At 75.2% G+C, this 56,078-nt stretch carries 60 protein-coding genes and 1 riboswitch (2 of these 61 running past the window's edge); of the genes, 54 read left to right on the top strand and 6 right to left on the bottom strand.

The window, feature by feature from the left end; genetic code table 11:
* The 38 genes from RDV89_RS16095 to RDV89_RS16280 all read left to right on the top strand — a co-directional run.
* A protein-coding gene (locus RDV89_RS16095) for a DUF3710 domain-containing protein (protein WP_315734526.1) crosses the window boundary here: on the top strand, positions 1–136 show its 3' end. It extends 524 nt beyond the left edge of the window; 136 of the gene's 660 nt are visible here — the last part of the coding sequence; its start codon lies beyond the left edge, outside the window; its stop codon occupies positions 134–136.
* A 74-nt stretch (positions 137–210) separates the two neighbouring features.
* On the top strand, positions 211–522 hold the full coding sequence (locus tag RDV89_RS16100; RefSeq protein ID WP_315734684.1) for an OB-fold nucleic acid binding domain-containing protein: 312 nt from the start codon (positions 211–213) through the stop codon (positions 520–522).
* Positions 522–1,295: a DUF3159 domain-containing protein gene (locus tag RDV89_RS16105; RefSeq protein WP_315734527.1), complete on the top strand. Its 774-nt coding sequence runs from the start codon at positions 522–524 to the stop codon at positions 1,293–1,295. The genes RDV89_RS16100 and RDV89_RS16105 overlap by 1 nt, the downstream gene beginning before the upstream one ends.
* 47 nt (positions 1,296–1,342) lie before the next feature.
* Positions 1,343–2,719, top strand: coding sequence for a replication-associated recombination protein A (locus tag RDV89_RS16110; protein WP_438823292.1), 1,377 nt, complete (start codon positions 1,343–1,345; stop codon positions 2,717–2,719).
* 34 nt (positions 2,720–2,753) lie between these two features.
* On the top strand, positions 2,754–3,350 hold the full coding sequence (locus tag RDV89_RS16115) for a hypothetical protein (RefSeq protein WP_315734529.1): 597 nt from the start codon (positions 2,754–2,756) through the stop codon (positions 3,348–3,350).
* Positions 3,347–3,691, top strand: a complete 345-nt coding sequence (locus RDV89_RS16120) for a DUF6167 family protein (RefSeq protein WP_315734531.1) — start codon at positions 3,347–3,349, stop codon at positions 3,689–3,691. Before RDV89_RS16115 ends, RDV89_RS16120 begins: the two co-directional genes overlap by 4 nt.
* Entirely contained in the window at positions 3,691–6,378 is a 2,688-nt protein-coding gene (gene alaS / locus RDV89_RS16125; RefSeq protein WP_315734533.1) for an alanine--tRNA ligase, read from the top strand. The genes RDV89_RS16120 and alaS overlap by 1 nt, the downstream gene beginning before the upstream one ends.
* 5 nt (positions 6,379–6,383) lie before the next feature.
* The gene (ruvX, locus tag RDV89_RS16130; RefSeq protein WP_315734535.1) at positions 6,384–6,845 is read left to right on the top strand and encodes a Holliday junction resolvase RuvX; all 462 of its coding nucleotides are present in this window, start codon (positions 6,384–6,386) and stop codon (positions 6,843–6,845) included.
* Positions 6,838–8,193: an endolytic transglycosylase MltG gene (mltG, locus tag RDV89_RS16135; RefSeq protein WP_315734537.1), complete on the top strand. Its 1,356-nt coding sequence runs from the start codon at positions 6,838–6,840 to the stop codon at positions 8,191–8,193. Before ruvX ends, mltG begins: the two co-directional genes overlap by 8 nt.
* 9 nt (positions 8,194–8,202) lie before the next feature.
* On the top strand, positions 8,203–9,081 hold the full coding sequence (locus RDV89_RS16140) for a shikimate dehydrogenase (protein WP_315734539.1): 879 nt from the start codon (positions 8,203–8,205) through the stop codon (positions 9,079–9,081).
* Positions 9,078–9,824 (top strand): prepilin peptidase, encoded by a 747-nt coding sequence (locus tag RDV89_RS16145; RefSeq protein WP_315734540.1) that lies wholly within the window; start codon positions 9,078–9,080, stop codon positions 9,822–9,824. The genes RDV89_RS16140 and RDV89_RS16145 overlap by 4 nt, the downstream gene beginning before the upstream one ends.
* Positions 9,825–9,869: 45 nt before the next feature.
* A complete protein-coding gene (gene aroC / locus RDV89_RS16150; RefSeq protein WP_315734542.1) occupies positions 9,870–11,069 on the top strand; it encodes a chorismate synthase in 1,200 nt (399 codons plus the stop codon).
* Entirely contained in the window at positions 11,066–11,581 is a 516-nt protein-coding gene (locus RDV89_RS16155; protein WP_315734544.1) for a shikimate kinase, read from the top strand. The genes aroC and RDV89_RS16155 overlap by 4 nt, the downstream gene beginning before the upstream one ends.
* Positions 11,574–12,710, top strand: coding sequence for a 3-dehydroquinate synthase (aroB, locus tag RDV89_RS16160; protein ID WP_315734546.1), 1,137 nt, complete (start codon positions 11,574–11,576; stop codon positions 12,708–12,710). Before RDV89_RS16155 ends, aroB begins: the two co-directional genes overlap by 8 nt.
* Positions 12,707–13,144, top strand: a complete 438-nt coding sequence (locus RDV89_RS16165; protein ID WP_315734548.1) for a type II 3-dehydroquinate dehydratase — start codon at positions 12,707–12,709, stop codon at positions 13,142–13,144. The genes aroB and RDV89_RS16165 overlap by 4 nt, the downstream gene beginning before the upstream one ends.
* Positions 13,145–13,216: 72 nt before the next feature.
* Entirely contained in the window at positions 13,217–13,780 is a 564-nt protein-coding gene (gene efp, locus RDV89_RS16170) for an elongation factor P (RefSeq protein WP_315734550.1), read from the top strand.
* A complete protein-coding gene (gene nusB / locus RDV89_RS16175; RefSeq protein ID WP_315734552.1) occupies positions 13,780–14,187 on the top strand; it encodes a transcription antitermination factor NusB in 408 nt (135 codons plus the stop codon). The genes efp and nusB overlap by 1 nt, the downstream gene beginning before the upstream one ends.
* 138 nt (positions 14,188–14,325) lie before the next feature.
* Positions 14,326–15,687, top strand: a complete 1,362-nt coding sequence (locus RDV89_RS16180; RefSeq protein ID WP_315734554.1) for a hypothetical protein — start codon at positions 14,326–14,328, stop codon at positions 15,685–15,687.
* A gap of 51 nt (positions 15,688–15,738) precedes the next feature.
* The gene (locus tag RDV89_RS16185) at positions 15,739–16,749 is read left to right on the top strand and encodes an NADPH:quinone reductase (protein ID WP_315734556.1); all 1,011 of its coding nucleotides are present in this window, start codon (positions 15,739–15,741) and stop codon (positions 16,747–16,749) included.
* Between the two features lie 15 nt (positions 16,750–16,764).
* Complete coding sequence (locus tag RDV89_RS16190; protein WP_315734558.1) at positions 16,765–18,117, top strand: dihydrolipoyl dehydrogenase family protein; 1,353 nt, start codon at positions 16,765–16,767, stop codon at positions 18,115–18,117.
* Between the two features lie 36 nt (positions 18,118–18,153).
* A complete protein-coding gene (locus RDV89_RS16195) occupies positions 18,154–18,921 on the top strand; it encodes an isocitrate lyase/PEP mutase family protein (protein WP_315734560.1) in 768 nt (255 codons plus the stop codon).
* A 25-nt stretch (positions 18,922–18,946) separates the two neighbouring features.
* On the top strand, positions 18,947–19,333 hold the full coding sequence (locus RDV89_RS16200) for a hypothetical protein (protein ID WP_315734562.1): 387 nt from the start codon (positions 18,947–18,949) through the stop codon (positions 19,331–19,333).
* 100 nt (positions 19,334–19,433) lie between these two features.
* Positions 19,434–20,060: a bifunctional pyr operon transcriptional regulator/uracil phosphoribosyltransferase PyrR gene (gene pyrR, locus RDV89_RS16205; RefSeq protein ID WP_315734564.1), complete on the top strand. Its 627-nt coding sequence runs from the start codon at positions 19,434–19,436 to the stop codon at positions 20,058–20,060.
* Complete coding sequence (locus tag RDV89_RS16210) at positions 20,060–20,992, top strand: aspartate carbamoyltransferase catalytic subunit (RefSeq protein WP_315734566.1); 933 nt, start codon at positions 20,060–20,062, stop codon at positions 20,990–20,992. Before pyrR ends, RDV89_RS16210 begins: the two co-directional genes overlap by 1 nt.
* Positions 20,989–22,320, top strand: a complete 1,332-nt coding sequence (locus tag RDV89_RS16215) for a dihydroorotase (protein WP_315734568.1) — start codon at positions 20,989–20,991, stop codon at positions 22,318–22,320. Before RDV89_RS16210 ends, RDV89_RS16215 begins: the two co-directional genes overlap by 4 nt.
* Positions 22,317–23,534: a glutamine-hydrolyzing carbamoyl-phosphate synthase small subunit gene (gene carA / locus RDV89_RS16220; RefSeq protein WP_315734570.1), complete on the top strand. Its 1,218-nt coding sequence runs from the start codon at positions 22,317–22,319 to the stop codon at positions 23,532–23,534. The genes RDV89_RS16215 and carA overlap by 4 nt, the downstream gene beginning before the upstream one ends.
* A 3-nt stretch (positions 23,535–23,537) precedes the next feature.
* Positions 23,538–26,996: a carbamoyl-phosphate synthase large subunit gene (gene carB, locus RDV89_RS16225; RefSeq protein WP_315734571.1), complete on the top strand. Its 3,459-nt coding sequence runs from the start codon at positions 23,538–23,540 to the stop codon at positions 26,994–26,996.
* A 15-nt stretch (positions 26,997–27,011) separates the two neighbouring features.
* A complete protein-coding gene (locus RDV89_RS16230; protein ID WP_315734573.1) occupies positions 27,012–28,097 on the top strand; it encodes a quinone-dependent dihydroorotate dehydrogenase in 1,086 nt (361 codons plus the stop codon).
* Positions 28,094–28,951, top strand: a complete 858-nt coding sequence (gene pyrF, locus RDV89_RS16235; RefSeq protein WP_315734575.1) for an orotidine-5'-phosphate decarboxylase — start codon at positions 28,094–28,096, stop codon at positions 28,949–28,951. Before RDV89_RS16230 ends, pyrF begins: the two co-directional genes overlap by 4 nt.
* A 115-nt stretch (positions 28,952–29,066) precedes the next feature.
* Positions 29,067–29,393: an integration host factor, actinobacterial type gene (gene mihF, locus RDV89_RS16240; RefSeq protein WP_315734577.1), complete on the top strand. Its 327-nt coding sequence runs from the start codon at positions 29,067–29,069 to the stop codon at positions 29,391–29,393.
* Between the two features lie 8 nt (positions 29,394–29,401).
* Positions 29,402–29,968, top strand: coding sequence for a guanylate kinase (gmk, locus tag RDV89_RS16245; RefSeq protein ID WP_315734579.1), 567 nt, complete (start codon positions 29,402–29,404; stop codon positions 29,966–29,968).
* Between the two features lie 56 nt (positions 29,969–30,024).
* The gene (gene rpoZ, locus RDV89_RS16250; RefSeq protein ID WP_315734581.1) at positions 30,025–30,354 is read left to right on the top strand and encodes a DNA-directed RNA polymerase subunit omega; all 330 of its coding nucleotides are present in this window, start codon (positions 30,025–30,027) and stop codon (positions 30,352–30,354) included.
* Between the two features lie 28 nt (positions 30,355–30,382).
* Positions 30,383–31,633, top strand: a complete 1,251-nt coding sequence (coaBC, locus tag RDV89_RS16255; protein WP_315734687.1) for a bifunctional phosphopantothenoylcysteine decarboxylase/phosphopantothenate--cysteine ligase CoaBC — start codon at positions 30,383–30,385, stop codon at positions 31,631–31,633.
* A 167-nt stretch (positions 31,634–31,800) separates the two neighbouring features.
* Complete coding sequence (gene metK, locus RDV89_RS16260; RefSeq protein WP_315734583.1) at positions 31,801–33,003, top strand: methionine adenosyltransferase; 1,203 nt, start codon at positions 31,801–31,803, stop codon at positions 33,001–33,003.
* Between the two features lie 16 nt (positions 33,004–33,019).
* Entirely contained in the window at positions 33,020–33,874 is an 855-nt protein-coding gene (locus RDV89_RS16265) for a hypothetical protein (RefSeq protein ID WP_315734585.1), read from the top strand.
* Positions 33,871–34,716: a hypothetical protein gene (locus tag RDV89_RS16270; protein WP_315734587.1), complete on the top strand. Its 846-nt coding sequence runs from the start codon at positions 33,871–33,873 to the stop codon at positions 34,714–34,716. Before RDV89_RS16265 ends, RDV89_RS16270 begins: the two co-directional genes overlap by 4 nt.
* Positions 34,717–34,750: 34 nt before the next feature.
* Positions 34,751–36,838 (top strand): primosomal protein N', encoded by a 2,088-nt coding sequence (locus RDV89_RS16275; protein ID WP_315734588.1) that lies wholly within the window; start codon positions 34,751–34,753, stop codon positions 36,836–36,838.
* Positions 36,839–36,945: 107 nt separating this feature from the next.
* Positions 36,946–37,845 (top strand): alpha/beta hydrolase-fold protein, encoded by a 900-nt coding sequence (locus RDV89_RS16280; protein WP_315734590.1) that lies wholly within the window; start codon positions 36,946–36,948, stop codon positions 37,843–37,845.
* Between the two features lie 40 nt (positions 37,846–37,885).
* Here the strand turns inward: RDV89_RS16280 and RDV89_RS16285 are convergent, their stop codons facing one another.
* On the bottom strand, positions 37,886–38,473 hold the full coding sequence (locus tag RDV89_RS16285; RefSeq protein ID WP_315734592.1) for a TetR/AcrR family transcriptional regulator: 588 nt from the start codon (positions 38,471–38,473) through the stop codon (positions 37,886–37,888).
* Between the two features lie 24 nt (positions 38,474–38,497).
* Between RDV89_RS16285 and RDV89_RS16290 the strand changes: the two genes are divergently transcribed.
* From RDV89_RS16290 to RDV89_RS16310, 5 genes are all read left to right on the top strand, one after another.
* Complete coding sequence (locus RDV89_RS16290; protein ID WP_315734593.1) at positions 38,498–39,787, top strand: MFS transporter; 1,290 nt, start codon at positions 38,498–38,500, stop codon at positions 39,785–39,787.
* 26 nt (positions 39,788–39,813) lie between these two features.
* Positions 39,814–40,359, top strand: coding sequence for a peptide deformylase (gene def / locus RDV89_RS16295; RefSeq protein ID WP_315734595.1), 546 nt, complete (start codon positions 39,814–39,816; stop codon positions 40,357–40,359).
* A gap of 70 nt (positions 40,360–40,429) precedes the next feature.
* Complete coding sequence (gene fmt / locus RDV89_RS16300) at positions 40,430–41,371, top strand: methionyl-tRNA formyltransferase (RefSeq protein ID WP_315734597.1); 942 nt, start codon at positions 40,430–40,432, stop codon at positions 41,369–41,371.
* A gap of 2 nt (positions 41,372–41,373) precedes the next feature.
* The gene (locus RDV89_RS16305) at positions 41,374–41,823 is read left to right on the top strand and encodes a hypothetical protein (protein ID WP_315734599.1); all 450 of its coding nucleotides are present in this window, start codon (positions 41,374–41,376) and stop codon (positions 41,821–41,823) included.
* Positions 41,816–43,273, top strand: a complete 1,458-nt coding sequence (locus RDV89_RS16310; RefSeq protein WP_315734601.1) for an RsmB/NOP family class I SAM-dependent RNA methyltransferase — start codon at positions 41,816–41,818, stop codon at positions 43,271–43,273. The genes RDV89_RS16305 and RDV89_RS16310 overlap by 8 nt, the downstream gene beginning before the upstream one ends.
* Before the next feature lie 22 nt (positions 43,274–43,295).
* Here the strand turns inward: RDV89_RS16310 and RDV89_RS16315 are convergent, their stop codons facing one another.
* The 4 genes from RDV89_RS16315 to RDV89_RS16330 are packed head-to-tail and all read right to left on the bottom strand — an operon-like array spanning position 43,296 to position 46,582.
* Positions 43,296–44,015 (bottom strand): AAA family ATPase, encoded by a 720-nt coding sequence (locus RDV89_RS16315; protein ID WP_315734603.1) that lies wholly within the window; start codon positions 44,013–44,015, stop codon positions 43,296–43,298.
* 10 nt (positions 44,016–44,025) lie between these two features.
* Positions 44,026–44,610 carry a sugar O-acetyltransferase gene (locus RDV89_RS16320; RefSeq protein ID WP_315734605.1) on the bottom strand — a complete coding sequence of 195 codons (585 nt, stop codon included), beginning with the start codon at positions 44,608–44,610 and terminating at the stop codon, positions 44,026–44,028.
* A gap of 29 nt (positions 44,611–44,639) precedes the next feature.
* Positions 44,640–45,989 (bottom strand): MFS transporter, encoded by a 1,350-nt coding sequence (locus RDV89_RS16325; RefSeq protein WP_315734607.1) that lies wholly within the window; start codon positions 45,987–45,989, stop codon positions 44,640–44,642.
* Entirely contained in the window at positions 45,986–46,582 is a 597-nt protein-coding gene (locus tag RDV89_RS16330; RefSeq protein WP_315734608.1) for an ArsR/SmtB family transcription factor, read from the bottom strand. The genes RDV89_RS16325 and RDV89_RS16330 overlap by 4 nt, the downstream gene beginning before the upstream one ends.
* A 76-nt stretch (positions 46,583–46,658) precedes the next feature.
* On the opposite strand from RDV89_RS16330, the gene ligD reads away from it, so the two are divergent.
* From ligD to RDV89_RS16385, 11 genes are all read left to right on the top strand, one after another.
* On the top strand, positions 46,659–47,594 hold the full coding sequence (ligD, locus tag RDV89_RS16335; protein WP_315734611.1) for a non-homologous end-joining DNA ligase: 936 nt from the start codon (positions 46,659–46,661) through the stop codon (positions 47,592–47,594).
* 22 nt (positions 47,595–47,616) lie between these two features.
* On the top strand, positions 47,617–48,279 hold the full coding sequence (rpe, locus tag RDV89_RS16340; protein WP_315734612.1) for a ribulose-phosphate 3-epimerase: 663 nt from the start codon (positions 47,617–47,619) through the stop codon (positions 48,277–48,279).
* Between the two features lie 83 nt (positions 48,280–48,362).
* Positions 48,363–49,358 (top strand): GNAT family N-acetyltransferase, encoded by a 996-nt coding sequence (locus tag RDV89_RS16345; RefSeq protein ID WP_315734614.1) that lies wholly within the window; start codon positions 48,363–48,365, stop codon positions 49,356–49,358.
* An 88-nt stretch (positions 49,359–49,446) separates the two neighbouring features.
* A riboswitch (FMN riboswitch) is annotated at positions 49,447–49,576 on the top strand.
* Positions 49,577–49,673: 97 nt separating this feature from the next.
* A complete protein-coding gene (gene ribD / locus RDV89_RS16350; RefSeq protein WP_315734616.1) occupies positions 49,674–50,750 on the top strand; it encodes a bifunctional diaminohydroxyphosphoribosylaminopyrimidine deaminase/5-amino-6-(5-phosphoribosylamino)uracil reductase RibD in 1,077 nt (358 codons plus the stop codon).
* Positions 50,750–51,394, top strand: a complete 645-nt coding sequence (locus RDV89_RS16355) for a riboflavin synthase (protein WP_315734618.1) — start codon at positions 50,750–50,752, stop codon at positions 51,392–51,394. Before ribD ends, RDV89_RS16355 begins: the two co-directional genes overlap by 1 nt.
* Positions 51,391–52,095: a nicotinamide riboside transporter PnuC gene (gene pnuC / locus RDV89_RS16360; protein WP_315734620.1), complete on the top strand. Its 705-nt coding sequence runs from the start codon at positions 51,391–51,393 to the stop codon at positions 52,093–52,095. Before RDV89_RS16355 ends, pnuC begins: the two co-directional genes overlap by 4 nt.
* Positions 52,092–53,528: a bifunctional 3,4-dihydroxy-2-butanone-4-phosphate synthase/GTP cyclohydrolase II gene (locus tag RDV89_RS16365; protein WP_315734621.1), complete on the top strand. Its 1,437-nt coding sequence runs from the start codon at positions 52,092–52,094 to the stop codon at positions 53,526–53,528. Before pnuC ends, RDV89_RS16365 begins: the two co-directional genes overlap by 4 nt.
* Positions 53,525–53,998 (top strand): 6,7-dimethyl-8-ribityllumazine synthase, encoded by a 474-nt coding sequence (gene ribH / locus RDV89_RS16370; RefSeq protein WP_315734623.1) that lies wholly within the window; start codon positions 53,525–53,527, stop codon positions 53,996–53,998. The genes RDV89_RS16365 and ribH overlap by 4 nt, the downstream gene beginning before the upstream one ends.
* A gap of 22 nt (positions 53,999–54,020) precedes the next feature.
* Positions 54,021–54,284 (top strand): phosphoribosyl-ATP diphosphatase, encoded by a 264-nt coding sequence (locus RDV89_RS16375; RefSeq protein WP_315734625.1) that lies wholly within the window; start codon positions 54,021–54,023, stop codon positions 54,282–54,284.
* Positions 54,285–54,325: 41 nt separating this feature from the next.
* A complete protein-coding gene (gene hisG, locus RDV89_RS16380; protein ID WP_315734627.1) occupies positions 54,326–55,195 on the top strand; it encodes an ATP phosphoribosyltransferase in 870 nt (289 codons plus the stop codon).
* On the top strand, positions 55,179–55,634 hold the full coding sequence (locus RDV89_RS16385; RefSeq protein ID WP_315734629.1) for a PH domain-containing protein: 456 nt from the start codon (positions 55,179–55,181) through the stop codon (positions 55,632–55,634). The genes hisG and RDV89_RS16385 overlap by 17 nt, the downstream gene beginning before the upstream one ends.
* On the opposite strand, the gene RDV89_RS16390 is transcribed toward RDV89_RS16385, so the two are convergent.
* On the bottom strand, positions 55,631–56,078 hold the 3' portion of the coding sequence (locus RDV89_RS16390; protein WP_315734631.1) for a nucleoside/nucleotide kinase family protein. 197 nt of this gene lie beyond the right edge of the window; only the last 448 of its 645 coding nucleotides appear in the window; its start codon lies beyond the right edge, outside the window — the gene reads right to left on this strand; it ends in the stop codon at positions 55,631–55,633. The genes RDV89_RS16385 and RDV89_RS16390 overlap by 4 nt on opposite strands.

A 56,078-nucleotide genomic window follows, 5' to 3' on the forward strand; every position in this document is an offset into this window, starting at 1 on the left:
CGTCGCGGACGAGGCGGCCGCGAAGGAGTGGGAGGGCGTGCTGCGCGGCGTCGTGGTGCGTCGTGGCGACGAGGCCATGGCCGTCGGGGACCCGCTGCCGATCACGGTCCCCGAGAAGGCGCGCCGGATCAAGTGACGTCGACGACCGGGCCCACCGGTCCCGCGCGACGCCTCTTCGGCCGCCGGGGCGGACGCGACCGCGAGACCGGCGTGGACCAGGCGACGAGCGACCTGCGCCGTGACCACGCCGCGCAGGGCCGCGTCACGATCGCGGAGGCGCCCGACCGCGAGCGCGTCCAGCTGTTCGGCACGCTGCGCACCGTCACCCTCCAGCCCCGCGGCGGCGTCCCGGCTCTCCACGCGGAGCTCGGCGACGGCACGGGCGTGGTCACGTTGGTGTGGCTCGGGCGCCGCGCCATCCGCGGGATCTCGGCCGGCCGCTCGGTCACGGTGATCGGCCGGGTCGGGCCGCAGGACGGCGTGCGCGTGATGTTCAACCCCTGGTACGAGCTGAGGCCCTGATGAGCGAGACGACCCCGCCCGAGCGGCCCGACGCCCAGCCCGACGCCCAGCCCGCCGCCCAGCCCTCCGCCAGCGTCGAGACCGTGGAGGCGCTCGTGCGCCGTCAGCTCTCCGACGCGTTCGGCGGCGCCCGCGGCATGGCCGAGGCCGCCGTGCCGACGGTGCTGTTCACCGTGCTGTGGCTCTCGACGCGCGACCTGCAGCTGGGGCTCGTGGTCAGCGCGGTCGTCACCGGTCTGCTGCTGGTGGTCCGGCTGGTGCAGCGCTCGACGCTGCAGTACGTGATGAACGCGGTGTTCGGGATCGGCATCGGGTGGCTGTTCGTCCACCTCTCGGCCCGTTCCGGCGGGTCGGTCGACGACCAGGCGCTGGCGTACTTCCTGCCCGGCATCCTCTACAGCACCGGCTACACGGTCGTCGTCGGCGCCAGCTGCGTCGTCGGGTGGCCGCTGATGGGCTTCCTGCTGGGCAGCGTCACGGGCGACCCGACGGGCTGGCACGACAACCGCCAGGTCGTGCGCCTGTGCACCCGTCTGACCTGGCTGCTGGTGCTGCCCGGCGCGATCGGCGTGCTCCTGCAGGGCCCCGTGTGGCTCGCGGGCAGCAACGGCGCGCTGAGCGCGGGCACGGCGGTCGCGCTGCTCGCGGCGCTGCGGCTCGGACTGGGGTGGCCGCTGCGGATCGCCTCGTTCGGGGCGATGGTCTGGCTGGTCTCGCGCGACCGCACCCCGCTCGTCGACCCGGCCGAGGAGCCGACCCGGGAGCAGGCGTGAGCGGCCCGGACGACGGCGACACGCCCGCCGGGGACGCGCTCTTCGACGTGCCCGGGGCACCGCCCGCTCCGGCTGCCGGGCGTACCGGTCGTCCGGGCCCCGCCGGCTCCCTGACGTCCACCGACCACGCCGCCGCGCCGCTGGCGGTGCGGATGCGCCCGCGCACGCTCGACGAGCTCGTCGGGCAGGAGCAGCTGCGGGCTGCGGGCTCGCCGCTGCGCCAGCTCATCGAGGGCGACCGCTCGCTCAGCCTGCTGCTGTGGGGGCCGCCGGGCACGGGCAAGACCACGATCGCGGCGATCGTCTCGGGCCAGACGCAGCGACGCTTCGTCGAGGTGTCCGCGGTCTCCGCCGGGGTGAAGGAGGTGCGGGCCGCGATCGACGCGGCGCGTTCCGACCTGGTCCGCACGGGCGTCGAGACCGTGCTCTTCGTCGACGAGGTGCACCGCTTCTCCAAGGCCCAGCAGGACGCGCTGCTGCCCGGCGTGGAGAACCGCTGGGTGACGCTGGTCGCCGCTACGACGGAGAACCCGTACTTCTCGGTGATCTCCCCGCTGCTGTCCCGCTCGCTGCTGCTGCGCCTGGAGTCGCTGACCGACGACGACGTGGCCGGGGTCATCGACCGTGCGCTGGGCGACGAGCGCGGGCTGGCGGGGGAGGTCGGCATCGAGCCCGAGGCTCGCGAGCACCTGGTGCGGATGGCGGGCGGCGACGCACGCCGCTCGCTGACCTACCTCGAGGCCGCCGCCGGCGCCGCCCGCTCCCGTGGTCTCGACGTGATCGACCTCGAGACCACGGAGACGGCCGTCGACCAGGCGGCCGTGCGCTACGACCGCCAGGGCGACCAGCACTACGACGTCACGAGCGCGTTCATCAAGTCGGTGCGCGGCTCCGACGCCGACGCCGCGCTGCACTACCTGGCCCGGATGATCGAGGCCGGCGAGGACCCGCGGTTCATCGCCCGCCGGCTCGTGATCCTGGCCAGCGAGGACGTGGGCCTCGCCGACCCCACCGCGCTGACGACCGCGGTGGCCGCGGCCCAGGCGGTGCAGCTGATCGGCATGCCGGAGGCCCGGCTCAACCTCGCGCAGGCGACCGTGGCGCTGGCAGTCGCGCCGAAGTCGAACGCGGTCTACAACGCGATCAACGCGGCGCAGGCCGACGTGCGCGCCGGACTCGTGGGGTCCGTCCCCGCGCACCTGCGCGACGCGCACTACGCGGGGGCGAAGAAGATCGGGCACGGGCAGGCGTACGTCTACGCCCACGACGCGCCCTACGGGATCGCCACCCAGACGTACGCGCCCGAGCCCGTGGCCGACAAGCGCTACTACCAGCCGACCTCCAACGGGGCCGAGGCCGCGACCGGCGAGCGGTGGGCGCGCGTGCGTCGCATCGTGCGCGGGCGCTCGGCCCCGGAGCGGTGAGCGCGCCCTCCGCGGCGCGCTAGGGTGATTGCCCATGACCGGCGACTCGACGACAGCCTGGCTGCTCGCGGCCGCAGGGCTCCTGGCACTGGTGCTCGTCGTCGTCCTGCTCCTGCAGGCGACCGCGCTGCGCCGCCAGCGTCGTCGGGAGGCCGAGCTGGCCGCCGCGACGGCCGCCGAGCTCGCCGCCGCCCGGGAGGCCGCCCGGGCCGAGGCGCAGGCGGTGCGCGCGGAGCTGGCCGAGGTGCGGCGCCGCACCGACGCCGCGACCGCCGACCCCGACTACGTCATCACCCGGCTGGGCGAGTCGGGCGGGCCGGGCGGGTCGGTCCGTGCGGAGGACCGCGGGGCGCCCACGCCTCGTCGCAGCGTCGAGGTCGCCGGCCGCATCGACGGTCGGCTCTTCGCCGACCTCGTGCTGCGCGAGACGCTCGTGCGGGTGGGCTCCGTGGCCCACGGCGTGCGCCACGCGCTCGACCCCGCGACCCGCAACCGGATCCGGTTCGAGATGCGGCGCGAGGTCAAGCGGGCGCGCAAGCAGCGCAAGGCGGACCTCAAGCAGGCGCGTCGCGACCTGCACGCCCGGCAGCGGGCGCAGGGCATGTCCGGCACGGGGGAGGACGCAGCGTGAGGCAGGGCATCTGGTTCGCGGCGGGGATCGGCGCGGGCGTGTACGCGATGGTGCGGGCGCGCCGGGTCGCGGAGGCGTTCACGCCCGACGGCGCCCGGGACCGGCTCTCGGGTGTCCGGGTCGGTGCCCGGATGCTCGCCGAGGAGTTCTCGACGAGCAGCGCCGAGCGCGAGCTGGAGCTGCGGGAGCGCTTCGGGCTGGTGCCGCACGGGGTGCCCGAGCTGACCCCGGGTGCGTCGGACGCGCCGTCTGCTGGCACGATCTCCGCCTCAGGAGAGGCATCCCCCTCCGGGCCCCCACGCCCCGCGAGCCCCTCGAGCCCCCAGGAAGGCACCGACTGATGGACACCGCGGAGATCCGCCGCCGGTTCACCGATCACTTCGAGCGCAACGGCCACACCCTGGTGCCGTCGGCCTCGCTGCTGCTGGACGACCCGAACCTGCTCTTCGTCAACGCGGGCATGGTGCCCTTCAAGCCCTACTTCCTGGGGCAGGAGACCGCGCCGTACGCGCGCGCCACCAGCGTGCAGAAGTGCGTGCGCACCCTCGACATCGAGGAGGTCGGCAAGACCACGCGCCACGGCACCTTCTTCCAGATGTGCGGCAACTTCTCCTTCGGGGACTACTTCAAGGAGGGCGCGATCCGGCTCGCCTGGGAGCTGATCACCGGTCCGGTGGACTCCGGCGGCCTCGGGTTCGACCCCGAGCTGATCTGGGTGACCGTCCTGCCGAGCGACGACGAGGCGCGCGAGCTGTGGCACACCGTCGCCGGCCTGCCCTACGAGCGCATCCAGGACCGCGGGCTCGAGGACAACTACTGGAACATGGGCGTGCCCGGGCCGGGCGGCCCCTGCTCGGAGATCTACGTCGACCGCGGGCCCGAGTTCGGCCCCGACGGCGGCCCGAACGCCGACGAGGACCGGTTCCTGGAGATCTGGAACCTCGTCTTCATGCAGGAGGAGCTCTCCGCGGTCCGCTCCAAGGCGGACTTCGACGTCGCCGGGCCGCTGCCCGCCCGCAACATCGACACCGGTCTCGGCCTCGAGCGGGTGGCGTACCTGCTGCAGGGCAAGCAGAACATGTACGAGATCGACGAGGTCTTCCCCGTCATCGAGCGCGCCGCCGAGCTGACCGGTCGGGCCTACGGCGCCGACGCCGGCGACGACGTCCGCTTCCGCGTGGTCGCCGACCACGTGCGCTCCGCCCTGATGCTGATCGGCGACGGCGTCACCCCGGGCAACGAGGGCCGCGGCTACGTGCTGCGCCGGCTCCTGCGCCGCGCCGTGCGCTCGATGCGCCTGCTCGGCCACGAGGAGCGGGCCCTGCCGGAGCTGCTGCCCGTCAGCCTCGCCAAGATGAAGCTGGGCTACCCCCAGCTGGAGGCGGACTTCGAGCGGATCAGCCGCGTGGCGTACGCCGAGGAGGACGCGTTCCGCAAGACCCTCGCGGCCGGCACCCAGATCTTCGACGTCGCCGCCGGCGAGGTGAAGCAGACCGGGGAGACGACGCTGTCGGGCGCGAAGGCGTTCGCCCTGCACGACACCTACGGCTTCCCGATCGACCTGACGCTGGAGATGGCGGCCGAGCAGGGCCTGGCCGTCGACGAGCAGGGGTTCCGCTCGCTGATGGCCGAGCAGCGGGCGCGCGCCAAGGCGGACGCCAAGTCCAAGAAGGGCCAGCACGCGGACACGTCGGTCTACCGCGGCGTCCTCGACGCCAACGGTCCGACGCAGTGGCTCGCGTACGAGACGCTCGAGACCGAGTCGGCCCCCGTGGCGCTGCTCTCCGGCGGCGCCCGGGTCGAGGCGCTGCGCGAGGGCGAGGTCGGCGAGCTGGTGCTCGACCGCACCCCGTTCTACGCCGAGTCCGGCGGCCAGGCGGCCGACGCGGGCTGGATCGAGTTCGACGGCGGACGGCTCGAGGTCGTCGACGTCCAGCGCCCGGTCAAGGGCCTGGTCGTGCACCGCGTCCGCGTGGCGGAGGGCGAGCTCGCCCTCGGGGCCGCCGGAGCGGGTGCCCTGCAGGCGCGGGTGGACCCGCAGTGGCGCATCGGCGCCCGCCAGGCGCACTCGGGCACGCACGTCGTGCACGCCGCGCTGCGCGAGGTGCTCGGCCCCACGGCCCTGCAGTCCGGCTCCTACAACCGGCCCGGCTACCTGCGCCTCGACTTCGGGTGGACGCAGTCGCTGAGCCCCGACCAGCTGCGCGACGTCGAGCAGGTCGCCAACCAGGCGCTGCGCGCCGACCTGCCCGTCGCGTGGCAGTACATGACCCTGCCGGAGGCCCGCGACTGGGGCGCCCTGGCTCTCTTCGGCGAGACGTACGACGAGTCGCAGGTGCGGGTCGTGGAGATCGGCGGACGCTGGTCGCGCGAGCTGTGCGGCGGCACGCACGTCGACCACTCCTCGCAGATCGGCACGGTCGTCGTCACCGGCGAGTCCTCCGTCGGCTCGGGCAACCGCCGCATCGAGGCCTTCACGGGTGTCGAGGGCTTCGCGTACCTCGCCCGCGAGCGTGACGTGGTCGCCGAGCTGACCGGCCTGCTCAAGACCCAGCCGGACGACCTCGTCGGCCGGGTGGGGGACCTGGTCGACCGGCTGCGCTCCACCGAGCGCGAGCTCGACCGGCTGCGGGTCGCCCAGCTGCTCGCGGCCGCGGGCTCCGTGGCCGACGCGGCGAGCGACGTCGGCGGCGTGGCCGTGGTCGCGCACCGGGTCGACGGCGCCGGCGGCAGCGACGTCCGCACCCTCGCGCTCGACGTGCGCAACCGCCTCGCCTCCGACCGTCCCGGCGTGGTGGTCGTCGTCGGTGTCGCGGACGGAAAGGTCGCCGTGGTCGCCGCCGTCAACGAGGCGGGCCAGGCCCGCGGGCTGAAGGCCGGCGACCTCGTCAAGACGCTGGGCCCGATCCTCGGCGGCCGCGGCGGTGGCAAGGCCGACGTCGCGCAGGGCGGCGGCAGCGACGTCGCCCGCGTCGACGAGGCCCTCGCGGCGGTGCCCGCGGCCGTCGCCGGCGTGGCGGGCGGCTGATCGCCGTGGTCCCCGGCGTGCGGCTGGCCATCGACCCGGGCGACGCCCGGATCGGTGTCGCGCGCAGCGACGCCGCCGGCATCCTCGCGACCCCGGTGGAGACGGTGCGGCGCGGCCGCGGCGACCTCGACCGGATCGCGGAGCTGCGGCGCGAGCACGAGGCCGTCGAGGTGGTCGTGGGGCTGCCGCGCTCGCTGTCGGGCTCGGAGGGCCCGGCCGCCCGCAAGGTACGCGTCTTCGCCGCCGCCCTCGCACGCCGCGTGCCGGGCACGCCCGTGCGGCTCGTCGACGAGCGGCTCACCACCGTCTCGGCCGAGAGCATGCTCCGCGCCAGCGGCCGCAAGGCCAAGAACCAGCGGTCGGTGGTCGACCAGGCCGCCGCCGTCCTCATCCTGCAGCACGTCCTGGACACCGAGCGGCGTACGGGGGTCACGCCCGGAGAACTCCTCGAGGAGCACGATGTCTGACCCGAGCCCCTACCGCGACCGCGATCCCGACCGGGACCCGTTGCTCCCCGGCGACCACGAGCCGGCCCGCTACCGGGGGACCCACGCGGGGGAGTACGCCGAGGAGCACCCGGAGGACTACCCGGACGAGCACCACGACGGGTACGCCGACGAGTACGCCGACGAGCACGGCGAGTACGCCGAGCACCACGAGGGCTACGACGAGTACGCCGAGGGCTACCACGACGACTACGAGGACGACCACCGCCCGGTCGGCTCGCGGCGTGCCGAGCGGAAGCGCCGCGGGCGTGGGCTCGGCTGCCTGCTCGTCGCGCTGGTGCTCGTCGCCGCGGCGGCCGGTCTGCTCTACGTCGGCGTCAGCTGGGTCGGCGACCGGCTCGGCGGGGGCGAGGAGGCGCAGGACTTCGAGGGCGTCGCCTCGGTCGAGGAGTGCGCCACCGGTGGCGAGGTCGACGTCGAGGTGCCCTCGGGCTACGGCACGTCCCAGATCGGCGGGCTGCTGGTCGAGAAGGGGGTCGTGGCCTCCTCGCAGGTGTTCGTCTCCGCCGTCGGCAGCGGCTCCATCCGCGACGGCGCCCGCAGCATGTGCGAGGGCATGAGCGGCAGCCAGGCCGCGGAGCTGCTGCTGGAGAACGCGTACATCGGCGGCGGCGGCATCACCATCACCGCCGGCCAGACCAAGACGCAGGTGTTCGAGCGCCTGGCCGGGGCGACCGGCCTCGCGGTGGACGACTTCGTCGAGGCGGAGCAGGACCCGTCCGTGCCGCTGCCGGAGGGCGCCGGCGGTGACGTCGAGGGCTACCTGTTCCCGGGCAGCTACAACTTCGGCGTCGAGCCGACCGCCGTCGACATCGTCGTGCAGATGGTGCAGCGCTGGCAGGACGAGGCGAGCGAGATCGGCCTGGTCGACGACGCGGTCCCCGGGTTCACGCAGCACGAGCTGCTGACCGTGGCGAGCATCATCGAGAAGGAGGTGCTGGTCTCCGAGGAGCGTCCCGCGGTGGCCGAGGTGGTCTACGACCGGCTCGCCGGCACCTGCGAGGGCGTCCCGGCCGGTCTCCTGCAGATGGACTCCACGGTCAACTTCCTCAAGGGCGGCAGCACGGGCACCCCGTACACGACCGACGAGGACCGGCAGATCGACAGCCCGTACAACACGTACCGCTACTCCGGCCTGCCGCCCGGCCCCATCGCGTCCCCGGGCCTCGCGGCCATGGAGGGGGCGATCGACCCGACCGACGAGGGCTACTGCTACTTCGTGGCGGCCAACGACGGCTCGAACACCTCCGTGTTCGCGTCGGGCTACGCCGAGCACCTCGAGAACGTCCGTCGCGCCCAGGGCCAGTGAGCGACTGACGTGACCGACAGCGAACCGACGGGCGGGCCGGCGACGCCGCTGGTGCGCTGCGGCGTCGTCGGCGACCCCGTCGCCCACTCCCTGTCGCCGGTGCTGCACCGGGCGGCCTACGCGCACGTCGGCGCCACCGCGTCCACCTACGACGCCCACCGCGTGCCGGCCGGGACCCTGGCGGAGTTCGTGCGCGGGCTCGACGGCTGGCGCGGCCTGTCGGTGACGATGCCGCTGAAGCGCGAGGCCCTGGCGCTCGGCACGGTCGTCACCCCGGTGGCGCGGGCGGCCGGGGGCGCCAACACCCTCGTCCTGGGCGCCGACCAGGTCGTCGCCGACAACACGGACGTGCCCGGCGCGGTCGCCGCGCTGGTCGAGCGGGGCCTCGAGGGGGTCGACACCGCGACGATCCTCGGCGGAGGCGCGACGGCCGCCTCGACGGCGCTGGCGCTCGCGCAGCTCGGTGCCCGTCGCCTGCGCCTGCTGGTCCGCTCGGCCGACCGGGCAGCCGGGGCGGTGGAGGCCGTGCGGTCGTTGCCCGAGGCGCCGGAGGTCGTGGTGACGACCCTCGACGAGGCCGTCGGGTCCGGGTTCGCGACCGGGGAGGTGGCGGTCTCCACGGTGCCCGTGGAGGCCCAGACGCCCGACCTGGTGGAGCGCCTGGCGGGCGCACCGTGGGTCTTCGAGGTCGTCTACGACCCGTGGCCGACGCCCCTCGCGCTCGCGGCCGAGGCTGCAGGCAGCGCGGTGGTCAACGGCCTGGACCTGCTGGCCCACCAGGCGGTGCTGCAGGTCGAGGCGTTCCTCGGCGCCCGGGTCCCGGTCGACGTGCTCCGCGACGCGGGCCTGGCCGAGCTGGCGGCACGCGCGGAGCGAGCCGGGGCGTGAGCGAGCTCGGGCCCGTCCTCGTCGCCGCGACCGCGGCGGCGGCGCTGGGCGCCGCGATGCCCGCCCTGCTGGCCCGGGTGCCCGACCCCGAGCCGGACCCCGATCCCGAGCCCGACCTCGAGCCCGACCTCGGGGCCGACTCCGAGCCGACCGGGCCGGCGTACCCCACCTTCGGCGAGCTGGCCGCCCGTCCCGGCCTGCCGCTGGTGCTCGCGGTCCTCAGCGGCGCGCTGGGCGCGCTCGTGGGCTGGTACGCGGGCTGGTCCTGGCCGCTGGCCTGGCTCACGGTGCTGGTGCCGCTGGGCACCACGCTGGGCTACGTCGACTGGCGGACCTACCTGCTGCCGACGCGGATGATCTACCCGGGCTACCTCGTGGTGGCCCTCCTCATGCTCGTCGCGGCCGTCGCCGACGACGCGTGGGCCGACCTGCGTCGCGCCGGGCTCGCGGCGCTGCTCGCGCTGTTCCTCTACTGGCTGCCCTGGCGGATCTCGTCGAGCTGGATGGGCTTCGGGGACGTGCGGCTCTCCGGCCTGCTCGGCGGCGTGCTCGGCTGGGCGGGCTGGGCCGAGACGGCGCTGGGCCTCTACCTGCCCTTCCTGCTCGGGGGCGTCGTCGCCGGCGGGCTCATGCTGCTGCGTCTGCTGCCCCGCGGTGCGCACCCCCTCGGGCCGTTCATGTTCGTCGGCACGCTCCTCGGTCTGCTGCTCGGGCCGAGCGTCCTGCCCGGCCTCGCCGGCTGAGACGCGGCGACGGGCGCGACGCCCGCCCGTGGGAGACTGACGCCCATGCTCCGTTGGCTCACCGCGGGGGAGTCGCACGGCCCCAGTCTGGTCGCGATCCTCGAAGGTCTTCCCGCTCACGTCCAGGTCACCTCGGGTGACGTCGCCGACGCCCTCGCCCGTCGCCGCCTCGGCTACGGCCGCGGCGCGCGGATGAAGTTCGAGCAGGACGAGGTGCGCCTGGTCGGCGGCGTCCGCCACGGCTCGACCCAGGGCGGTCCCGTCGCGATCGAGGTGGGCAACACCGAGTGGCCGAAGTGGGAGACCGTGATGTCGGCCGACCCGGTCGACCCCGCCGCCCTCGAGGGCAGCGCGCGCAACGCGCCGCTGACCCGGCCCCGCCCGGGCCACGCCGACCTGGTCGGCATGCAGAAGTACGACTTCGACGAGGCCCGGCCGATCCTCGAGCGCGCCTCGGCCCGCGAGACCGCTGCCCGCGTCGCGCTGGGCACGGTCGCGGCCGCGTTCCTCGAGCAGAGCACCGGCGCCCGGATCGTCTCCCACGTCGTCGAGCTCGGCGGCGTGCCCGCCCCGAAGGGCTCCGTGCCGCTGCCGGACGACGTCGAGCGCCTCGACGCCGACCCGGTGCGCTGCCTCGACCCGGAGGCCTCGGCCCGGATGGTCGAGCGGATCGACCAGGCCCACAAGGACGGTGACACCCTCGGCGGCGTCGTCGAGGTCGTCGTGCACGGCCTGCCCCCGGGTCTCGGGTCGCACGTGCACTGGGACCGTCGCCTCGACGCCCGCCTCGCCGGCGCGTTGATGGGCATCCAGGCGATCAAGGGCGTCGAGGTCGGCGACGGCTTCGAGCTCGCGGCCACGCCGGGGTCCCTGGCGCACGACGAGATCGTCGCCGACACCCCCGGGGCGCCGGCCGACGAGCTCGGCCTGCGTCGCGCCTCGGGACGTGCCGGCGGCACCGAGGGCGGCATGAGCACGGGCGACGCGCTGCGCGTGCGCGCCGCGATGAAGCCGATCGCGACCGTCCCGCGGGCCCTGCGCACCGTCGACGTGGCGACCGGCGAGGCCACCGTGGCCCACCACCAGCGCTCCGACGTGTGCGCCGTCCCGGCGGCCGGGATCGTGGCCGAGGCCATGGTCGCGCTCGTCGTCGCCGACGCCGTGCTGGAGAAGTTCGGCGGCGATTCGGTGGGGGAGACCCGCCGCAACGTCACGGCGTACCTCGACGCGCTGAGGTACCGGTGACCGGTCCCCGGGTCGTCCTCGTCGGTTCCATGGGGGCCGGCAAGACGACCGTCGGCGAGGCGCTGGCGCAGCGGTGGGGCGTCGGGTTCCGCGACACCGACGAGGACGTCGTCGCCACCGCGGGCCGACCGATCGCCGACATCTTCGTGACCGACGGCGAGGAGCACTTCCGGGCCCTCGAGCGGGCGGCCGTCGCCGCCGCGCTGGCCGAGCACGACGGCGTCCTCGCCCTCGGCGGCGGGGCGGTCGTCGACCCGGGCACCCGGGCGGCCCTGGCCGGGCGCACGGTCGTGTTCCTGCAGGTCGGGCTGGCCGAGGCCGTGCAGCGCGTGGGCCTGGGCAGCTCGCGACCGATGCTGCTCGGAAACGTGCGCGGTCGCATCAAGACCCTCCTGGACGAGCGCACCCCGGTCTACACCGAGGTCGCGAGCCTCGTCGTGGACACCGACGGGATCGGGCCCGCCGAGGTGGCCGCGCTGATCGACGCCCGGCTGGAGCAGGCCCGTGCCTGAGGTCGCAGCACCGGTGCCGGGCACCACGACCATCGCGGTGCGGGGCTCGTCCCCCTACGACGTGGTGGTCGGCGAGGGCCTCGGCGACCGGGTGCTGCCGATGCTGGGTGCCGACGTGCGCCGGGTGGCGGTCCTGTTCCCCGACGGTCTCCGCGCGCTCGCCGAGCCGGTCGTGGCGGCGCTCGAGGGCGCCGGGCTACGCGTGCTGGAGCTGCCCCTGCCCGAGGGGGAGGACGCCAAGACCGCGACCGTCGCGGTCGCCGCGTGGGACGCGCTCGGCGAGGCCGGCTTCACCCGCTCCGACGCCGTCGTCACGGTCGGGGGCGGCGCGACCACGGACATGGGCGGCTTCATCGCCGCCACCTGGCTGCGCGGCGTCCCCGTGGTCCACGTGCCGACGACGCTGCTCGGCATGGTCGACGCGGCCGTCGGCGGCAAGACCGGCATGAACACCGCGGCCGGCAAGAACCTGGTCGGTTCCTTCCACGAGCCCGCCGGCGTGGTCTGCGACCTCGCCACGCTGCGTACGCTCCCGCGCGACGAGCTCGTCAGCGGCCTCGGCGAGGTCGTCAAGTGCGGCTTCATCGCCGACCCGGAGATCCTGCGGCTCGTCGAGTCGGACCCCGAGGGCGCGGCCGATCCCGCCAGCCCCGTGCTGGCCGAGCTGGTGCGCCGCTCCGTGCAGGTCAAGGTCGACGTGGTCGTCGGCGACCTGCGGGAGACGGCGGGCTTCGCCGGGGCCGGAGGCCACCCGGGGCGCGAGGCCCTCAACTACGGCCACACGATGGCGCACGCGATCGAGCGGGCCGAGGGCTACACGATGCGCCACGGCGAGGCCGTCGCGATCGGGATGGTCTTCGTGGCCGAGCTGGCCCGACGCGCGGGCCGGCTCGACGACGCGACCGTCGACCGACACGCGGCGACCCTGGCGGCCGTCGGCCTGCCCACCGGCTATGACGGGGCGGACCCGGCGACGCTGCAGGCGGCGATGAAGGTGGACAAGAAGTCGCGCGGTGACCAGCTGCGGTTCGTCGTGCTCGATGCGCTGGCGACCCCGCGGATCCTCGCCGGGCCGGCCGAGGCCGACCTGCTCGCGGCCGACGCGGCGATGCGAGGGGGAGCCCGGTGAAGGTCCTGGTGCTCAACGGTCCCAACCTGGGTCGTCTGGGCCGGCGGCAGCCGGAGATCTACGGCACCACCACCCACGCCGACCTCGCCCGCTCGTGCGTCGCGTGGGGTGCCGACCTGGGTCTCGACGTCGAGGTGCGCCAGACCAACCACGAGGGCGTGATGGTCGACTGGCTCAACGCCGCCGCCGACGACGCGGTCCCGGTGGTGCTCAACGCCGCGGCCTGGACCCACTACTCGTACGCCGTGCACGACGCCTGCGCACAGCTCGTCGCGCCGCTCGTCGAGGTCCACCTCTCCGATCCCGAGACGCGCCCCGAGACCTGGCGCCACCACTCCGTGGTCACGCCGTACGCCGCCACGGTGGTCAAGGGCAGGGGCGTGGACGGCTACCGCGAGGCGCTGGAGTTCGTGGCCCGCCCCTCTCCTCTATAGAATCACCCGCCGGCGCGCCCCGACGGGGCCGCGCCGCTCGAACCTCCGACGACCAGAAGGCTGACCTCGCGCATGGCATCGACGAACGACCTCAAGAACGGCATGGTCCTCAACCTCGACAAGCAGCTGTGGTCGGTCGTGGAGTTCCAGCACGTCAAGCCCGGCAAGGGCCCGGCGTTCGTGCGGACCAAGCTGAAGAACGTCGAGTCGGGCAAGGTCGTCGACAAGACCTTCAACGCCGGCACGAAGGTCGAGACCGCGACGGTCGACCGCCGCACGATGCAGTACCTCTACAACGACGGCTCGAACTACGTCTTCATGGACACGGGCACGTACGAGCAGCTCGAGATCGCCCCCGACATCGTCGGCACCGCGAAGAACTTCCTCCTGGAGAACCAGGAGGCGATCGTCGCGACGAACGAGGGCCGCGTGCTCTTCGTCGAGCTGCCCGCGTCCGTCGAGCTCGAGATCACCCACACCGACCCGGGCCTGCAGGGCGACCGCTCGACGGGTGGCACGAAGCCGGCCACGCTGGAGACCGGCCACGAGATCCAGGTGCCGCTGTTCCTCAGCACCGGCGAGAAGGTCAAGGTCGACACCCGCGACTCCTCCTACCTGGGCCGCGTCAAGTCCTGATGGGTGCCCGCACCAAGGCGCGCAAGCGCGCCCTCGACGTCCTCTTCGCCGCCGAGATGCGCGGCGAGGACGCCGTCGCCGCGCTGGACGCGGCGACGGCGGCCGGGGAGGCGCCGAACAACCCGTACACGACCACCCTCGTGCGCGGCGTCGCCGAGCACCGCGAGGAGATCGACGCGACGCTCACCGCCCACGCCCAGGGCTGGACCCTGGCGCGCATGCCCGCGGTCGACCGCAACGTGCTGCGGCTCGCGGTCTGGGAGATCCTGCACGCCGAGGACGTCGACTCCGCCGTGGCGATCAGCGAGGCGCTGACGCTCGTGGGCGACCTGTCGACCGACGACTCGCCGGGGTTCGTCAACGGCGTGCTGTCGGCCGTCGCGCGCGACCAGCGCTCCGCCGGCTGACCCGGCCGGGACCAGGGGGCCCGGGGGAGCGGCCCGGGGTTTGCCGGGAGCCGTGGCGGGGTACGCCGCGGCCCCACGTCCGGTCGCCGTGCGACCGGACGCGCGTCCCCCGACCCCTCGGCCGAAGGAGCTCGCTCGGTGAGCGTCCCGCCCCACCACCAGCCGCACCCGCCGCACCAACCGCCGCACCAGCCGCCGCACCAGTCGCCGCTCGACGACGTGCGTGACGGCGGCACGAGCGAACGGCTCTACACCACCGACGAGCTCGAGGCGTACACCCGTGAGCAGGACGCCCTCGGCCACGCGGGCGGCTGGAGCGCCGAGGAGATGGACGAGACGCGCCCCGTGCCACCGGTGCCGTCCGGTCCGCCCGGCCACCCCCTGCCGTCGGGGCCGCCCACGGGGCCGCCGCGACCCGAGCTCCCCGCGATGCCCGCCGCTCCCGCCGCCCGCGGGCGGCGGCGCGCGACGCCGGGCAGCCAGCCCGCGCCGCCGCGCCGGGCCCAGCCCGCACACCCGGGACAGCCGGGCGAGGCCGCTCCCGGCGACGTGGCGGTGCCGCGCTTCATGTCGGCCTCCGACTTCCTGGACCGACGCGCCGGGGAGGAGCCGGTGGGACCGGCCACCTGGGGCTGGCGCGGCGGCGTCCGGCGGTGGTCGGGCGGGCTGGTGCGCCCCCGGATGGGTCAGGCCGAGCTCGCGCACGAGCTGAACCGCCGCGCGATCCAGCGCGACTTCGACGGCCCGCGCACCATCGCGTTCCTCAACCCCAAGGGCGGCGCGGCGAAGACCACGGGCGTCCTGATGGCCGGCCACACGTTCGGCACGGTCCGAGGCGGCGGCGTCGTGGCCTGGGACAACAACGAGACCCGCGGCACCCTCGGCATCCGTGCGCTGCGCGGCGAGCACCGCAACACCACCCGGGAGCTGCTGGAGGACCTGGAGCGGTTCAACGACGTCTACCAGGCGCGGATCGGCGACCTCGGCGCGTTCGTGCGCTCCCAGGGCGACGCCCACTTCGACGTGCTCGCCTCCGACGAGCGCGCGGACGTCACCGGGATGATCCGCGCGGGCGACTTCAAGGCGGTGCACGCACTGCTGCAGCGCTTCTACCGCCTGATCATCGTCGACACGGGCAACAACCTGCGCGCGGAGAACTGGCTGGCGGCCGCCGAGGCGGCGGACCTGCTGGTGGTGACCAGCACCGTGCGGGAGGACACCGGCTACAGCGGCCTGTGGATGCTCGACGCCCTCGCCGACGCCGGTTACAGCGACCTCGCCCGTCGGACGGTCACGGTGCTCTCGGACCCGTCGCCGAAGGTCGACGAGCAGCTCGCGCGCGACCTGACCGACGTCTACGACCAGCGCACCCGCGCCGTCTTCCGGGTGCCCTACGACCCGGTCCTGGTCTCCGGCTCCGTGGTGCCGTACGCGCAGCTCTCGACCGCCACGCAGCGATCGTGGCTGGCCGCCTGCGCCGGGATGGCCGAGGCGCTGTAGGTCCGGGAGCCACCCGGGAACACCGACGCACGGCGTCTCGTTGGCAGGGACATGCGTGCAGTCGTCTACACCGAGACCGGTCCCTCCTCCGTCCTGACGCTCGTCGAGCGAGACGTCCCCGAGCCCGGCCCGGGCGAGGTCCGCGTGCGGCTCGTGCGCGCCGGGGTCAACCCGACCGACTGGAAGTTCCGAGCCGTGTTCGGCCCGGCCTTCGACGAGGTCGCGCCCGGCCAGGACGGCGCCGGTGTCGTCGACGCCGTCGGCGCGGGCGTCGACGACCTCGCCGTCGGCGACCGGGTCTGGCTGCTGCTGGCGCAGCACCAGCGTCCCTACGGCACCGCCGTGGAGCAGACCGTCCAGCCGCGCGAGCGGGTCCACCGCCTGCCCGACGGCGCCTCCTTCGACCTGGGCGCCAGCCTGGGCGTACCGGCCGTGACGGCGCACCGCGCGCTCACCGCCGGCGACGTCGACCGCCTCGGTCCCGGGACGCTGGAGGGCCGCACGGTCCTGGTCGCGGGCGGGGCGGGCGCGGTCGGCAACGCCGCCATCCAGCTCGCCGTCTGGTCGGGGGCCACCGTCGTGACCACCATCAGCAGCGACGAGAAGGCACGGCTGGCCCGCGCGGCCGGCGCCCACCACGTCGTGAACTACCGCGAGCAGGACGTCGTCGCCGCGGTCCGCGAGATCGCCCCCGACGGCGTCGACCTCGTGGTCGAGGTCGCGCCCGCGCAGAACTTCGCCATCGACGTCGAGGTGGTGCGCGACCACGGCACCGTGGCCTTCTACGCGAACGACGGCGGCGACGAGGCGAGCCTGCCCGTGCGGGCCGCGTTCGCCAACAACCTGCGCCTGCAGGGCCTGATCCTCTACACGCTGACCCCCGAGCAGGTCGCCGCCGGCGCCGAGGACGTCACGGCGGCCGTCGCGGCCGGTGCCCTGCGGGTCGGCGAGGAGGTGGGTCTGCCGCTGCACCACCACCCGCTCGAGGACCTCGCGGCCGCCCACGACGCGGTCGAGGCCGGCACGATCGGCAAGGTGCTGGTCGACGTCGCCGACGCCTGAGCGAGGATCCACCCCGTGAGCGAGACGGTGGAGGTGGACGTCGTCGTCCTGGGCGCGGGCCCGGGCGGCGAGACGGTCGGCGGCCTGCTGGGCAAGGCGGGCGTCGACGTGGTGGTGGTCGAGGAGCACCTGGTCGGCGGGGAGTGCCCGTTCTACGGCTGCGTACCCTCCAAGCTGATGATCGCCGGCGCGCGACGCGCCGCCGAGGGATCGCCCGACTGGGCGCACGTCGCGCAGCGGATCCGGTCCGACGCGACCCACGACTGGACCGACACGCCGTTCGCCGAGCGGCTGGTGGGCCACGGCGCGCGGCTGGTGCGCGGACGCGGCCGGATCGTCGGCCCCCGGCGCGTCGCGGTGGACGGCACCACCTACGTCGCCCGTCGCGGGGTCGTGCTGAACACCGGCACGCGCCCCGCGGTCCCGCCCGTCGAGGGCCTCGCCGGCACGCCGTTCTGGACCAACCGCGACATCGTCCGCCTCACCGAGCTGCCCGGCTCGATCGTGGTGCTCGGCGCCGGCCCGATCGGCGTCGAGCTCGCCCAGGTCCTCGCCCGCTTCGGCGTCGCGGTCACCCTCGTCGACCAGGCGCCGCGGCTGCTGCCACGCGACGAGCCCGAGGCCTCCCGCGTGCTGGCCGAGGCGCTGGCCGCCGACGGCGTCCGGCTGGTGCTGAGCGCCGGGGTCGACCGGGTGGCGCACGCGGACGGCGGTTTCGTCGTCGAGGTCGGCGAGGAGACGCTGCGGGCCGAGCGCCTGCTGGTCGCGGCCGGTCGGACGCTCCAGCTCGACGACCTCGGCCTCGAGGCGGCCGACGTCGTCGTGGACGGCGGCGCGCTGGAGGTCGACGAGCGGATGCGGGTACGCGCAGCGACGGCCGGTGACGGCGGCGGCCCGTGGCTGTGGGCCGTCGGCGACATCACCGGCAAGGGCGCGTTCACCCACGTCTCGAACTACCAGGGCCGGGTCGCGGTGCGCGACCTCCTCGGCCAGGACGGCCCGTGGGCCGACTACCGCGCGGCGACGCGGGTGACCTACACGGAACCCGAGATCGCCGTGGTCGGCCTGACGGAGGCGCAGGCGCGCGAGTCCGGGGCGTACGCCATGGAGGTCGCCGTCGGCGACCTCGGCGCCCGGGGGTGGCTCGACGAGACCGACGGCGTCGTCAAGCTGGTCGCCGACACGAGCCAGGGGAGCGGCGTGCTGGTCGGCGCGACCGTCGCGGGGCCGGCGGCGGGCGAGGTCATCGGGCTGCTGGCCACCGCCGTGCACGCCCGCGTCCCGCTCGCCGACCTGCGGACGATGCACTTCGCGTACCCGACCTACCACCGCGCCATCGAGACCGTGCTCTGGCGATTGCCGCACTGACCGCCCGCTGACCGGCGTCCTGCCATGCTCGGACGCATGACCTCCACCGCAGCTGCCGCGACCACCCTCCTGCGCCTGCACCAGGCGCCGGAGCTGCTCACCGTCGTCAACGTCTGGGACGCTGTCTCGGCCCAGGTCGTCACCGGCGTCCAGGGCACGACCGCCCTCGCGACGGCGAGCCACTCGATCGCGGCGAGCCGGGGCTACGAGGACGGCGAGAACATCCCCGTCGCGGAGATGATCGAGGAGGTGCGTCGCATCGTGGCGGCCACCCACCTGCCGGTCACCGCCGACCTCGAGGGCGGGTACGGCGACGCGCCCGGCACCGTGCGGCGCGCCATCGAGGTCGGTGTGGTCGGCGCGAACCTCGAGGACCAGCTCAAGCCCCTCGCCGAGGCCGCCGCGCAGGTCGAGGCCGTGATGGAGGCGGCCCGCGACGCCGGGGTGCCGGACTTCGTGCTCAACGCCCGCACCGACGCGTTCGTGCTCGGCGCCGACGACCCGCTCGCGGAGGCCGTGGAGCGCGGCCGGGCCTACCTCGACGCCGGCGCCCCCACCGTGTTCGTGCCGGGTCCGCTCGACGAGGACCAGGTCGCCACGCTGGTCGACGCGTTCGGGCCGCAGAAGCTCACGGTCATCGGCCTGCCCGGCGTGCCGTCGCCGCCGCGGCTGCAGGAGCTCGGCGTCGCCCGGGTCTCCTACGGCCCGCTGTCGCAGCGCGTCGCGCTGACGGCGCTCGCCGAGCTGGTCGAGTCGGTGCACGACGGCGGCGGCGTGCCGGAGGGCACCCGTCCGCTGAACTGAGCCGGCGGGTGCCATCCTCGGGCGCATGGGTCTCTTCCGCAGGCGCCCGACCGGTCCGACCGGTCCGGCCGGTCCGACCGGCCCGGCCGGCCGGCCCACGCCGGCACCGACGACGCCGTCCGCCGACCTGCCGCCCGCGCCGCCCGGCCCCGACGCGCTCGTCGTCGAGGAGGCGGTGGACCTCCCCGGCGGCGTCGGGACGATGGTGACGGGCACGCTCGGCCACGCGCTGGAGGTCGGCGCGACGGTCGTGCTCGTGCGCGGGGACGGCGCGGTGGCCCGCGCGGAGGTCCGCGGGCTCCGGGCCGCCGGGCGCCGCGACCAGCCCGACGTGGGCGTGCGGGTGGGCGTCCTGCTCGACGGCCCTCCCCGGCGCGAGCTGCGTCCCGGCGACGTGGTGCGGATCGCCTGACTCCTGGCTCGGAGCACCCCTGCGGCGCTGCTAGAGTTCCGTCCCGTTCGACATCCTTTAACGAGCCGTCCCGTGAGGCGGAGAAGGAGGTCCGGCAGGCATGCCTGCTCCGACTGGTGACGTGAGCCCCGACGACGCCGGAGACATCTCCGGCCCCCCTGGCCGCACCGTCCTCGACGCCCGTGACATCTCCCGGGCCCTCACCCGCATCTCCCACGAGATCCTCGAGCGCAACAAGGGCCACGAGGGCCTCGTGCTGCTCGGGATCCCGACGCGTGGCGTGGGTCTGGCCCGGCGGATCGCGGAGCGGATCCACGCGACCGAGGGCGTGACGGTGCCGACCGGCTCCCTCGACATCACCCTCTACCGCGACGACCTGCGCCGCCACCCGGCGCGGGGTCCCCAGCCCACCGAGGTGCCGGCCGGCGGGATCGACGGTCGCACCGTGGTGCTGGTCGACGACGTGCTCTACTCCGGGCGCACGGTGCGCGCCGCGCTCGACGCCCTCGCCGACCTCGGCCGACCGGCGGCGGTGCGCCTCGCGGTGCTCGTCGACCGCGGCCACCGCGACCTGCCGATCCGCGCCGACCACGTCGGCAAGAACCTCCCGAGCGCCCGCAGCGAGCGCGTGATGGTCCGGCTCGTCGAGACCGACGGCCTCGACGTCGTCCGCATCGCGGAGGGCGCCGAGGGCGCCCCGGGCGCCTCCCCCCACCAGGAGTCCTGATGCGCAAGCACCTCCTCTCCGTCGACGACCTCACCGTCGACGACGTGTCCACGCTGTTCACGACCGCCGCGGAGATGCACGACGTGCAGCGCCGCGAGGTCAAGAAGCTGCCCGCGCTGCGCGGTCGCACCGTCATCAACCTGTTCTTCGAGGACTCCACCCGCACCCGCTCGAGCTTCGAGATCGCGGGCAAGTGGCTCTCGGCCGACACGATCAACATCACCGGCAAGGGCTCGAGCGCCTCGAAGGGCGAGAGCCTGCGCGACACGGTGCTGACCATCACCGCGATGGGCGTCGACGCCCTGGTGATGCGCCACGGCGCCAGCGGTGCCGCGCTCCAGGTCTCGCAGTGGGTCGACGCCGCCGTGATCAACGCGGGTGACGGCACGCACGAGCACCCGACGCAGGCGCTGCTCGACGCGTACACCCTGACCCGCCGTCTGGGCTCGCTCGAGGGTCGTCACGTGGTCCTGGTCGGCGACCTCACCCACAGCCGGGTCTTCCGCAGCAACGTCGGGCTGCTGCGCGCCCTGGGCGCCGAGGTCACGGCGGTCGCGCCGCCCACGCTGATGCCGAGCGGCATCGGCACGTGGAGCGCGCAGGCCGGGTTCGCGACGTCCTACGACCTCGACGAGGTGCTGCCGAAGGCCGACGCGGTGATGATGCTGCGCGTCCAGAAGGAGCGGATGAGCGGCGGGTTCTTCCCGACCAGCCGGGAGTACACGGTCGGCTACGGACTGACCCGCGCCCGCCTCGACGTCCTCGGCCCGGACGTCCCGATCTGCCACCCGGGCCCGATGAACCGCGGCCTCGAGATCGCGGCCGACGCCGCCGACGCCGCCCAGTCCCTCATCCTCGACCAGGTCTCGGCCGGGGTCGCGGTCCGCATGTCCGTCCTGTACCACCTGCTCGCCGGGGAGGGAGCCGCATGAGCGCCACCGAGAACCACGTCCTGATCCGCGGCGCGTCCCTGCTGGGGGAGCAGCGCGCCGACGTCCTCGTCGCCGACGGGGTCGTCGCGGAGGTCGGCTCACGGCTCGACGCCGCGGGTGCCCGCACCATCGAGGCCGACGGCCTCGTGCTGCTGCCGGGCCTCGTCGACCTCCACACGCACCTGCGCGAGCCCGGTCGCGAGGACGCCGAGACGGTACGCACGGGGTCGCGGGCCGCCGCGGTGGGCGGCTACACCGCCGTCCTGGCGATGGCGAACACCAGCCCGGTCACCGACACGGCCGAGGCGGCCGAGCGGGTGCACGACCTCGGCCGGGCCGCGGGCCTCGTCGACGTGCAGCCGGTCGGGGCCGTCACCAAGGGCCTCGCCGGTGCCGAGCTCGCCGAGCTGGGCCTGATGGCCCGCAGCCGCGCGGGCGTACGGGTCTTCTCCGACGACGGCCGCTGCGTCGCCGACGCCCGCGTGATGCGCCGGGCGCTGGAGTACGTCAAGACGTTCGGCGGCGTGGTCTCCCAGCACGCCCAGGAGCCGACGCTGGCCGGGCCGAGCGCCTGCTGCCACGAGGGCGAGCTGTCCGGGCGCCTCGGCCTGCCGGGCTGGCCCGGGGTCGCCGAGGAGGTCATCGTCGCCCGCGACGTCATGCTGGCGCGCCACACCGGCTCGCGGGTCCACGTCGCGCACGCCTCGACGGCGGGCACCGTCGAGGTGCTGCGCTGGGCGAAGAGCCAGGGCGTCGCGGTCACCGCCGAGGTCACCCCGCACCACCTGCTGCTGACGACCGACCTGCTCGGCGGCTACGACCCCACGTTCAAGGTCAACCCGCCGCTGCGCCCGGCCGAGGACGTCGAGGCGCTGCGCGAGGCGCTGGCCGACGGCACCATCGACGCGGTCGCCACCGACCACGCGCCGCACGCGCGCCACGACAAGGAGCACGCGTTCGTCGACGCCGCGTTCGGCATGCTCGGCCTCGAGACCGCGCTGCAGGTCGTCGCGACCGTGATGGTCTCCAGCGGCCGGATGGGCTGGGGCGACCTGGCCCGTGTGATGTCGACGCGTCCCGCCGAGATCGCCGGCCTGCACCACACGGCGGGCCACGGCCGCCCCATCGCCGCGGGCGAGCCGGCGAACCTGACCCTCGTCGACCCCGCCGCGTCGGTGGTCGTCGACCGCGACGACTCGGTGTCGCTGTCCCGCAACAACCCCTGGCACGGCCGCACCCTCGCCGCCCGCGTCCACGCGACGCTGCTGCGCGGCGTGCCGACCGTGCTCGACGGCACCCTGGTCACGACGGAAGGAAGCCACGCATGACCCGCCGCACCGCCCCCGCCCTCCTCGTCCTCGAGGACGGGCGCACCTTCCGCGGCGAGGCCTTCGGCGCGGAGGGCGAGACCTTCGGCGAGGCCGTCTTCTCCACCGGCATGACCGGCTACCAGGAGACGCTGACCGACCCCTCCTACCACCGCCAGGTGGTCGTGATGACCGCGCCGCACGTCGGCAACACGGGCATCAACGACGAGGACCCCGAGTCGGCCCGGATCTGGGTCGCCGGCTACGTCGTGCGCGACCCCGCGCGGGTGTCGTCCAACTGGCGCAGCGCGCGCAGCCTCGACGACGAGCTGCGCGCCCAGGGCGTCGTCGGCATCAGCGGGATCGACACCCGGGCCCTGACCCGTCACCTGCGCGAGCGCGGGGCGATGCGCGTCGGCATCTCGACCACGGAGACCGACCCCGAGCGGCTGCTCGAGCGCGTGCTCGCCTCGGGCGAGATGGCCGGCACGGAGCTCTCCGACGAGGTCACGACGCAGAGCGCGTACGTCGTCCCGGCCCGGCCGGGGCCCTGGGGGGACAAGCGCTTCACGGTCGCCGCGGTCGACCTCGGCATCAAGGCGAACACGCCGCGGATGATGGCCGAGCGGGGCATCGAGGTGCACGTGCTGCCGGCGACCGCCTCGATCGACGAGGTGCTCGCCGTCGGCGCCGACGGCCCCGACGGGTTGTTCTTCTCCAACGGTCCCGGCGACCCGGCCGCGACCACCGACCAGGTGGCGCTGCTGCAGGAGGCCCTGGGCCGCGACGTGCCGTACTTCGGCATCTGCTTCGGCAACCAGCTCTTCGGCCGTGCGCTGGGCTTCGGCACCTACAAGCTCACCTACGGCCACCGCGGCATCAACCAGCCGGTGATGGACCGCACCACCGGCAAGGTCGAGGTCACGGCCCACAACCACGGGTTCGCCGTCGACGCACCCACCGACCGCGCGACCGAGACGGCGTACGGCGTCGCGTCGGTCTCGCACGTGTGCCTCAACGACGACGTCGTCGAGGGGCTCGAGCTGCGCGACGGCGAGGGCGGTGCGCTGAAGAGCTTCTCGGTGCAGTACCACCCCGAGGCCGCGGCCGGGCCGCACGACGCGGCGTACCTGTTCGACCGGTTCTGCGAGCTCATGGACGCTCGCGGCGCCCGCCCCACCAGCCAGCCCAGCAGTGAGCCCAGCAGCGAGCCCAGCAGCGAGAAGGAGGCCTGAGCCGTGCCCAAGCGCGACGACATCAAGAGCGTGATGGTGATCGGCTCCGGCCCGATCATCATCGGGCAGGCGTGCGAGTTCGACTACTCGGGCACGCAGGCCTGCCGCGTGCTGAAGGCCGAGGGCCTGCGCGTGGTGCTGGTGAACTCCAACCCCGCGACGATCATGACCGACCCCGAGTTCGCGGATGCGACCTACGTCGAGCCGATCACGCCGGAGTTCGTGGAGCGCGTGATCGCGAAGGAGCGCCCCGACGCGCTGCTGCCGACGCTGGGCGGCCAGACCGCGCTCAACGCCGCGATCGCCCTGCACGAGAACGGGGTGCTGGAGCGCTACGGCGTCGAGATGATCGGCGCCGACTTCGACGCCATCCACCGGGGCGAGAACCGCGAGCAGTTCAACGCGATCGTCGCGAAGGTCGGCGGCGAGGTGGCCCGCAGCTTCGTGTGCAACGGCGAGGAGCTCGGCTCGGCGGCGACCAAGCAGGAGAAGGAGCGGTACGCCCTCGAGCGCGCGTTCGCCGCGGCCGACGAGCTCGGCTTCCCCGTCGTGATCCGCCCGTCCTTCACCATGGGCGGCACCGGGTCGGGCATCGCCTACGACGGCGACGACCTGGTGCGCATCGCGGGCGCCGGCCTGTCCGCCAGCCCGACCACCGAGGTGCTGATCGAGGAGTCCATCATCGGGTGGAAGGAGTACGAGCTGGAGGTGATGCGCGACAAGGCCGACAACGTCGTCATCATCTGCTCGATCGAGAACCTCGACCCGATGGGCGTGCACACCGGCGACTCGATCACCGTCGCGCCGGCGATGACGCTGACCGACCGGGAGTACCAGCACCTGCGGGACCTGGCCATCGAGATCATCCGCGAGGTCGGCGTCGACACGGGCGGCTGCAACATCCAGTACGCCGTCAACCCCGCCGACGGGCGGGTCATCGTCATCGAGATGAACCCCCGGGTGTCGCGCTCGAGCGCGCTGGCCTCGAAGGCGACGGGCTTCCCGATCGCGAAGATCGCGGCCAAGGTCGCGATCGGCTACACGCTCGACGAGATCCCCAACGACATCACGGCCCGCCCCGACGGGTCGAGCACGCCGGCCAGCTTCGAGCCGAGCCTCGACTACGTCGTGGTGAAGGTGCCGCGCTTCGCGTTCGAGAAGTTCCCCGGCGCGGACCCGCGCCTGACCACGCACATGAAGTCCGTCGGCGAGGCGATGGCGATCGGCCGCAACTTCACCGAGGCGCTGCAGAAGGCGCTGCGCTCCCTGGAGAGCAAGGACGCGCCGTTCGACTGGAGCCACACCTGGGTCGACCTCGACAAGGACGCCCTGCTGGCCGAGATCGCGGTGCCGCACGACGGGCGGCTCAAGAAGGTCATGGACGCGCTGCGCGCGGGCGCGACCCCGCAGGAGGTCTTCGACGCCACCGGCATCGACCCCTGGTACGTCGACCAGCTCGCGCTGATCAACGAGGTGGCGGCCGAGATCGCGGCCGCGCCGGAGCTGACGGCGGACGTGCTGCGCACCGCGAAGCGGCACGGCTTCTCCGACGTGCAGATCGGTCGGATCCGCAACCTGGCGCCCGCCGTGGTGCGGGGCGTGCGGCACGCGCTGGGGGTGCGACCGGTCTACAAGACCGTCGACACGTGCGCCGCCGAGTTCGCCGCGCGCACGCCGTACCACTACTCCTCCTACGACGAGGAGACCGAGGTCGCTCCCCGCGAGCGGCCGGCGGTGATCATCCTCGGCTCCGGGCCGAACCGGATCGGCCAGGGCATCGAGTTCGACTACTCCTGCGTGCACGCCTCGCTGGCGCTGAGCGCGGCGAAGGACGGCGCCGGGCTGCCCGGCGGCGGCTTCGACACGATCATGGTCAACTGCAACCCGGAGACGGTCTCGACCGACTACGACACCTCCGACCGGCTCTACTTCGAGCCGCTCACGCTGGAGGACGTGCTCGAGGTCGTGCACGCCGAGCAGGCGGCCGGCCCCGTGGTCGGCGTGATCTGCCAGCTCGGCGGCCAGACTCCGCTGGGCCTGGCCCGCGGCCTGGAGGAGGCCGGCATCCCGATCGTCGGCACGCCGCCGGCGGCCATCGACCTGGCCGAGGAGCGGGGTGCGTTCGGGCGGGTGCTCGCCGCAGCGGGCCTGACCGCACCCAAGCACGGCACCGCGACCTCGTGGGCCGAGGCCCAGCAGATCGCCGCGGAGATCGGCTACCCGGTGCTGGTGCGTCCGTCGTACGTGCTCGGCGGGCGCGGCATGGAGATCGTCTACGACGACGGCGCGCTCGAGGCGTACCTCGACAAGTACGTCACCGCGGGGCTGATCAGCCCCGAGGCCCCCGTGCTCGTCGACCGCTTCCTCGACGACGCCGTCGAGATCGACGTGGACGCGATCTTCGACGGCGACGAGCTGTTCCTCGGCGGCGTGATGGAGCACATCGAGGAGGCCGGCATCCACTCCGGCGACTCGTCGTGCGCGCTGCCCCCGATCACCCTCGGCGCCCGGGAGATCGGCCGGATCCGCACGGCCACCGAGGCGATCGCCCGCGGCGTCGGCGTGCGGGGCCTCATCAACATCCAGTTCGCGCTGGGCTCGGACATCCTCTACGTCCTCGAGGCGAACCCGCGGGCCTCGCGCACCGTGCCGTTCGTGTCGAAGGCGACCGCGACGCCGCTGGCCAAGGCCGCGGCGCGGGTGATGCTCGGCGAGTCGGTCGCGGACCTGCGGGCGGCCGGCGTCCTGCCCGCGACCGGCGACGGGGGCACGCTGCCCGACGGCTGCCCGATCGCGGTGAAGGAGGCCGTGATGCCCTTCAACCGGTTCAAGACCCCCGACGGCCACTTCGTCGACACGGTCCTGGGCCCGGAGATGAAGTCGACCGGCGAGGTGATGGGCTTCGACGCCGACTTCGGCACGGCGTTCGCGAAGTCGCAGGCGGCGGCGTACGGCTCGCTGCCGCGCGGCGGCAAGGTCTTCGTCTCGATGGCCAACCGCGACAAGCGCGCGATGGTCTTCCCGGTCAAGGTGCTGGCCGACCTCGGCTTCGAGATCGTCGCCACGGAGGGCACCGCCGAGGTGCTGCGGCGCAACGGCGTGCCGGCCACGGTGGTGCGCAAGCAGCACGAGGGGCCCGGCGCCGGCGGCGAGAAGACGACCGTGCAGCTCATCGACGACGGCGAGATCCAGCTGATCGTCAACACGCCCTACGGTGCGGCCGGTGCGCCCGGGACGGGCGGCCTGCCCGAGACCGGGACGGGCGGCCAGGTGCGTCTGGACGGCTACGAGATCCGCTCGGCGGCGATCAAGGCCAACATCCCGTGCATCACCACGGTCCAGGGTCTCGGCGCCGCGGTGCAGGGCATCGAGGCGCTGCGGCGCGGCGACGTCGGCGTGCGGAGCCTGCAGGAGTGGGCCGAGGTGCTGCGCGGCGCCGACGCCCCGGCCGGCGCGCGCTGAGGGCGGGGGAGTCGCATGGGTGCCTACGACCTGCTGTTCCGCCACGGCCTGACCCGCACGGACCCGGAGCAGGCGCACCACGCCGCGTTCCGGGCGATCCGGGCGGCCGGGCCGGCGGTGCGCGCCGCCCGCGTGGCGCCGCGGGCGAGCGAGCCGGTGGAGGTGCTGGGCCTGCGCTTCACGCACCGCTTCGGTCTCGCCGCGGGGTTCGACAAGAACGCCGTCGGGATCGACGCGCTGGCCGCGCTCGGCTTCTCGCACGTGGAGATCGGCACGGTGACCGGCCTGTCCCAGCCGGGCAACCCGCGCCCCCGGATGTTCCGGCTGGTCGACGACCGGGCCGTCGTCAACCGGATGGGCTTCAACAACGACGGGGCGGCCGCGGTCGCGCAGCGCCTGGCGGTGCGCGCCGAGAAGCTGGAGCGCCGCGGGCGCCGTCCGGACCTCGTGCTCGGCGTCAACATCGGCAAGTCCAAGGTCGTGCCCGAGGACGACGAGGCCGCCGTGCTCGCCGACTACGGCTCCAGCGCGCGGCTGCTGGCGCCCTACGCCGACTACCTGGTCGTCAACGTCTCCTCGCCGAACACGCCGGGGCTGCGCTCGCTGCAGGCCGTCGAGCGCCTCGCCCCGCTGGTCGCCCACGTGCGGCGCACCGCGGACGCCGCGACGGGCTCGCGCCGCGTGCCCCTGCTGGTGAAGATCGCGCCGGACCTGGCCGACGATGACGTGCTCGCGGTCGCGGACCTCGCCGTCGCGGAGGACCTCGACGGCGTGATCGCCACCAACACCACGGTGCGGCGCGACGGACTGCGCACGCCGGACGACGTCGTCGCCGACATCGGGGCCGGCGGCCTGTCGGGCGCGCCCGTCGCCGAGCGCGCCCGCGAGGTGCTGGCCCTGCTGCGCCCCCGGCTCGTGGGCCGGGCGCTGGTCTCGGTCGGCGGGGTCGAGGACGCCGACGAGGCGCTCGCCCGGGTGCGTGCCGGCGCCGACCTCGTGCAGGCGTACACCGGCTTCGTCTACGGCGGGCCGCTGTGGCCGCGCCGTGTCGCGTCGGCCCTGGCCGACGGCCCCGCCCCCAGTCCGCAGGAGCAGCCATGACGACCGTCCCCTTCGGAGTGCGGCTCGCGGCCGCGGTCGACGCACGCGGCCCGCTGTGCGCCGGCATCGACCCGCACCCGGCACTGCTGGAGGCCTGGGGCCTCGGCGTCGACGCGGCGGGCGTCGAGCGGTTCGCCCGCACGGCCGCCGAGGCGCTCGGCCAGGTGTGCTCGGTGGTGAAGCCGCAGTCGGCGTTCTTCGAGCGGTTCGGCAGCGCGGGTGTCGCGACCCTGGAGCGCACGGTCGCCGACCTGCGCGCGGCGGGCGCGCTGGTGCTGCTGGACGTCAAGCGCGGCGACATCGGCTCGACCTCGCAGGCCTACGCGGACGCGTACCTCGACCCGGCGGCCCCGCTGGCCGTCGACGCCGTGACCGTCAGCCCGTTCCTCGGCTTCGGGTCCCTCGAGCCGTTCGTGACGACGGCGCGGCGCCACGGCGGCGGCCTGTTCGTCCTCGCCCGCACGTCGAACCCCGAGGCGCCCCAGGTGCAGGCCGCGGTGCGCGAGGGTCGCTCGGTCGCCGCGACCGTGCTGGACGAGCTGCGGGCCCTCAACGCCGACGCCGCGCCGCACGGCTCCTTCGGGGCCGTCGTCGGCGCCACGATCGACGGCGCCGACGCGGCGGCGGGGGAGTCGCTCGACATCGGTGGCCCGCTGCTGGCGCCCGGCGTGGGCGCGCAGGGCGGCACGCTGGAGGACGTACGCCGGATCTTCGGCGCCGCCGCGCCCGCCGTGCTGCCCGCCTCGTCGCGCGAGATCCTCGCGGCGGGCCCGGACGTGGCCGCCCTGCGGGCCGCCGCCGTCGCGGTCGGGGAGCCCTTCCGCGCGCTGCGCGACGGGACCGCGCCGCGCTGAGGGTCCTCCCGAGCGGCCCGGTCGGCACGCGGGCGCCGCGCGGCGTTGCCTGACGCGCGCGGCCATGACTAGATTGGCCCGTCGTCCCCCCACCGTCGTCGTCGAGGAACCGCCCGTGCCGCAGCCGCCTGAGATCTCGCCCGAACAGCGCCGTGCCGCACTGGAGAAGGCGAAGGCCGTCCGCCGGGAGCGGGCCGCGGTCAAGGAGCGCCTCAAGAGCGCCGACGTCTCGATCGGCTCGGTGATCGCCGACCGCGAGGACAGCGAGGTCGTCGCGAAGATGCGGGTCGTCGACCTGCTCGAGTCGATGCCCGGTGTCGGCAAGGTGCGGGCGCGCCAGATCATGGAGCGGCTCCAGATCGCCGAGAGCCGCCGCGTGCGCGGTCTCGGCGCGAAGCAGATCGCGGCCCTCGAGGTCGAGTTCGCAGCGGGAGAGGCGTGAGCCGCGGCGTGACCTCCCGTCTCGTCGTCCTCGCCGGGCCCACCGCGGTCGGCAAGGGCACCGTCGCCGCCCGCGTGCGCGAGGCGCACCCCGACGTGTGGATCTCCGTGTCCGCCACCACCCGCGCGCCGCGCCCGGGCGAGGTCGACGGGGTGCACTACCACTTCGTCTCCGACGCCGAGTTCGACGCGATGGTCGAGGGCGACGAGCTGCTCGAGTGGGCCGTGGTGCACCGGGCCGCCCGTTACGGCACCCCGCGGGGACCGGTCGAGGCGGTCCTGGCCCAGGGCCGGCCGGCGATGCTCGAGATCGACCTGCAGGGCGCGCGCCAGGTGCGCTCGACGATGCCGGGCGCGTTGTTCGTCTTCCTCAAGCCGCCGAGCTGGGAGGAGCTGGTGCGCCGGCTCGTCGGTCGGGGCACCGAGACCGAGGAGGAGCGGGAGCGTCGCCTGGCCACGGCCCGCACCGAGCTGGCCGCCGAGGCGGAGTTCGACGTCACGATCGTCAACCACGAAGTTCCCGCTGCCGCCGAGGAGTTGGTAGCCTTGATGACGGTGCCCGCTTCGGCGCACTGACCCGTCGCTGCTCGACCGCGACGCACACCGATCCCGACCACATGTGAGGCCCTTGCGTGTCTGCCCCTGAAATCGCCGCCGTGGGCGTGACCAACCCGCCCATCGACGACCTGCTGACGAAGACCGACAGCAAGTACCAGCTGGTGCTCTACGGAGCCAAGCGCGCGCGGCAGATCAACGCCTACTACTCCCAGCTGGGCGAGGGCCTGCTGGAGTACGTCGGTCCGCTGGTCGACACCCACGTCCAGGAGAAGCCGCTCTCCATCGCGCTGCGCGAGATCAACGACGACCTGCTGACGTGCGAGGAGGTGGACCCCGCCGAGCTCGCCGCGGAGGAGGCCGCCAAGCGCACCGCGGCCGTCGAGTCGCCTTTCGGCGCCGAGTGACCTCCGCGTCACCCGCGTGACCACCTCGATGCCGTCGCCGGCTCCGAGCGACGCCCCGGACAAGCCCCGGGTCGTGCTCGGGGTGGGCGGCGGCATCGCCGCGTACAAGGCCTGCGAGCTGCTGCGTCGCTTCACCGAGTCGGGCCACGACGTCACCGTCGTGCCCACCGCCAGCGCGCTGGAGTTCGTCGGCGCGCCGACCTGGGCGGCGCTGTCGGGCAAGCCGGTCGCCGACGACGTGTGGACCGGCGTGCACCAGGTGCCCCACGTCCGGATCGGCCAGGCGGCCGACCTCGTGGTCGTCGCCCCGGCGACCGCCGACCTGCTCGCCAAGGCCGCGCACGGGCTCGCCGACGACCTGCTCACCAACACGCTGCTCACCGCGCGCTGTCCCGTCGTGATGGCCCCCGCGATGCACACCGAGATGTGGGAGCACCCGGCGACCGTCGCCAACGTCGCGACGCTGCGTGCCCGCGGCGTGCTCGTGCTCGACCCGGCCGAGGGCCGCCTCACCGGCAAGGACACCGGCAAGGGCCGGCTGCCCGAGCCCTCCGAGATCTTCGAGGTCGGCGTCGACGTGCTCGGTCGCGCGAGCGCCGCCGACCCCGCGGGCGCCGACCTGTCCGGTCGCCACGTCGTCGTCTCCGCCGGCGGCACGCGGGAGTACCTCGACCCCGTCCGCTTCCTCGGCAACCGCTCGTCGGGCCGGCAGGGGTACGCCCTGGCGCGCGCCGCCCTGGCCCGTGGCGCCCGCGTCACGCTGGTGGCCGCCAACGTCGACCTGCCCGCGCCGGCCGGCGCGCACGTCGTGCCGGTCGAGACGACGGCCGAGCTGCACGCCGCGGTCGTGGCCGCGGCCGCCGAGGCCGACGCGGTCGTGATGGCGGCCGCCCCGGCCGACTTCCGTCCGGCCGCCTACAGCGACGACAAGATCAAGAAGCGCGCCGACGGCTCGGCCGCCCCCGTCGAGCTCGAGCAGAACGCCGACATCCTCGCCGACGTCGCCCACGACCGCCGTCGCCCCGGTCAGGTGGTGGTCGGCTTCGCCGCCGAGACCGGCGACGCCCACAGCACCGTCCTCGAGCTCGGCCGGGCCAAGCTGGCCCGCAAGGGCTGCGACCTCCTGGTCGTCAACGACGTGCGCGGCGGTGCCGTGTTCGGCAGCACCGACAACGAGGCCGTCGTGCTCGGCGCCGACGGGAGCGCCCTCGAGGTGCCGCGCGCCGCCAAGGGCGTGCTCGCGCACGCCATCTGGGACCGGGTCGCCACCCTCTGGTGACGCGCGGGCGCAGGCCTCCCGGGCGTACCGCCGGGGTGTCCGGACGGTGGGACGCCTGGCCGGATTGCGGACGTGCTGGAGCCGACGACTATGGTCGTCGCAGTCATGGTGGACCTCCCGCGCGCTCGGGCGTCCGCCGCTGTCGTCGCTGAAGGAGTGGCTTGCTCGTGACCGGACGTCTGTTCACCTCGGAGTCGGTGACCGAGGGTCACCCGGACAAGATCGCTGACCAGATCAGCGACGCCGTCCTGGACTACCTGATCGCCAACGACGCGGACACCCGCAACCTGCGCGTCGCGGTCGAGACGCTGCTGACGACGGGCCTCGTGGTCGTCGCCGGCGAGGTGCGCACGAACGCGTACGCCCCGGTCGCCGAGCTCGTGCGCCGCAAGATCCTCGAGATCGGCTACGACTCCTCGGAGAAGGGCTTCGACGGCGCGTCCTGCGGCGTCCAGGTCGCGATCGGCGGCCAGAGCGCCGACATCGCGGCGGGCGTCGACGACGGCCACGAGTCGCGGGTGGGCTCGTCGACCGACGAGCTGGACAAGCAGGGCGCGGGCGACCAGGGCCTCATGTTCGGCTACGCCAGCGACGACACCCCCGAGCTGATGCCGCTGCCGATCACCATCGCGCACCGTCTCTCGGAGCGTCTCTCGGCCGTGCGCAAGGACGGGACGCTGCCCTACCTGCGGCCCGACGGCAAGACGCAGGTCACGATCGAGTACGACGCCGAGGACCGGCCCGTGCGCGTCGACACCGTGGTGCTGTCCACGCAGCACGCCCCCGACGTGAGCCTCGAGCAGCTCGAGGCCGACATCAAGCAGCACGTCATCGCCCCGGTGCTCGGCTCGTTCGACATCCCGTCGGAGGACCACCGCGTGCTCGTCAACCCGACCGGCGTCTTCGTCGTCGGCGGCCCGATGGGCGACGCGGGCCTGACCGGCCGCAAGATCATCGTCGACACCTACGGCGGCATGGCCCGCCACGGCGGCGGCGCCTTCTCGGGCAAGGACCCGTCGAAGGTCGACCGCTCGGCGGCGTACGCCATGCGCTGGGTCGCCAAGAACGTCGTCGCGGCCGGCCTGGCCAAGCGCGCCGAGGTGCAGGTGGCGTACGCGATCGGCAAGGCGCAGCCCGTCGGCGTGTTCGTGCAGACCTTCGGCACCGGCGTCGTGGCCGACGAGGTGATCCAGAAGGCGGTGCTCGAGGTCTTCGACCTGCGCCCCGCCGCGATCATCCGCGACCTCGACCTGCTGCGCCCGATCTACTCGCTGACCTCGGCCTACGGCCACTTCGGCCGCGAACTGCCCGAGTTCACCTGGGAGAAGACCGACCGCGCCGACGCCCTGCGCGCCGCGGCCGGCATCTGAGCACCGGGACCACCTCGTGAGCGACGGGGGCGGGCACGACGGGTACGCCGTCGGCCCGGCCCCGTCGCCGTCCGAGCCGCCGGTGGTCGTCACCACCAAGGCCGACCTCCGCCGCGCCGCGCCGCGCGGCGCCCAGCAGCTCGCGACGTGGTTGCCCGACGGCTCCAGCGTGCCGTGGCGCGGCCTCGAGGTGGCCGCGTACGCCCGTCGACCTGCGGTCCAGGACGCCCTGGACCCGCGCCGGCGGTGGCGCCGACGGGCCGACCTGCTGCCGGACACCGTGCTGTGGTCGCTGACCGTCCTCGCGGTGCTCGGCGCTGTCGTCACCGCGACGCTGCTGGGAGGCGAGGCGGGCTACGGCGCCCCCTCCGCCGCGTCGGCCGACCGGTGGGGTGCCGTCGCCGCGACGGTCGGTGCAGCGGCGCTGCTGGCTCGCACGGCGAGCTGGGGCGCGACCCGTCTGGCCGGTCGCCGTCCGCACTCGTTCGACCTGGTGCTCGCGGCGGTCGTGACCCTCGCCGTGCACGGCCTCGCCACCCTGGGCTGGATCGTCAGCGCGGGACGCTGGAGCAGGACGCCGAGCATGCCGGTCGGCGTCGCGCTGATCCTGGCCGTCGTCGCGCTGGCGCTGGTGGCGCTCACGCGTCAGCCGGCTCCGGAGGTGACGGACGCGCCGGGTGCCGCCCCCGACCCGCGACGCCTGGCTGCGGCGCTCCGGCCACAGGAGCAGCAGCGGGTGCGGGACGACCTCGACGCGGCGATCGCCGTGCTGGAGCGGCGCGGGATGGCAACGCCGGCGACGCTCGCACGAGCGCGCACGGCCCCGCTCGGCGCGCTCGCCGACACGGCGCTGCGGAGGCGTCGTCGGTGACGGAGCTCGAGCCCCTCGACGCACCGGACCTGGCGTCGCGGTCCGCTCCCGGCGACCCGGTGCCGTGGCTCCGCCTGGAGCTCCTCGCCCTGCGCAACCGCCCGGAGCTGCGCAGCCTCCTCGACCCCGACGCGACGGTGCCGGCGGACCGCGGGGCGCAGGCGGGCTGCCTGCCGCTCGGGCTCGCCTGCGTCGGTGTCGGCGGCGGTCTCGGCGGCTCCTACCTGGCGGGGCGCACGACCCCGCGCGGCTACTTCGAGGTCGGGGCCTACGCGACCGCAGGTGCGGTCCTGACCGGTCTGCTGCTGCTCGTGCTGGTGACGATGGTGGTCGCGTTCCTGCGCGTGCTGCGGACGCCGTGGGACGGGCCCGCGGCGGGGTCCGCCGGCGCGGTCGGACTGCTCGCGGCCGTCGGGGGATGGATCGCCCTGCTCACCCGCACGCCCGAGGCCCGGGCGTGGGACGCGGCGTACTGGTGGACCTGGGGTCCGAGCACCGTCGCGTGCGTGCTGCTCGGCCTGGCGCTGCTCGTGCTCGCCGTCCGCAAGGTGGCCACCTACCGTCCGCCCCCGCCGCCACCGTCGCCGGAGCAGCGCGCGGCGGACGGCCTCCGCCGGCGTGCGGCCGCCGATGCCGTGCTCGGCGCGATGGCCCCCTGGACCCGGGCACAGGCGCAGCGGGAGATCGCGGCGGCCGTCGACGACCTCGAGCGCCGCCGGGTGATCACGGAGCACGAGGCGCAGCGGGCGCGCTCGGCGCCGCTGGCCCGTCTCGCCGCGGCCATGGCCGGCCCCGTGGACGGCCCCCCGAACGGCCCCGGGTCCGGACCCGGGGTCGGGTGACAGGGCTGTCGGGGCGACCCGGTAGACCTGTGCCGTGACCGCGAACGGAGCCGCCGGCGAGCCGGAGCAGCCCTCCCTGCTGCCCGAGCTGCGGGGGGCCGTGCGCGCGGCGCGGGCCACGGGGGAGCGCCGGGCCGCGAGGAAGCGCGCCGAGGTGGCGCCGGCGGAGACCGACCCCGTCGCCGCGGTGCTGGTCGACGTCCCGCTGGCCCACCTCGACCGTCCCTTCGACTACGTGGTGCCGGCGACCATGGCCGCCAGCGCCGTCCCCGGCGCGCGCGTCAAGGTCCGCTTCGCGGGCCAGGACGTCGACGGCTTCGTCCTGGCCCGGCAGGCGGCCTCGGACCATCCCCGGCTGCAGCCGCTGCGCCGGGTGGTCAGCCCCGAGCCCGTGCTTCGCCCCGACGTCGCCGAGCTCTCGGCGCTGGTCGCGGCGCGGTACGCGGGGGCGCGCGCCGACGTCCTGCGCCTGGCCGTCCCGCCCCGGCACGCGACGGTCGAGAAGGAGCCGGTGACGACGCCGGCGCCGGTCGCCCCGGCGCTCGACGAGGTGCTCGGTGCGGCGCGCGAGGCGTGGGCGGAGCACGAGCACGGCGCGGCCCTCTGCGACCACCTGGCCCGCGGGTCGGCGGCGCGCGCGGTCTGGTCGGTGGCTCCCGGCTCGGACTGGGCCGCCCTGGCGGCGCAGGCGGCCGCGGTGACGTACGCCGCCGGGCGCGGCGTGGTCCTGTGCGTGCCGGACGGTCGCGACGTCGACCGCCTGGACACCGCCCTCGAGGCGGTGCTGGGCGAGGGTCACCACGTGACGCTGCGCGCGGACGCCGGCCCCGCGGCCCGCTACCGCGACTTCCTGGCGCTCTCGCGCGGGCGGGTCCGCATCGTGGTGGGCACGCGGGGCGCGGTCTGGGCGCCCGTCCACGACCTCGGGCTCGTCGTCGTCTGGGACGACGGCGACGACCTGTTCGCCGAGCCTCGCGCGCCCTACCCGCACGCCCGTGAGGTCGCGGTGCTGCGTGCGGAGCAGGCGGGGGCGGCGGCGCTGGTCGGCGCGCACGCCCGCTCGGTGGAGTCGCTGGGACTGCTGCGCTCGGGCTGGGCGCAGCCGGTCGCACCGCCGCGGGCGCTGCTGCGCGAGCGGGTGCGTGTGGCCGTGGCGGGTGCCACCGACGTCGAGCTGGCGCGGGACCCGTACGCCCGGGTGGCCCGCTTCCCGACCGCCGCCCGCGACCTGGTGCGGCGCGCCCTCGAGACCGGCCCCGTGCTCGTCCAGACGCCCCGTTCGGGCTACGCCGCGGGGCTGGCCTGCGAACGCTGCCGCACCCCCGCGCGATGCGGGGCCTGCACGGGTCCGCTGCACCAGCCGGTGGCCTCCGCCCCGCCGGTGTGCCGCTGGTGCGGTGTCCCCGAGCCGCGTTGGGCGTGCCCGACCTGCGGCCACCGGGGTCTGCGCGCCCCGGTGGTGGGCGAGGGCCGCACCGCGGACGAGCTCGGTCGCGCGTTCCCCGGCGTGCCGGTGCGCACCTCCGCGGGCGACGGGGTCGTGGCCCGGGTGCCCGGCACGCCGGCGATCGTCGTCGCCACGCCGGGCGCCGAACCGGTGGCCGAGGGCGGGTACGCGGGCGTGCTGCTGCTCGACGCCTGGGTCGCCCTGGCCCGGGTCGACCTGCGCACGGGGGAGGAGACGCTGCGACGCTGGATGAACGCCGCGGCCCTCGTGCGGCCCGGCGGCGAGGTCGTCCTGGTCGGCGACCCGGCCACGGGCGTCGCGCAGGCCCTCGTGAGGTGGGACCCGACGGGGTACGCGGAACGGGAGGCCGCCGAGCGCGCGGCGGCGCACCTGCCGCCGGGCTCGCGCCTGGCGACGGTCACGGGCGAGCCGGCGGCGGTGGAGGCGTACCTGGGCGCGCTCGAGCTGCCGCCCCCGCTCGAGGTGCTGGGGCCGGTGCCGGCCCCGGTGCGCCCGGGGCGTCCGCCGGGTGAGGACGAGGAGGTCCGGGCCGTCGTCCGGGTCCCGGCGGGCGCCGGCGCGGTCCTGCAGTCCGCGCTGGGTGCGGCCGCCCGGGAGCGGTCGGCGCGCAAGCTGGCCGCGGTGCGCGTGCAGCTGGACCCGCCGACGCTCTAGGCGCCGACGCGACCGTCGGATCGTCCGACCTGCCGTCGCGTCGCCGCGTCGGGGTCCACACTGCTCGGGCGGGCGGGACGTCGGTTCCCGCCGGGGAGGGACGGACGGTGCGGATCACGCGACGCGGGGTGCTGGTCGGTGCCGGGGTGTCGACGGCCGGGGTCCTCGGCGGGGTGGCCGGCATCGCCGGCGGCGTGCTGCCGGGCCGGTCCGTGCTCTACGGACGGCTGGGGCTCGACGGCCGGGACGGGGTCGTCCCGGACGGGGCTGCGGGACCGCGCGAGAGCGGGGAGATCGTCTCGGCGGCCCGCGGCGGACGCCGGTGCGGGTGGACCCTCGCGCTGCCGCCGGAGCCGGGCGGCCCGGGCGGGAGCGACGGCCGCGGTCTGCCGGTCGTCGTCGTGCTGCACGGTCGCGGTGCCGACCACACCGCGGCGTTCGCCGAGGACTACCTGGGCCTCGACCGGTTCCTCGCGGCGGCCGTCGCCGACGGCGTCGCGCCCTTCGCGCTCGTCAGCGTCGACGGCGGCGAGGCGTACTGGCACGCCCGCGCCGACGGTGACGACCTCGCCGCGATGGTGCTCGAGGAGCTCCTCCCGCTGCTGGCCGCGCGGGGTCTCGACACCGACCGGCTCGGGTTCCTCGGCTGGTCGATGGGCGGGTTCGGGGCGCTGCACCTCGGTGCACTGGTCGGCAGTGGTCGCGTGCGTGCCGTCGCCGCGGTCAGCCCGGCCCTGTGGCACGACCACGCCGACACCCCCGCAGGGGCCTTCGACGGGCCGGAGGACTTCGCCGCCGTCACCGTGCTCGGACGTCAGGACGACCTGGACGGGATCGCCGTGCGGGTCGACTGCGGTCTCGGCGACCCTTTCTGCGCGGCGAGCCAGGACTACGTGGACGGGTTCGCCGACCGGCCCGACGGGGGCTTCGAACGGGGTGACCACGACCGCGGCTACTGGCGGCGCATCGCCCCTCGCCAGCTGGCGTTCCTCGGCCGGCACCTCTGACGCGGTCGCCCCTGAGGCGGTGATCTCCGGGGCGGTCCGCTCAGGCCGGCGCGCCGCTGAGCTCGGCGTCGAGGACGGCGCGGGCGACGGCACGTGCCGACGCGGTGCGCGAGCCCGGCTCGCGCAGCTGCATCGCCAGCTCGCCGGAGACCACCAGCAGCAGCGCGTCGGCCAGCCGCGCGGCGCGGGCCGCGTCGCCGTCGACCAGGGGCCCCGCGAGGTCGCGCAGACGCGAGCGCAGGTGCTCGGTGTCGGCGCGGAGCGCGGCGGCCAGTGGCGCCGGGGGATCGGCGTACTCGGCCGCGCTGCCGAGGAACGCGCACCACCGCGCGCCGTGCGGCTGCGCACGGAACGTCGCGAGCGCGTCGAAGACGCTCAGCAGCGCCTCGGCGGGACCGGTGGCCGCGGCCACCGCGTCGTCCCAGACCTCGAGCCACCGGCTCTGGCGGCGCTGCAGCGCGGCGACGAGGAGGCCGTCCTTGCTCCCGTACGCCCGGTAGAGCGTGGCCGGCGAGACGCCCGCGAGCGCCAGCAGCTCGTCGACCGTCGTGGTGGCGACCCCCCGACCGAACAGCAGCTCGTCGGCGGCGTCGAGGAGCTTGCGCTCGGTGCTCGGTCGGGTGCTCACCCGGTCCACCCTAGACTCGGCAAAGTGAAACGCACGTTATCGTTCTCGTGGTCCCGCTCCGCGACGCTGCTCGTCGCCGGCACCGCGTTCGTCGCGGCGACCTACGGCCTCGTCCGGCTCGCGTACGGCCTCTTCCTGCCCGACCTCCAGCACGACGTCGGGCTCGGCACGGCGGCCGCCGGCTACGTGTCGTCGGGGTCGTCGGTGTCGTACTGCGCAGGCGCGGCCGTCGGCCTCCTCGCGGACCGGCGCCCGGTCCTCGTCCTGGTGCTCGCCACCGCGACGGGCTCGCTGGGGGCAGCGGGGATGGCCCTGTCCCCGGGGCTGGCGACGTTCGCGGCGGCGACGGTCCTCGCGTCGTCGGCGGCCGGCCTGGCCTCGCCGGGGCTGGTGGCCCTCGTCGCCCGAGCCGTGCACGCGGAGCGGCGCGCCGGGGCGCAGGCCGTGGTGAACTCGGGGACGGGGCCGGGCCTCGTCGCGGCTGGCCTGCTCGCCCTCGCCGTGCTGCCGCACTGGCGGGCGGGCTTCGCCGTCACTGCGGCCGTGACCCTGCTCAGCGGAACCGCCGTCGTGCTGCTGGGGCTGCGGACCGCGGCGGGCGAGCGCGACGCCCCGGCCTCGTCGGAGGCCCCGTCGGAGGCCCCGTCGCAGGCCCCGTCGCAGGCCCCGTCGCAGGCCCCGTCGCAGGCCCCGTCGCTCGGCGACGGCGACCTCCTGCGCCGTCTGCGGGCGCCCGTGGTGGGCGCCCTGGGGCTGGGCGTCGCGTCGGCGGTCGTGTGGACCTACGGCCGCTCCCACCTCGGCGAGCAGGGGCTCGGGCCGACGGCCTCCACCGCGGCCTGGATGGCGATCGGCGTGGGCGGCACGGTCACCGTCCTGACCGCGCGCCGGGTCGCCGCGCTGTCGCCACCACCCGGCTGGACGCTCACCCTCGCCACGCTCGCCGCCTCGCTGGTCGCGCTCGTCGCGCTGGCGGTGGTCGACCGCGGCGCCGTGGGCCTCGCGGTCGCCCTCGCGTCCTGCGCCGTCTTCGGGTGGGCGTTCGTCGCCGCGACGTCCGTGCTGATCGCGTGGGCCGCCGACCTCCGGCCCGGGGCGGCGGCCGGGACGTCGGCGGCGTTCTTCGTGCTGCTCGTCCTCGGCCAGGCCCTCGGCTCCGCCGCGGCGGGAGGGCTCGCCGGCACGGTGGGTCTCGGCGCAGCGCTGGCCGCGGCCGCGGCCCTGGCTGCGGCGAGCGCGCTGCTGGGCGGGACGCGTCGAGCCGTCCCCGACGCGGCACCGACGCTGGCGGTCGCCCGCCGTGTGGAGCCGTGAGCGCCGGGTCCCTAGACTCGCTCCTCGTGGCCATCCAACCCATCCGGCTCTTCGGCGACCCCGTGCTGCGACGTCGCGCGAGCGAGGTGACCGACTTCGACAAGGAGCTGCGGCGACTCGTCTCCGACCTCACCGACACGATGCTCGACGCCCCGGGCGCGGGGCTGGCCGCACCGCAGATCGGCGTCAGCCTGCGCGTCTTCACGTGGAACGTCGACGGCGAGGTCGGCCACCTCGTCAACCCCACCCTCGAGCTGTCCGCCGAGGAGCAGGAGGGGATCGAGGGGTGCCTCTCGCTGCCGGAGCTGACCTACGAGTGCCGCCGCGCGCTGTCGGTGATCGCCCACGGCTTCGACATGCACGGCGAGCCGGTGCGCATCGACGGCTCCGAGCTGCTGGCCCGCGCGATCCAGCACGAGACCGACCACCTCGACGGCGTGCTCTTCATCGACCGTCTCGACGACGCCGCGCGCAAGGCGGCCATGCGCGAGATCCGGGAGGCCGAGTGGTTCGGCCTGGAGAAGCCGACGGTCAAGGTCTCGCCGCACCCCACCGGCCCGTTCGGGCGCTGAGCCCGGCCGTCGTCCGGACGGTAGGCTCTCCCGGTCGTCCGTCCGTCCAGCCAGGAGCACCGTCCGCCCCATGCGCGTCGTCTTCGCCGGCACCCCCGAGGTCGCCGTCCCGTCCCTCAACGCGATCGCCGAGTCGAGCCACGAGCTCGTCGGCGTCGTCACCCGCCCCGACGCCCCCGCGGGCCGGGGACGCCGGCTGGTCGCCAGCCCGGTGGGCCTGCGGGCCGAGGAGCTGGGCGTGCCCGTCCTCAAGCCGGAGCACCCCCGGGACCCCGAGTTCCAGGCGGCCCTGAGCGCGCTGCGTCCGGACGCGTGCCCGGTGGTCGCGTACGGCGCGCTCCTGCCGCAGTCGGCCCTCGACCTCGTGCCGCACGGCTGGATCAACCTGCACTTCTCGGTGCTGCCCGCGTGGCGCGGCGCGGCGCCGGTGCAGCACTCGGTGTGGGCGGGCGACGAGGTCACGGGCGCCACCACCTTCCGGATCGTCAAGGCGCTGGACGCCGGCCCCACCTTCGGGGTCATGACCGAGCGGATCCGTCCGACCGACACCTCCGGCGACCTGCTCGGGCGCCTCGCCGAGGGCAGCGCGGGCCTGCTGGTCGCGACCCTGGACGGCCTGGAGGACGGGTCGCTCGAGGCGCGGGAGCAGCCCGAGGAGGGCGTCTCGATCGCCGGCAAGATCACCGTCGAGGACGCGCAGGTCGACTGGCACGAGCCAGCGGTCGCGGTCGACCGCCGGATCCGTGCCTGCACCCCCGCGCCGGGGGCGTGGTCGACCCAGGTCGTCGACGGGGAGACGCAGCGGATCAAGCTCGGCCCGGTCACCGTCGAGGCCGACCGGGACCCGCTGGCGCCGGGCGAGCTCGAGGTCGCCAAGAACGCCGTGTACGTCGGCACCGCCACGAGCCCGGTCCGGCTCGGCGACGTCAAGGCGTTCGGCAAGAAGCAGATGCCCGCCGCCGACTGGGCCCGGGGGGTCCGGGTCGCCTCGGGCGCCCGGTTCGGGGGCTGAGCGTGGCCGACGACCCCGGGCGGTCGGCCACCCCCGAGGACGTCGACGTGCTCTGCGGGGAGCTGCCCCACACCGAGCTGGGCACGAGCTGGGGGGACATGCCCACCTGGCTGGTCTCCGACCCGGCGACGAAGGCGGCCCCGAAGGGCTTCTGCGCCTACCGGCGCCCGCACGCCACCGCCGTCGACCCGACGACGGGGGAGCCGTTCGTGGATCTCGTGCTGCTGTGGGCCGCCGACCGGGGCGCCAAGGCCGCGCTCGTCGACGCCGACGGCCCGTTCTTCTCCGTGCCGCACCTCGACGGCGGCGACACCTACCTCGTGCAGGCCTCCCGGCTCGGCGAGGTGAGCCTCGGCGAGCTGCGCGAGCTCGTGACCGAGTCGTGGCTGCGGGTCGCCCCGCCGAAGCTGGCGCGCGCCCTCGCCGCCGAGGACGGGACGCCTCGTGCCTGAGCCCGGTCGTCGGCGCCCGAACGCCCCGCGGCGCGGCGGCCGCCCCCCGGCGCCCCGCCGGTCGGTCGACCCGGCCCGGCTGGCCGCGTACGACGTGCTGCGCGCCGTGCGCGTCGACGGGGCGTACGCCAACCTCGCCCTGCCCGACCTGCTGCGCAAGCACGGCCTGACCGGTCGCGACGCCGGCTTCGCCACCGAGCTCGCCTCCGGCACCCTGCGCCGGCAGGGCACCTACGACGCGGTCGTCGCGGCCTGCGTCGACCGCCCGCTGGCCAAGGTCGAGGCGAAGGTGCTCGACGCGCTGCGGCTCGGCGCCCACCAGCTGCTGGCGATGCGCGTGCCCGACCACGCGGCGATCTCGACGACGGTCGACCTGGTCCGGGCCCGGGTGGGTCAGGGGCCGGCCGGCTTCACCAACGCCGTGCTGCGCCGGGTCGGCGAGCACGACCTGGCCTCCTGGGTGCGCCGGGTCGCGCCCGACGTCGCCGGCGACCCCGTGGGCTTCGCCGCCGTGGCCCACAGCCACCCGCGGTGGGTGGTCTCCGCGCTCGCCCACGCGCTCGCGCGGGCCGGGCGTGACGCGGGCGAGCTCGACGCCCTGCTGGCCGCCGACAACGAGCCCCCGGCGGTCACCCTCGTCGCCCGTCCGGGCCGGGTCGGGCGTGACGAGCTCGTGGCGGCCACGGGCGGCACGCCCACGCAGCTCTCGCCGCACGGCGTCCTGCTCCCCGGCGGCGACCCGGGCGCGACCGACGCGGTCGCGCGGGGTGCGGCGGGCGTGCAGGACGAGGGGTCGCAGCTCGTCGCGCTCGCCCTGAGCGAGGCGCCCCTGGACGGTCGTGACGAACGGTGGCTCGACCTGTGCGCGGGGCCGGGCGGCAAGGCGGCCCTGCTCGCCGCGCTCGCCGCCGGGCGGGGGGCGCGCCTGAGTGCCAACGAGGCGCAGGAGCACCGCACGGTCCTGGTGCGCCGCGCCCTCTCGGAGCCGGACGGCGCCCTGGTGGCGGGGGTCGACGAGGTCGTCACCGGCGACGGCACGGCGCCGCGCTGGGAGCCGGGCACCTTCGACCGCGTCCTGGTGGACGCACCGTGCTCGGGGCTGGGCGCGCTGCGTCGCCGTCCCGAGTCCCGCTGGCGACGCACGCCGGGCGACCTGCGCGACCTCGTGCCCCTGCAGCGTCGCCTCCTCGACGCGGCCCTCGACGTCACGCGTCCCGGCGGTCTGGTCGTGTACGCGACGTGCTCGCCCGTGCCGGCCGAGACCGTGGAGGTCGTCGACGCGGTGCTCGCCGGACGCGACGACGTGCGCGCGCTCGCGCCGGGCGCGGCGCTGCCGCAGGTGCCCGACGCCGCCGGCCCCGCGCTCGCCGACGGCACCGCGACCCTGCAGCTGTGGCCGCACGTGCACCGCACGGACGCCATGTTCGTCGCGCTGCTGCAGCGCACCTGATCGCCCCTCGACCCCGGGCGGGTCAGTCCAGCACGTGGCGCAGGTAGCGCCCGGGCGCCTCGAGGTAGCGGCGCCAGTGCTCGACGAGCTCGAGGTCCTCCCAGCGGGACTCCCGCAGGCCCCACGGACCGACCTCGACCAGTCGCGCACCGGGCAGCGAGGCGAGCACGGGGGAGTGCGTCGCGCAGACCACCTGCCCGCCGTCCTCGGCGAGCGCCGCGAGGTGGCCCAGGAGCGCGAGCGTCGCGGAGAACGACAGCCCGGCCTCCGGCTCGTCGAGGCAGTAGAAGCCGGGCGTGTCCATGCGGCTGCGGACCACCTCGAGGAACGACTCGCCGTGGCTCATCTCGTGGAAGCTCGGGCCGGGGCCGCCGGTCTCCTCGGCGAAGGTGTACCAGCCGTGCATGGTCTCGGAGCGCAGGAAGAACCCCCAGCGGCCGGCGCCGACGCCGCGCTGCAGGCGTACCACGGAGCCCAGCGGGGACTCCGAGACCCGCGTGGTGCGACCGCCGTTGCGCGTGCCGCCCTCGGCGGGCAGGCCGTACGCCTCGGCGAGCGCCTCCACGATCGTCGACTTGCCCGACCCGTTCTCGCCCACCAACAGCGTCACGCCCGGCGCCAGGTCCAGTCCATCGGCGACGAGCTGCGCGACCGCGGGCACCGTCATCGGCCAGGACGTGGGGTCGGGGCGGTCGGCTGCGCCGACGTACGCGCGGACCACGGGCGGCTGGTCGAAGAGCACGGGGGCGAACCTACGTGGGCGTGTCCGTGTCGTCGACGAGCGTGCGCACCACGCGGGCGGGGGACCCGACCGCGACCGAGCGCGGCGGCAGGTCGCGGGTCACCACGGAGCCCGCGCCGACCACCGTGTCGGCACCGATGGTGACCCCGGGGCACACGACGACGCCCCCGCCCAGCCACACGTTGTCCTCGATCACGATCGGCTCGGCGGCCTCCCACTTGTCGCGCCGGGGGCCGGGCTCGAGGGGGTGCGTGGCGGTCAGCAGCTGCACGTTCGGGCCGATCTGCACGTCGGCGCCGATCGTGACGGTCGCGACGTCGAGCACGACGAGCCCGAAGTTGGCGAAGGTCCGGGCGCCGACCCGGGTCTGGTAGCCGTAGTCGCAGCGGAACGGCGGCCTGATCTCCGCGCCCTCGCCGAGCTCGCCCAACAGCTCGCCGAACAGCGCGCGCAGCTCGTCGGCCGCGTTCGGATGCGTCGTGTTGATCCGGTGGGTCAGGTCCATCGCGCGCTGGGCGTCGCGGGCGAGCTCGGGATCGTCGGCGATGTAGGGCTCGCCGGCGAGCATCCGCTCGCGCATCGTCTTCTCGGGCATCCCCCGACCGTACGCGCGGTGCGTACGCCTCAGCGCGCCCCCGCGGCGGCGGACTCGGCCGCTGCCACCCGCTCCGGGTGCAGGTGCCGCCAGGCGACGGGCAGCAGCACGAGGTAGCCCAGCGCGGCGAGGAGCACGGGCGCCCGTAGGGCCGCCTCCCGGCCGAGGAGGGGCTCGCCGAGCGCCACGAGGCCACCGCCCAGCAGTGCGCCGGCCGACATCATCCCCCAGCCGAAGAACCGGTAGACGGAGTTGACGCGTCCCAGCAGCGCGTCGGGGATCAGCCGCTGGCGCATCGAGACGGTCACGACGTTCCACACCACCACCGCCAGGCCCGTCACGACCTCCGCGAGCCAGAACACCACGGGCGAGCTGGTCGTGGCCACGACGAGGAGTCCGAGCCCCATCACCAGCACGGCGGCGGCGAGCGCGCGTCCCGCGCTGAGCCGCGCGACGATCCGGTCGCCGACGAGCGAACCGGCGACCGCGCCGGCCGCGGCGCCGGTCGTGACGAGACCGAACGCCCAGCCGTCGAGGATCCCCAGGATCTCCTGCACGAACAGCACGACGACGACGAACGCCGCGCTGCTGAGCATGTTCATCACCCCGAGCAGCAGGGCCAGCGTGCGCAGCAGGCGGTGGCGCCACAACCAGCCGAAGCCCTCGGCGAGCTCGGCGCGCCAGCCGGCGCGCGCCGGTCGGGGCCGGCGGTCCTGTGCGTCCGGGGCCGCCCGAGCGCCGCGCCGCGCTGCGCCACCGATCCCGAGCACGAGCACGGCGCTGACGGCGAGCAGCCCGGCGTGGGTCAGGAAGGGGACCGCGAGCGCGACGGCGACCAGCACGCCGCCGAGCGGCGGCCCGACGAAGCTGTTCATCGTCGTCTCCGCGCCCCACAACCGGCTGTTCGCGCGCTCGAGCTGGTCGCGCTCGACCAGCGACGGCATCAGCGTCTGGGCCGCGTTGTCGCGCACGACCTCCGCGCACCCGAGCACGAGCGTGACGACGCCGAGACCGGCCAGCAGCAGCGGCGCCGACGCGGGCGTCGGAGCGCCGCCGGCGAGCTCCGCCGGGGTCGGGAGCGCGTCCTGCTGCGTCCACACCAGCACGCCGAGCGCCGCGACGGCGGCGCAGCGCACGAGGTCCATCGTCCCGACCAGCAGCCGCCGGTCGACGCGGTCGACGAGCACGCCCGCCGGCAGGGACAGCACCAGCCACGGCAACCGGGACGCGAGACCGAGGAGGGTGATCAGGAGCGGGTCGCGGGTCAGCGAGGAGGCCAGCCACATCACCGCCACGAGCACCAGCCCGTCGCCGAGGTTGGCGGCCACGGCGGAGCCGAGCAGGCGGCGGTAGCGGCTCCCGAGCGGCGCGCGGTTCACGGCGCGCCGGTCCCGTCGGGGTCGCTGAGGCCGCGGGTCGGGTAGAGGCCGACAACTACGGCGTACGTGGTGTCGCCCGCGGCCGGCTCCGCCGCGAACTCGAGCACGAGGTCGGCGAGCCGGTCGGCCCACTCGGACGCGCGCTCCCGCGGGATCCGGGCGTGGCGCAGGTAGCCGATGACGGGGAGGTGACCGGGGTCGTCGGCGGCCTCGGGCGTGAGCACGGGCGCGGCTGCGATGCCGGCCGCGGCGCGGGCCAGCGCCCGCTGCGGCTCGCCGACCGCCTCCCCGACCGCGTGGTACAGGAACAGTCGGGCGGTGCGGCCGTAGTACTTCGCCTCCAGCGCCCGCACCCGCTCCGTGCGCACGACCCGCACGAGCCCGGCGCGCTCCAGCAGCTTGAGGTGGTGCCCCACCGTGCCCTTGGGCCGCTCCAGCACCTCCGCGAGCTCGGACGTCGTCGCGGCACGGTCGAGCAGCAGCGTGACGATCCGGCTGCGGGTCTCGTCGAAGAGCGCGCGGTATTGCTCGTCCCCGGTGAGCTCCAACTCGTCGGCGAGGTCGTAGTCGGGGGAGCGTCGGTGGTCGGCCACCACCGAATGGTCGGGGATCGCCGACCATACGGCAAGTGCGGACTGTCCTCCACGCCCCGCCCGGTAGCGTGCGCACGTGCCGTCGAAGCCGCCCGCCGTCGAGATCGAGGTCGAGGGACGCGTCGTGCGCGTCACCAACCCCGACCGCGTCTACTTCCCGGAGTCCGGCGCGACGAAGCTGGACGTGGTCGAGTACTACCTGGCCGTCGCCGAGGGCATCACGGGGGCGCTCCTCGAGCGGCCCTGCATGCTGCACCGCTTCCCGAAGGGGCTGGCGGGCGAGAAGGTGCACCAGAAACGGCTCCCGGCCGGCGCTCCCGAGTGGGTCGAGACCGTCGAGCTGTACTTCCCGCGGTGGAAGCGCACCGCCGACGAGCTGTGCGTGACCGAGGCGGCGGCGGTGGTGTGGGCGGCCCAGATGTCGACCGTCGAGTTCCACCCGTGGAACAGCCGCCGCGGTCACGTCGAGGAGCCCGACGAGTGGCGCATCGACCTCGACCCCGGGGAGGCCTGCGACTACGCCACCGTGCAGCGCGTCGCGGCCGTGGCCCACGAGGTGCTGGACGAGCTGGGCGCGGTCGGCTACCCGAAGACCAGCGGCAGCAAGGGCCTGCACGTGTACGTCCGGATCGCCCCCGACCACGGGTTCGCGGACGTGCGCCGGGCGGCGCACGCCTTCGCCCGGGAGGTCGAGCGCCGCGCCCCCGACCTCGTGACGACCGCCTGGTGGAAGAAGGACCGCGACCCCGCTGCCGTCTTCGTGGACTACAACCAGAACACGCGCGACCACACCATCGCCGCGGCGTACTCGCTGCGCGGCCTGCCCGACGCCCGCGTCTCGACGCCGCTGCGCTGGGACGAGGTCGCGGACGCCGACCCGCGCGACCTCACGATGTTCACGGTGCCCGGACGCTTCGCCGAGCTGGGGGACCTGCACGCCGGCCTGCACGCGAGCGAGCACGTCTTCGACGTCGCGCCGCTGCTCGCCTGGGCCGACCGCGACGGCCTCTGAGCCACCCCTAGGATCGACGCCCGTGGGCATCCAGATCACTCCCAGCATCCTCAACGCCGACTTCGCGAACCTCGGGGCGGAGGTGGGGCGGATCCCGGGCGCGGACATGATCCACGTGGACGTCATGGACAACCACTTCGTGCCCAACCTGACGTTCGGGCCGACGATGGTCGAGGCGATCGCACGCTCGACCGACGTCCCGCTCGACGCGCACCTGATGATCGAGGACCCCGACCGGCACGCGCCGACCTACGTCGAGGCGGGCTGCGCGTCGGTCACCTTCCACGTCGAGGCGGCGAAGGCGCCGGTACGCCTGGCGCGCGAGATCCGGGCCGCCGGCGGGCGGGCGAGCATGGCGCTCAAGCCGGCCACCCCCGTGGAGCCGTACGAGGACCTGCTCGGCGAGCTCGACATGCTGCTGCTGATGACGGTCGAGCCGGGTTTCGGCGGCCAGAAGTTCCTGGACCTGGTCCTGCCCAAGCTGCGCCGCGCCCGCGAGCTCGTCGACCGCCACGGCGTCCAGACGCTGCTGCAGGTCGACGGGGGTGTCTCCCTCGAGACGATCGAGCGCTGCGCCGAGGCCGGCGCGGACGTGTTCGTGGCCGGCTCCGCGGTCTACTCGGCCGACGACCCCGACGCGATGATCGCCGCCCTGCGGGCCAAGGGCGACGCCGCCCGGGGCTGAACCGCCCGGGGGCCGACGGCCAGGGACGGACGGCCCGGAAATCCGGTCGCGCGCACGCCGGCCGCACGCCTAGCCTGCGGGCCGTGAGCGACATCGAGCTGCGCGGCCTGACGCCCGCCGACCTGCCCGCCCTGGACCGGCTGCTGCGGGAGGTCGAGGCCGTCGACCGCACCGACGAGCACTACAACCTCGCCGACCTGCGCGAGGAGGCGGAGGACCCGCTCGTCGACCTGGGCCGCGACTGGGTGGGCGCGTTCGACGCCGGCGAGGACCACCGGCTCGTCGGCTCGTTCCGCGTGACGCCGCGGGCGCCCGGGGAGACCGCGCTGACGGCGTACGCCACCGGTTGCACCCACCCGGAGCGCCGCGGCGAGGGGATCGGGACCCGCTTGGCCGAGGCCATGCTCGACCGACTGCGGGAGCGCCACCACGCCGCGCCGACGCTGCCGGCGCACCTGCACGTCATGGGCCTGACCTCCGACGAGGCGCAGGGCGGGCTGCTGGCCGGGATCGGGTTCGCGCCCCACCGCTACGCCCTCACGCTGGGCGTCGGTCCGCTTGGCGAGCAGGACCTCGCCGACCCGCCCACCGGCCTGCGGATCCGTGCGTACGACCCCGAGGTCGACCTCGACGCCCTGCGCGAGACCCACAACGTCGTGTTCCGCGACCACCCGGGCTCCAGCCCGTGGACGCCGGAGGAGTGGACGCAGTGGGTGACCGGCAGCCGGAGCTTCCGGCCGGGGCTCTCGGTCGTCGCGGTGGACGCGTCCGACGCGATCGTGGGCTACGTCCAGACGGAGGAGTACGACGCCGTCGAGGAGGTCACGGGCCGCAAGGAGGCGTGGATCGCGCGGGTCGGGACGGTGCGCGAGCACCGCGGCCGCGGGCTGGCGCCCCTGCTGCTGCGCCACGTGCTCGAGGCCTGCCGCGCCGCCGGGTTCGACCGCGCCAGCCTCGAGGTGGACTCCGAGAACCCGAGCGGTGCGCTCGGCGTCTACGAGCGCGCCGGGTTCGAGCTGGAGCAGCACTGGACGACCTACCGCCGCGACCTCGAGCCGCTCGCCCCCGCTCCGGCGTAGGGGGCCCCGCCCGGCGTGTCCACGACGTGGGAGGCGTCACGTCGACGTCCGCCGTGTGCCACAATCTGCGGCAGACGAGCTGAACTGCTCGCGTGCACTGGGGTCGGTGAAATTCCGAGCCGGCGGTGAGAGTCCGCGACCCGACCGCAGCCAGCGGTCGGCTGACCAGGTGGAATTCCTGGACCGACGGTCAGAGTCCGGATGGGAAGCGCACGCATGGTGGCGACGAGCGCGGACCGGACGGCCTGCGCCCCGTCCCGCCCGTGCACCGACCGCGCCCCGGACGCCAGCGAGCCGACCGGGAAGACGCAGGAGATGGCCACCAGCACCGAGCGCGACGCCATGGAGCACGCGCTGCTGCTCGCCCGCATGCACGGCGTGGCGGGCCCCAACCCGCGGGTCGGCTGCGTCCTGCTGACCCCCGATGGCACCCGCCTGGCCGAGGGCTACCACCGCGGAGCCGGTACGCCCCACGCCGAGGCGCACGCGCTCGCCCGCGCGGCCGACGCCGGCGTCGACGTCACCGGTGCCACCGCGGTCGTCACCCTCGAGCCCTGCAACCACACGGGACGCACCGGCCCGTGCGCCGAGGCCCTGCGTGACGCCGGCGTCGCCCGGGTGGTCGTGGCGCAGCGCGACCCCAACCCCGTGGCCGCGGGCGGTGCCGCGACCCTCGAGGCCGCGGGGATCGAGGTGGAGGTCGGCGTGCTGGCTGACGACGCCGCCGCCCTCAACCGGGCCTGGACCTTCGCCGTCACCCGCGGCCGACCCTTCGTGACCTGGAAGTTCGCCGCCACCCTCGACGGCCGTAGCGCCGCGGCCGACGGCACCAGCCGCTGGATCAGCTCGGCGGCCGCCCGTCGCGACACCCACGCGCTGCGCGGCGAGTGCGACGTGATGCTGGTCGGCACCGGGACCGTGCTGGTCGACGACCCCCGCCTGACCGTCCGCGACGCCGACGACGAGCCGCTGGCCGCGCAGCCGCTGCGGGCCGTCATGGGCCTGCGCGACCTGCCGGAGGGGGCGCGCGTGCTCGACGACGAGGCCCCGTCGCTGCACCTGCGCACCCGCGACCCCCACGAGGCGCTCGCGACGCTGGCCGCCCGCGAGGCGCGCCACGTCTTCCTCGAGGGCGGCCCGACCCTGGCCGCCGCCTTCCTGGGGGCGGGCCTCGTCGACGAGGTGGTCGTCTACGTCGCGCCGATGCTGCTCGGCGCCGGCCGGGCCGCGGTGGCCGACCTGGGCATCACCACGATCGCCGGAGCGTTGCACCTCGACGTGGTGGACGCGAGCACCGTCGGCGACGGCCCCGAGGCGAACGTGCGGCTCGTGCTGCGTCCGCGCACCACCCCGACCACCCCGACCAGCGACACCGACGGAGGAGACGCCTGATGTTCACCGGCATCGTGGAGGAGCTCGGCACCGTGGCCGCCATCGAGCAGCAGGGCGACGCGATCCGTCTGACCCTGCAGGCGCGCGAGGTGCTCGGCGACGTCCACCTGGGCGACTCGATCGCCGTCGACGGCTGCTGCCTGACCGTCGCCGAGCACACCGACGACACCTGGACCGCCGACGTGATGGCCGAGTCGCTGGCCCGCACCACCCTCGGCGCCCGCGCCGTGGGGGACACCGTCAACCTCGAGCGGGCGGTGCGTGCCGACCAGCGCCTCGGCGGCCACGTCGTGCAGGGTCACGTCGACGCCGTCGGCCAGGTGCGGGAGCGTCGCCCGAGCGAGCACTGGACGGTCGTGGAGGTCGCCTACCCGGCCGAGCTGGCGCGGTTCCTGGTCGAGAAGGGGTCGATCACGGTCGACGGGGTCAGCCTCACGCTGGTCGACGTCGGCGACGAGTCGTTCACCGTCAGCCTGATCCCCGAGACGCTGGCGCGCACCACGCTCGGTCGCCGCGAGGCCGGCGAGCCGGTCAACCTCGAGGTCGACGTCATCGCCAAGCACGTGGAGCGGCTGGTGCTGGGCGGCTACGCCGACGAGAGGCTCGCCGCGATCGCCGCCCGCGGTGCGGGGGAGCGGTCGTGACGCCCCTCGACTGGCTGCTGCACGGGCAGATCGCGGTGGGCGGCGGCTACCTCAGCGTGCCCGAGGTGGTCGGCAACCTGTTCGGGCTGGCCAGCGCGCTGCTGGGCATGCGCCGCGTCGTGTGGGCGTGGCCCGTCGGTCTGGTCGGCAACGCCCTGCTCTTCGGCGTCTTCGCGTGGGGCGAGCTGAGCAACGCCGTCGCCGAGCCGCTGTGGGGCCAGGCCGGCCGGCAGGTGTTCTTCGCCGCCGTCGGCGTGTACGGCTGGTGGCGCTGGAGCAGCACCCGTCGCGACGGCGGCTCGCCCGACGGGCGCGCCGTGGTGCCCCGCTGGGCCGGCCGCTCCGGCTGGCTGCAGCTGGCGGTGCTGGGCGTGGTGGGGTACGCGGCCGCGTTCCTCGCCCTGCAGCGCCTCGGGTCGTGGGGCCCGGCCACCGAGGCCTGGATCCTGGCGGGCTCGATGCTCGCCACCTACGGCATGGCCCGCGGGTGGGTCGAGTTCTGGCTCGTCTGGCTGGCCGTCGACGTGGTCGGGGTGACGTCGCTGCTGCGCGCCGGCTACTACCCGACCGCCGTGATGTACCTCGTCTACGCGGGCTTCGTCGTCGTCGGCTTCGTCACCTGGTGGCGTGCCGAGCGGCGCCTGCGTCCCGTCGAACCCGTCCCGGCCCCGGTGCCGGAACCCGTGAGGAGCCGAGCATGACCGACCAGTGGACCGGGCGCGTGCGCCTCGACAGCGTCGAGCGGGCGATCGCCGACATCGCCGCCGGCCGCGCCGTCGTCGTCGTGGACGACGAGGACCGCGAGAACGAGGGCGACATCATCTTCGCCGCGGCGAAGGCGACGCCGGAGCTGATGGCGTTCACCATCCGCCACTCCTCGGGCGTGATCTGCGCGCCGATGCCCGGCGACATGCTCGACCGGCTCGAGATCCCGCTGATGACGCCGCACAACCGCGATCCGCTGCGCACGGCGTACACCATCTCGGTCGACGCCCGCGACGGCACGACCACCGGGATCTCGGCCGCGGACCGCGCCCGCACCGTGAAGGTGCTGGCCGACTCGGCGACCGAGCCGTGGGAGCTGACCCGGCCGGGCCACGTCTTCCCGCTGCGCTACCGCGAGGGCGGCGTGCTGGTGCGCCGCGGCCACACCGAGGCGGCGGTCGACCTGGCCCGCCTGGCCGGGCTGACGCCGGCGGGGGTGCTCGTCGAGATCGTCAACGACGACGGCACCATGAAGCGGGCGCCCGAGCTGCGCGAGTTCGCCGACGAGCACGGGCTGGCGATGATCTCGATCGAGGACCTGGTGCGCCACCGCCGGCGCACGGAGCAGCACGCGCGCCGCGTCGCGGTCACCCGCCTGCCCACCGCGCACGGCGACTTCACGGCGTACGGCTACCAGATCAGCATCGACGGCTCCGAGCACGTCGCGCTGGTGCGCGGCGACCTCGCGGCCGCCGTCGCGGCGGGGGAGCCCGTGCTGACCCGGGTGCACTCGGAGTGCCTCACCGGCGACGTGTTCGGCTCGCGGCGCTGCGACTGCGGTCCCCAGCTGGAGGAGTCGCTCGCCCGCATCGCCGAGGAGGGCACGGGGGTCGTGGTCTACCTGCGCGGGCACGAGGGCCGGGGGATCGGCCTGGTCGCCAAGCTGCAGGCGTACCAGCTGCAGGACGGCGGGCGCGACACCGTCGACGCCAACCTCGACCTGGGCCTGCCGGCCGACGCGCGCCACTACGGCACCGCCACGCAGATCCTGCGCGACCTGGGCGTCACCTCGGTGCGGCTGCTCACGAACAACCCGGAGAAGACGTCGAACCTCGAGGAGTACGGCGTGGCGGTCGCCGCCCGCGTGCCGCTCACGCTGCACGCCAACGACCACAACATCGCCTACCTGCTGACCAAGCGCGACCGGATGGGCCACCAGCTCGACGGGCTCGACGGCTACGAGCTGCCCGTCCCGGCGCCGGCCGCGCCCGACGCCGCCTCCGCCGACGAGGCGGACCTGGTCGTGGACACGCCGCGGGTCGACCCCGTGACGCACGACCCGGGCAGCGGGAACGCCACGATCCCCGACCTCACGGAGGACGGGCCGCACGCCGACACCGACACCGACACCGAAGGAGCCCGCCGATGAGCGGCCACGGAGCCCCCGACCTGCGTCCCGGCGACGCCTCCGCGCTGCGGGTGGCGGTCGTGGCCGCCAGCTGGCACGAGGTCGTCATGGACGGGCTGCTCGACGGCACCCGTCGGGCGTTCGCCGACGCGGGGGTGCGCGACGCGACCGAGGTCCGCGTGCCCGGCACGTTCGAGCTGCCGGTCGTCGCCGCCCAGCTCGCGAGCACCCACGACGCGGTCGTGGCGCTCGGCGTCGTCATCCGCGGGGGCACCCCGCACTTCGAGTACGTGTGCTCCGCGGCCACCGACGGCCTCAACCGGGTGGCGCTCGACCACGGCACGCCGATCGGTTTCGGCGTGCTCACCTGCGACACCGAGGCGCAGGCGCTGGACCGCGCCGGGCTCGAGGGATCGGCGGAGGACAAGGGCTACGAGGCGGCGTCGGCCGCGCTGGAGACGGCGCGGACCCTGGCGGCGCTGCGGGGCTGACGGACCCGTAGGCTGACGCCCCGTGAAGACGTTCGAGGAGCTGTGGGCCGAGCTCGGCGAGAAGGCCCGGAACCGGCCCGAGGGCTCCGGCACGGTGGCCGCCCTGGACGCGGGCGTCCACGCGATCGGCAAGAAGGTCGTCGAGGAGGCCGCCGAGTCCTGGATGGCCGCCGAGTTCCAGTCGAAGGAGGAGGCCGCGGAGGAGATCAGCCAGCTGATCTACCACACGCAGGTCCTCATGCTCGCGCGTGGCATCACGCTCGAGGACGTCTACTCCCATCTGTGAGCGCCCCGACCGACGCCGCTCACCAGACAAGGAACCGCCGCATGCCCACGCTCCCCCCGACCGACCTCGTCCGCGTCGCCGTGCCCAACAAGGGCGCCCTCTCGGCCGCCGCCTCCGAGATCCTGACCGAGTCGGGCTACCTGCAGCGCACCGACTCCAAGAAGCTGACGCTCGTCGACCACGAGAACGGCGTCGAGTTCTTCTACCTGCGTCCTCGTGACATCGCGCTCTACGTCGCCGACGGCACCCTGGACATCGGCATCACCGGCCGCGACCTGCTGCGCGACTCCGCGGCGAAGGCCGAGGAGGTCCTCCCGCTCGGCTTCGGTCGCTCGCGCTTCTACTTCGCCGGCCCCATCGGCCGCTACCGCTCGGTCGAGGACCTCGCCGGCCTGCGGATCGCGACGTCGTACGTCGGCGTGGTCGAGGCCCACCTGGCCGAGCGCGGGATCGACGCCAGCGTGACCCGCCTCGACGGCGCCGTCGAGACCAGCATCCAGCTCGGCGTGGCCGACGTGATCGCGGACGTCGTCGAGACGGGCGCGACGCTGCGCCAGGCCGGCCTCGAGACCTTCGGGGAGGTCGTCCTCGAGTCGGAGGCCGTCCTCATCACCCGCGCCGGCGCAGAGCCCCCCGAGGGCCTGACCACCTTCAAGCGCCGCATCGAGGGCGTCCTGGTGGCCCGCAGCTACGTCATGATGGACTACGACATCGCCGAGCAGGACGTCGCGGCCGCCACGGCGCACGCGCCCGGCATCGAGTCCCCGACGATCTCGCCGCTGGCCCGCGACGGCTGGGTGGCGGTGCGCGTGATGGTGCCCCGCCGCGGCGCCCAGCGGCTCATGGACGAGCTGTACGACCTCGGCGCGCGCGGCATCCTGATGACGGAGATCCATGCCTGCCGGCTCTGAGCCCGCCCCGCCCACGCTCCCACGGACCTGGCGTCCGCTGGGCACCACGATCGCGGGCGTGGTCGCCTCGGTGACGGTGCTCGGCGCCATGGTCGCCGCCTGGCTGCTGCTCGACGCCGAGATCCGCGCCGGTTTCGGGTTCTTCCAGCGGATCACCATGGTCGCGATGCTCGCGGGTGCCGGTGCGGTGCTGTGGGGCATCCTCCGGTGCCGCATCACGGCCAGCGTCGAGGGCGTCGTCGTGGTCAACGGCTACCGCACCTACTCCTACGAGTGGGCCCAGGTCGTCGCGATCCGGATGCCGAACGGTGCCCCGTGGGCGACGCTCGACCTCAGCGACGGCACGGCCCGCCCGGTGATGGGTGTGCAGGCCTCCGACGGCTCCCGCGCGTTCCGGGCCGTGCGCGAGGTCCGCGCCCTCATCGACCGGGACGCCTAGGACGACCGGCCGTACGCGTCGAGCCGGAGGTCGGCGGCCGCGCGCGTGCCCTGCGCGGCGAAGTGCGCGTCCTCGCTGCGCGACCAGGCCCGCAGCTGCGGCTCCAGGTGCGCTCCGTCGCGCTCGAGGCCGCGCCGCAGCCGCAGCGCCCGAGGCGCCTCGATCCACACCAGCGCCGAACGGAAGCGCCGCAGGGCGGCGGCGCCGGCGCCGACACCCTCGAGCACCACGACGGACCCCGGGCCGAGTGGTGCGACGACCTGCTCGTCCGCGAAGGCCTCGACCTCCCAGTCGTAGCTGCGGAACCGTCCGGGTCGTCCCTCCGCCAGGTCGGTGAGCAGGTCCGCCATCCGGCGGGGTGCCCCGCCCAGCCCGCCCCAGCCTTCGTAGTGGTCCTCGACGTGCAGGAGCCGCACGTCGCGCACGTCGCCGCCCCCGTCCCGG

Source organism: Nocardioides imazamoxiresistens (genome assembly GCF_032378595.1).
Taxonomy (GTDB): domain Bacteria; phylum Actinomycetota; class Actinomycetes; order Propionibacteriales; family Nocardioidaceae; genus Nocardioides; species Nocardioides imazamoxiresistens.

Excerpts from the sequence above, each read along its gene's own strand:
- RDV89_RS16105 (WP_315734527.1), top strand. The coding sequence starts at position 522 with ATGAGCGAGACGACCCCGCCCGAGCGGCCCGACGCCCAGCCCGACGCC.
- RDV89_RS16115 (WP_315734529.1), top strand. The coding sequence starts at position 2,754 with ATGACCGGCGACTCGACGACAGCCTGGCTGCTCGCGGCCGCAGGGCTC.
- alaS (WP_315734533.1), top strand. The coding sequence starts at position 3,691 with ATGGACACCGCGGAGATCCGCCGCCGGTTCACCGATCACTTCGAGCGC.
- mltG (WP_315734537.1), top strand. The coding sequence starts at position 6,838 with ATGTCTGACCCGAGCCCCTACCGCGACCGCGATCCCGACCGGGACCCG.
- aroC (WP_315734542.1), top strand. The coding sequence starts at position 9,870 with ATGCTCCGTTGGCTCACCGCGGGGGAGTCGCACGGCCCCAGTCTGGTC.
- efp (WP_315734550.1), top strand. The coding sequence starts at position 13,217 with ATGGCATCGACGAACGACCTCAAGAACGGCATGGTCCTCAACCTCGAC.
- nusB (WP_315734552.1), top strand. The coding sequence starts at position 13,780 with ATGGGTGCCCGCACCAAGGCGCGCAAGCGCGCCCTCGACGTCCTCTTC.
- RDV89_RS16185 (WP_315734556.1), top strand. The coding sequence starts at position 15,739 with ATGCGTGCAGTCGTCTACACCGAGACCGGTCCCTCCTCCGTCCTGACG.
- RDV89_RS16195 (WP_315734560.1), top strand. The coding sequence starts at position 18,154 with ATGACCTCCACCGCAGCTGCCGCGACCACCCTCCTGCGCCTGCACCAG.
- RDV89_RS16200 (WP_315734562.1), top strand. The coding sequence starts at position 18,947 with ATGGGTCTCTTCCGCAGGCGCCCGACCGGTCCGACCGGTCCGGCCGGT.
- pyrR (WP_315734564.1), top strand. The coding sequence starts at position 19,434 with ATGCCTGCTCCGACTGGTGACGTGAGCCCCGACGACGCCGGAGACATC.
- RDV89_RS16210 (WP_315734566.1), top strand. The coding sequence starts at position 20,060 with ATGCGCAAGCACCTCCTCTCCGTCGACGACCTCACCGTCGACGACGTG.
- RDV89_RS16215 (WP_315734568.1), top strand. The coding sequence starts at position 20,989 with ATGAGCGCCACCGAGAACCACGTCCTGATCCGCGGCGCGTCCCTGCTG.
- carA (WP_315734570.1), top strand. The coding sequence starts at position 22,317 with ATGACCCGCCGCACCGCCCCCGCCCTCCTCGTCCTCGAGGACGGGCGC.
- RDV89_RS16230 (WP_315734573.1), top strand. The coding sequence starts at position 27,012 with ATGGGTGCCTACGACCTGCTGTTCCGCCACGGCCTGACCCGCACGGAC.
- pyrF (WP_315734575.1), top strand. The coding sequence starts at position 28,094 with ATGACGACCGTCCCCTTCGGAGTGCGGCTCGCGGCCGCGGTCGACGCA.
- coaBC (WP_315734687.1), top strand. The coding sequence starts at position 30,383 with ATGCCGTCGCCGGCTCCGAGCGACGCCCCGGACAAGCCCCGGGTCGTG.
- fmt (WP_315734597.1), top strand. The coding sequence starts at position 40,430 with ATGCGCGTCGTCTTCGCCGGCACCCCCGAGGTCGCCGTCCCGTCCCTC.
- RDV89_RS16320 (WP_315734605.1), bottom strand. The coding sequence starts at position 44,610 with ATGCCCGAGAAGACGATGCGCGAGCGGATGCTCGCCGGCGAGCCCTAC.
- ribD (WP_315734616.1), top strand. The coding sequence starts at position 49,674 with ATGGCCACCAGCACCGAGCGCGACGCCATGGAGCACGCGCTGCTGCTC.
- RDV89_RS16355 (WP_315734618.1), top strand. The coding sequence starts at position 50,750 with ATGTTCACCGGCATCGTGGAGGAGCTCGGCACCGTGGCCGCCATCGAG.
- RDV89_RS16365 (WP_315734621.1), top strand. The coding sequence starts at position 52,092 with ATGACCGACCAGTGGACCGGGCGCGTGCGCCTCGACAGCGTCGAGCGG.
- ribH (WP_315734623.1), top strand. The coding sequence starts at position 53,525 with ATGAGCGGCCACGGAGCCCCCGACCTGCGTCCCGGCGACGCCTCCGCG.
- hisG (WP_315734627.1), top strand. The coding sequence starts at position 54,326 with ATGCCCACGCTCCCCCCGACCGACCTCGTCCGCGTCGCCGTGCCCAAC.
- RDV89_RS16385 (WP_315734629.1), top strand. The coding sequence starts at position 55,179 with ATGCCTGCCGGCTCTGAGCCCGCCCCGCCCACGCTCCCACGGACCTGG.